The following is a 57671-nucleotide window of genomic DNA, read 5'->3' on the forward strand; positions in this document are numbered from 1 at the left end:
TGCTGGTGTTGAACGTGGCCAGTGGCGCGCCCTTGGCGACCTGGCCATTGGGACCGACGAGACTGGTCAGGGTGCCTTCGCGCGGCATCGTCACATCCATGCTCGGTACGCTGACCAGACCGGAAGTGGAGTGGCTGACGAAGTACATGCCGTAGACGGATTTGGCGACGAAACCGAAGGCCACCAGGCCGACGACGAAGATACCGGCGCTGAAGGTGACCGCACGCAGGCGACCGAATGCACTCTGCCCGCTACCGCTGTCCTTGACCTTGCGCGCCTTGGTGAAGTTGTCGCGCTGAAGGGTCGCGAGCACCTCGCCCATGCTGACGATATCGCCGGACAGGTGCGAGGTGATCAGGTGGCGCAGGGTGGCGATGTCCTGAGCGTCCAGGTGCTGGTACTGGCAACCGACGCGACCGGTGGAGGAATCCACGGTGCGAACCTGCAGGTCAACGTCCATCGCCAGGCCAAGGTTGTCGATCAGGAACTGCAGTCGGCCCTTGATGATTTCACCGACGACAGGCCGCTGGTTGCTCGGTGCGACATAACTCAGACCACCGGCAGACAGATCTTCTACGCGCACCAGTGGAGCGTTCGGTTGGCCATTGAGCAGGCGCAGCTTGGCTGGGATCTTGACCCGGGCGTGCTGACGCTGGGCTTCGGATTCATGGACGACGTTTGCATTCACGGCTGTATTCATGGCGATAATTCCTGATTAATCGAGTTGATCCATATGCGCGGTCAGAGCCCTGTTCAGAACCCTTTTCATACCAGCGTCAGCAGCACGGCAACGAAGATGCTGCCAGCCGAGAAAGTCATGGTTCGAGACGACCAGGTGTTGAACCAACCCTGGAAGCTGGCCATGTCGCGGCTCAGTTTTGTGTCCTGGCGGGTCCAGGACTGGCGGTCGAGGCGGAAGAAGACGTAGATCTTCATCAGCGCGCCGACGATCTGGTTGTAATAAAGAATCACGGGGTAGGCCGGACCGATGCTGTGCCCAGAGCAGGACAGCAGCAGCGTCAGGATCAGGCGCGTGATACCGATCCACAGCAGGTAGGCCAGCAGCACACCCATGCCTAATTTGAGGCTGGCGAGTATCGCGACCGTCAGGCCCAGGATCGAGGTCCACATCGACACGCGCTGGTCGAACAGCACGATGCTGGTGAACACCCCAAGGCGACGAACGCCCAGACCCAGTGCACGGGAGTTTTGGCGCAGATTGTTGCCGTACCAGCGATACATCAGCTTGCGGCTGGCCTTGAGAAAGCTCTTCTCTGGCGGATGCTCGACGGTGTTGATGGCTGCATCCGGCACATAGAACGTGTCGTAACCCAGACGCATCAGGCTGAACCAGCTGGACTTGTCGTCGCCGGTGAGAAACTTGAACCGGCCCAGACGCCAGTGCTGTAACGAATCGCTTTCCACGTCGGCGATGAAGTCGGGGTCGGTGACCACGGTGGCGCGGAACACCGACATGCGGCCGGTCATGGTCAGGACGCGCTTGGACAGGGCCATGGAGCACATGTTGATGTGGCGCTGGGCGAAGCGCAGCTTGTGCCACTCGCTCATGATGTAGCCGCCGCGTACTTCACAGAACTCGTTGGTGGTCAGGCCGCCGACGTTACCGAACAACTGGAACCACGGAACGGTTTTGTTCACCACGCCTTGGGCCAGAACGGTGTCGCCATCGATCACGGCAACCACGGCGCGGTCATCCGGCATGTGACGCGAGATGGCGCGGAAACCGAAGGCCAGACCGTCACGTTTGCCAGTGCCGGCAATACGTACGAAGTCCAGAGTGACGTGCTCGGGCGGGTTGTATTTGGCCCACAGCGCCTTGACCAGCAATTCGTCGGACATTTCCACCAGCGAGCAGACCACGGTAGTCGGGTAACCGCAGGCGATCGCCTCCTCGATGACCGAGCTGTAGACCTGAGCGGTGGTCAGCGCATCGATACGAAAGCTGGTGACCATCAGGAACACATGCGACGGATCGGCCGATTTGCCCAACTTGCGTACTTTGCGGCGCAAATGTGGATAAACGATGTAAAGAAAGATCATGCCGCGCACAAAGTGCGTTGCGCCCATCGAGTAACGCCAGATACCGACGATACCCACCAGGAAAATAAAGTCTTTGGACCGGGAGTCGAACAGCGTTGCCGGTAATGCCATGGCGATGGCAGCCAGCAAACTTAGATAAAACAGCCACCCGGCGGCTTGAAGTAAGCCGTTTTTTAGCCTTTGCATAATCCGTTTCCCTGAGTCAGTTGCAAACTCAAGCCGCAAACTTCAGCCTCAGGCCGCAAGCGAGTAAATGCTTGGAGCCCGAGGCCTGAAGATTGGAACTTGCAGCTTGTGGCTTACAGCTTGCTGCTGCGTTACCAGCAGATGCCTTCGGTCTGACCGCCTTCGATGGTAGTGCCGGTCATGAAGCCGACGAGGTCGATGACCTTCTTGCCGGCTGGTGCGTTGTTCGCCAGGGCGCGGAAACGCTCGTCACGGTTGCCAAGGATGATGACGTCGGAGCCATTGACCACGGCATCGAAGTCCGCGTTGAGCAGGGACGAAACGTGGGGGATCTTGGACTCGATGTAGTCTTTGTTCGCACCGTGCACACGGGCGTATTCGACGTTGCTGTCGTAGATGCTCAGGTCGAAACCTTTACCGATCAGCATCTCGGCCAGTTCCACCAGCGGGCTTTCACGCAGGTCGTCGGTGCCGGCCTTGAAGCTCAGACCCAGCAGGGCAACCTTGCGGGTGTCGCTTGCTGCAACGATGTCGAAGGCGTTCTGCACCTGGGACACGTTGCTGCGCATCAGAGAGTTGAGCAGCGGCGCTTCGACGTCCAGCGAGCTTGCGCGGTAGGTGAGGGCGCGGACGTCTTTGGGCAGGCAGGAGCCGCCGAATGCGAAGCCTGGGCGCATGTAGTACTGCGACAGGTTCAATGACTTGTCCTGGCAGACCACGTCCATCACTTCACGGCCGTCGACGCCGACTGCCTTGGCGATGTTGCCGATTTCGTTGGCGAAGGTGACCTTGGTCGCGTGCCAGACGTTGCAGGTGTACTTGATCATCTCGGCGACGGCGATGTCTTTGCGGATGATCGGGGCGTCGAGCTCTTCATACAGAGACTGCAGTACATCACCCGATGCTTTGTCGAATTCGCCGATGACGGTCATCGGAGGGTGATCGTAGTCTTTGATCGCGGTGCTTTCGCGCAGAAACTCAGGGTTCACTGCCACGCCGAAATCGACGCCGGCCTTTTTGCCCGAGCAGTCTTCCAGGATCGGGATGACCACGTTGGCGACGGTGCCCGGCAGAACGGTACTGCGCACGACGATGGTGTGACGAGAAGTTTTGTCACGCAGCACGAAACCGATTTCGCGGCACACGGACTCGATGAAGTCCAGTTCCAGGTCACCATTTTTCTTGCTTGGCGTGCCGACGCAGATCATCGACAGGTCGGTGGCGCGAATCGCCTCGGCGAAGTCGGTAGTGCCGCGCAACTTGCCAGTCTTGATACCTTTGTCCAGAAGCTCGCCCAGACCGGGTTCAACGATTGGCGATTTGCCCTGATTGATCAGGTCGATCTTGGCGCTGGAAATATCCACGCCGACCACATCATGACCACGCGCCGAGAGGCAACCTGCACATACTGCACCGACATAGCCCAAACCAAAGATGCTGATATGCATCGTAATCTCCTCGATGTTGACGCCATTAGTTGGCGGGATATTAAGTACTGTCTTACAACTTTCGCGCACTCGTCCGCACGGCAAGTTAATGTCGTGACGCAAGCACAGGCAGAATTTAACAGGAGCGGCCTAGTTCCTCAGGCGGGCTCGAATATTACAGATTTCATGCGTCGGGTAGCCCATCTACATGAGTTCCCGATCTGGGATATGGCATAACACTCCACCGGATGATTGTGAGTCGCTGCCGCGCCTCTGGCTCAGGGCTTTTCGCCGTGATTCAGTAAGGTCTTGCTCGTCAGTGGCTATCAGCACCCGATTGGTGCTTGCTCGATCTATTTCAACTAGCTTGGTGCATTGTCTTTTTCACGTACCACCTGGACCGGTCGGGTCTTACTACATTGATCAGTAACTTCCAGATCTATCCTTATGCCATGTAAGAGATGTCTCACAGGCTGGGCGTGAATTGTTACGGGATGTAGGAGCATGGGCTTTCACTATAAGTTCCTGCCCGCTCGTCCTCTTTTCGGGAATTTTCGATACAGGTTCGGATCCACAAATAGTTCCACTGTGATGTCACCTGTCGTTTGGCCCTTTGTATTAAGGGGTTTGAGCCTAGTTCAAGTAAGTTCAATGCCCTAGATTGGGGCTATGTGCCACCATAAAAAATATTGTTAATTTTTCGAGAAAGATCCGTTCAACTTGGGGTGATGTCTGCTTATTGACGCCAAGTGTTTGGCTTTATTGCCATTTGTCCGAGAAAAGTCGGATGCGGGAACTCGCCAAGTGTCCGAAGTTGATTTGATAGTGGAAGCGGTTTTGTACGGTGTCGCGTTTAGTCACACTACTGCAAGGGCCTATAATAGCCGCCCGGCCAGAATGGATTGATTACTGTTATACGTTGCAGCCAGGAGGAGTTACGGTGAGGCAGATCCATGAGGGAGGGTAGGCCGGCAGATACCCAGATCCCCGGCCAATGTGCAAATAGCCCATCACACTCAGAAGAACTCATTCTGTTATCCGATCACCGTTGATTCACGGTTAACGGTGTCATGGTATGGAAGGTCGTGGCCATAGGGCTTTCAGACGTCGGCTTCGTCCCGCAAGAAAATCAGCTTGTCGGTGCTGGATAGATCCTTGCTGAATCGATATCCCTGCGTGTCGAACTGTTTCAGATGCTCAGGCTTTTCGATGCGTTCGGTCATCACGAATCGGCTCATCATGCCGCGCGCTTTTTTGGCGTAGAAACTGATGATTTTATACTGCCCGTTTTTCTGGTCGCGGAATTCGGTGTCGATGACGCGGGCCTTCAACGCTGGGCGTTTAACGGCCGAGAAATATTCGTTGGAGGCGAGGTTGAGCAGGATATCGTCGCCTTGTTCGGTCAGCGCTTGGTTGAGCCATTCGCTGATCCGGTTGCCCCAGAAGGCGTACAGATCCTTGCCGCGGTCGTTGGCCAGTTTGGTGCCCATTTCCAGGCGGTACGGCTGCATCAGGTCCAGCGGGCGCAGCAGGCCGTAGAGGCCGGAGAGCATACGCAGGTGTTGCTGGGCGTAATACAGGTCGGCTTCGCCAAGGCTTTCAGCGTCCATGCCGGTGTACACGTCACCCTTGAATGCCAGAATCGCCTGCTTGGCGTTTTTCGGCGTGAAGGCCGGGTTCCAGCTGCCGAAGCGGGCGGCATTCAGGCCGGAGAGTTTGTCGGAAAGGTGCATCAATTCGCCGATCTGCATCGGGGTCAGCTCACGTAGCTGAGTGATCAGCTCCTGCGAGTGATCCAGATACTGCGGCTGAGTGAAACGTTCGATGATGGGCGGTGTTTCGAAATCGAGGGTTTTGGCTGGGGATATCACCATCAGCATGCGGTTGTCTCCTTTAATCGTGGGGGCGATTCTAGGGGTTGAGGGCCAGGGACTCCAGCTATGGAGGTGATAGGTCCCGTTGGTGGCGCTTTGATTTTCTGTGGAAGCAAGTTCGTTCGCGAAAATCGTACGGGCGATAAAGCGGTGTCGGGCCTACGGCGTCTCGCCAATGCATGCGCTCCCCCAGGTGATTGTGAGCATTCCGGCCGCGGCGCTGATCGAACGAATTCTGGAGCTGCTCAAATCCGCTATAGTGCCCCGGTTTCGGCCTCTTCATTCAAGGATTGGGAGCACTTCGTTTTGCGCATGTTGTTATTGATCGGTGCCTGCCTGCTGGGGCTCAACGCTCAGGCGGCGACCGGAGATATCGCGACGATCGATCGCAGTGTCTGGCCGGAGGTCCTTGAGACCCCGCAATTATTCGATGTGGCCTCGCGCGCAGAGATCCTGAGTTTCGCCCATCAGTTGCTGCAGAGCGAGAACCTCAGTGATATCCAGCTGGCTGATCGGCTTGGGCTGCGCCAGCTCAATATGGCGACGGTCAATCTGATTCGTACTCGCCTATGGACTCGGCTGTTCGATAACTGGAAAGCGGCCGAGCAATCCTGTGAAGCCGACGCATCCTTCTGTGTGCTGGTCGACGATGTGCCCATGCTGCGTCAGCGGGCAGCGGAGTACACCGTCGCCTATGACTCTTTCTATGCGCGCTGGGCTGCGCCTGCCGATGCCTTCAACCAGCGCTATCTGAGCGAGCTGCTGAGGATGGCCGCCCTGTTTCCGCAGACCAGCAGTGAAGTTGAGCGCTACAACTCGGACGAGCTGAGCGGCGATGAAATGCCAGACCGCAGCTTCCTGTTCAATTTCGAAAGCGGTCCGACGGTCGTGGATGGCGCCACCGACTGGCTGGCCGATTTCATGCGGCAGCAGAAGATTAACGCGACCTTCTTTGTCCTTGGCAAGAACCTGCAAGGCCGTATTGACAGTAGCTCGCCCCAGGCATTGCAGGCCCTCTACCGCCAGCAGTGTGTCGGGGTGCAGGGCTGGGAATATCGATCTCACGCCCACTGGAACGACTGGCAGAACTCCATCGAGCGCACCACGGCCCTGGCGCAGCAAATGTTGCCGGATGATTTTGTCCCGCTGTTTCGTCCACCTTACGGACACCGTCGGGCTGACAGCGCACAGTTCTTCCGCGATCAGCAACTGCGTGTCTCACTGTGGAATATCGATTCTCAGGACGGGACCGGACGCATCAGCGCTGAACAGACCGCGCACCGGGTGCTGACCCTGATGCTGCTCTGGCGTCGAGGCAACATCGTTTTCCATGACACCACCGACAGGGCGCAACAGGCGGTTCCATGGCTGATGGCCAACACCTCGCAGAGCGGTATTTCATGGGAAGACTGTCATGTCTATCCGCAGCAACTGCCTGGCGATGCCGATCAGGACGAGCCCAGGGATGAGGACAACGATGAGGCGGCCAAAGAGCAGCCCGCCGATCAGACGCAGCCGTCCGTTGATCAGGCTCAAATGCCCGGAAATCAAGGGGAAGAAGGAAAGTAGAAAGCAGGATCGGTCAGAATTTACGAAGGATTCTCGCCGCCCCGGCTTTCGACTGTAAACGCGTGACAAGCATCCGCCAAGGGCTATTCGTCATGCTGTTAAATAAACTTTGAATTCCAATCAAAACGCTTTTTCATGTCATGGGTTTGCGGTATTACGACAACAGACCGCCGAACCCTGCAACACAGGTGGCGTCCCCAGACCCCACTTTGCGCAATTCTCTCCTGCCTTAAGGGGAGTGTTGGCGGCCTTTTCGTGGCGCAGCATCGCTGTGTGTTGCGTTATCTGGCTTCTACAAAGGTGAGCAGAGTATGGATGACCACGGACGCACCCCTTCCTCTAACCAGCCAATCCTTTATGTGCTCGATACCAACGTTCTGATTCACGATCCAAACGCACTGCTGAATTTCGAAGAACACCACGTCGCAATCCCCATGACCGTTCTGGAAGAACTGGACAAGCTTAAAGCGGGCAAGCACTCGGTCGCCGCGGAATGCCGCCAGGCTATCCGGCTGATCGACAAGACACTGGGCGAAGCGACCCCGGAGGAGGTCGAACAAGGCGTACCGATCGATCGCGGTACAGGCGTTTTCAAGGGTTACCTGTCCATCCTGATGAGCAAGCGTGAAGAGCCCAACAGTCTTCTGCCCGAACACCTGAACGACAACATCATCATCAATCAATTGATCGACCTGCACGCGCGCCAAAAGGAAGTGCGCATTGTGCTGGTCACCAAAGACATCAACATGCGCCTCAAGGCACGCGCCTGCGGCATCGAGGCCGAGGATTACAGCACCGACCAATTGGTCGATGACGTGTCGATGCTGTCGCGCGGCTACCACACCATGACCGGTTCTTTCTGGGACCGCGTAAGCAAGGTCGACACCCGCCAGGACCATGGCCGTACCTGGCATAAAGTACAGATGGCCGAGCAAATCCCGGCGGTTCACCTCAACGAGTTCATCATCGACGAGCAGGGTTTTGTCGGTTGGGTCAAGGGTGTCAAACCCGATGAATTGCTGCTGCTGGACATGCATCAGGAGCCGCTGCTGCATCAGGAGGCCTGGGGCCTGAAACCTCGCGATATCTATCAGGGGCTGGCGTTGTTCGCGCTGCTCGATCCGGATATTCATCTGGTCAACCTGTCTGGCGCTGCAGGCTCGGGCAAGACCATTCTCGCGCTGGCCGCTGCCATCGAGCAGACCATGGTCAGTAAGCGCTACCGCCGCATCATCGCGACCCGCAGCGTGCAAGGGCTCGACCAGGAGATCGGCTTCCTGCCCGGCACCGAGGCGGAGAAGATGGAGCCGTGGCTGGGCGCGATCACCGACAACCTGGAAGCGCTGCACATGGACGATGAAAACACCCATGGCAGTGTCGATTACATCCTCAGCAAGGTGCCGTTGCAGTTCAAATCACTCAACTACATTCGAGGCCGCAGTTTCCAGCAAAGTCTGATCCTGATCGACGAATGCCAGAACCTCACGCCGCACCAGATGAAAACCATCATCACCCGTGCCGGCGCCGGTTCCAAAGTGGTCTGCCTGGGTAACCTGGCGCAGATCGATACCCCCTACCTGTCGGCCACCAGTTCGGGCCTCACCTACCTGACGGAGCGCTTCAAGGACTTCCCCAATGGCGTGCACATCACCCTGCAAGGGGTTCCACGCTCGATCCTGGCCGAGTACGCGGAGAGCCATCTTTAAGTAAAAGCGTCGAGTGCCAAGCTGCAGGCTTGAAGCGATGGTCCGGCGAACGGCTGTAGCTTTTGGCTTGTAGCTTGCTGTTGTAACTCCCTACAATCGTGGCTCCTGTCCAGGAGTCATCCCGTGCTCACTCATCTCGATTCCCAAGGTCGCGCCAACATGGTCGACGTCACTGAAAAAACCGTGACGTCCCGTGAAGCCGTGGCCGAAGCGCGCGTGCGCATGCTTCCCGAAACCCTGCAAATGATCGCCGCCGGTGGCCATCCGAAAGGCGATGTGTTCGCCGTGGCACGGATCGCCGGGATTCAGGCTGCGAAAAAAACCAGCGATTTGATCCCGCTTTGCCATCCGCTGATGCTGACCAGCGTCAGGGTCGAGCTCAATGCCGAGGGCACCGACACCGTACACATCGTGGCCCGCTGCCGACTTTCCGGGCAGACCGGCGTGGAAATGGAAGCGCTCACCGCCGCCAGCGTCGCGGCGCTGACCATTTACGACATGTGCAAGGCGGTGGACCGCGGTATCGTCATCGAGCACGTGCGGTTGCTGGAAAAAATCGGCGGCAAGAGCGGGCATTTCGTGGCTGACGACAAGGCAGGTGGCCAGTGACTATTCATGTTCAGGTTCAATTCTTCGCCCGCTTTCGCGAAACCCTGGGCACTGAAAGCGAAAACCTCGAAGGCAGCTTCGCCACGGTCGATGCCGTGCGCCAGCATCTGCTGCAGCGCGGCGGTGTGTGGGAAGTGCTGAGCGAGCAGAGCATCATGTGCGCCCGCAATCAGGCACTCTGCTCACTGGACGAGCCGGTCGAGCCCGGTGACGAAGTGGCGTTCTTTCCGACCGTGACCGGAGGCTGAGCATGGCCGTTCGTGTGCAGGCCGCAGCGTTCGACCCGGGCGCCGAAGTCAATGCGATGCATAACGCTAACGTGGGTGTCGGAGCGGTGGTGAGCTTTGTCGGGTACGTTCGGGACTTCAATGATGGCCGGGAAGTGTCGGGCATGTTTCTGGAGCACTACCCGGGGATGACCGAAAAGGCGCTGACCAGGATCGTCGACGAAGCACAGCAACGCTGGCCTTTGTTAAAGATCGAGGTACTGCATCGTGTAGGCGCACTTGAGCCGGGAGAGCCGATTGTCTTTGTCGCGGTTGCCAGCGCTCATCGGCAGGCGGCATTCGAGGCCTGCGATTTCGTGATGGATTATCTGAAGACCCGTGCGCCGTTCTGGAAGAAAGAAAACACATCCGATGGGCCACGTTGGGTCGAAGGGCGGGACAGCGATCATCAGGCAGCCGATCGCTGGAAATAATGGCGGTTTGGTCTGTTGCGCCGAACGCATAACACGGTGGGAGCGAATTCATTCGCGATAGGTCGATACAGCCGATAAGTATTTCCCGGCAGATCCACCCCATCGCCAATGAATCGCTCCCACAGGTTGGATTCAGCAGCGTATTTGGAGCCTGAGCAGGATCACTCCGCAGCAGGCTGCTCTTTGGGCTGACGCACCACGGCCCGCAACAGCTCGGTCGGCGGCATTTCGCAGCTGATCTTGCGGCCCAGTTTCTCCTCGATCGAAGGCAGCTGATACGAGTCGTCTTCGCCCGCAAAGCTGATCGACACGCCGTCCGCGCCAGCGCGACCGGTGCGGCCAATGCGGTGCACGTAGTCGTCCGGCACTTCCGGCAGGGTGAAGTTGATCACGTGACTGATGCCATCGATGTGAATGCCGCGACCGGCAACATCCGTTGCCACCAACACACGAATCTTGCCTTCGCGAAAGCCCTCCAGGGTCTTGATGCGCTTATGCTGCGGGACATCGCCGGATAACTGCGCAGCGTTGACGCCATCGCGCACCAGGCGCTCTTCGATGCGGCGCACTTCATCCTTGCGGTTGGCAAACACCATCACCCGCGACCAGCCGTTGTCGTTGATCAGGTTGAACAGCAGCTTGTATTTGTCCGCCGCCGCCACGGCATAGATGTGCTGTTCGACATTGTCGCTGGCCACGTTCTCGGACTCGATCTCGACGATCGCAGGGTCAGTGGTCCACTGCTTGGCCAGGTTCATCACGTCCTCGGTGAACGTCGCCGAGAACAGCAGCGTCTGACGCTCCCCTTTGTGCGGAGTCTGACGGATGATCGAGCGCACTTGAGGGATGAAACCCATGTCCAGCATGCGGTCTGCTTCGTCCAGTACCATCACCTCGACCATGTCCAGGTGCACTTCGCCGCGCTGGTTGAAGTCCAGCAAACGGCCGGGGGTGGCTACCAGGATGTCGCAGTGACGGGCTTCGAGCTGCTTGAGCTGTTTGTCGAAATCCATGCCGCCGACGAACGTCATGACGTTGAGGTCGGTGTATTTGGTCAACGCCTCAGCATCCTTGGCGATCTGCACCACCAGTTCACGGGTCGGCGCAATAATCAGCGCACGGGGTTCGCCCATGTAGCGCTCTTTCGGCGGCGGAGTCTGGGTCAGCTGGGTGATGATCGAAATCAGAAACGCGGCGGTCTTACCAGTGCCGGTTTGCGCGCGGCCGATCGCATCCTTGCCCTTGAGGGTGAAGCCCAATACGCCTGCCTGAATGGGCGTGCAATACGGAAAGCCCAGGTCCTGAATGGCGTGCATAAGCTCTGGCGCCAGCGGGAAATCATGGAAGCGGGTCTTGCCTTCCGCAGGCTCGACCGCGAACTCATCAACGGTCCAGGGCGCTATGACGGGCTTGGGCGCGCGTTCGCGGCGTGGGCGTTCGGCCCTTGGGCGTGACGGTGCAGGCTGGCTGAGGGGTTCTGGTTCTGCTGCGGGCGCAACAGGGGTGATGGTTTCCCGGTAAGAGCTTTCGGCCGGACTCTTGGAAAGGGGGAGAGGAGCAGCTGGCGCGAGCGGCTCAGCCTCGCTTTTACCGAACATTTTTTTAAGTGCTTTGAGCACGGTCATCTCATCGATTGATTAAGGAATGTACGCCGGGCAGTGTAAAGCAAGAACCCGGCGCGGCGTAGTGCCCTACCAAATCCGCCAGACAAAGGAAAGGGGCAAATCAGCTGCTCAACGCAGCCGATCCCCGAGCCAGACGCCTATGTCGGCAATTTCCTGCGGTAACACTTCGTGGCCCATTGGGTACTCCTGCCATGTGGCGGTGACGCCCTGGGCTTTCAGGTGTTCGTAAGCGGTGCGCCCCATGGCGTTCTGTACCACTTCGTCGTAATGCCCATGCAAGCAATACACCGGAATGCGCTGCTGACTGGCCGAAAGGCTCATTTCATCGCTGAACGACGGTGCGTAGGTGGAGAGCGCGAGCACGCCGCCCAAAGGACCCTGCCAGCGCAGAAAAGCGGTATGCAGCACGACCGCGCCGCCTTGTGAGAAGCCTGCGAGAAAAATTCTGGCAGGGTCAATGCCACTGTCCCGCTGCGCTTCGATCAGCGAAAGAATGCGCTGGGCCGAGCCTTCCAGTTGATCACTATCAATGGCACGGGCCGGACTCATGGCCTTGATGTCGTACCAGCTTGGCATCTCATAGCCGCCGTTGATGGTGACGGCGCGGGTCGCAGCCTGGGGGAGAATGAAGCGCGTGCTGAGCAGCGACTGCTGCAACGCTTCGGCAACGGGCAGGAAGTCGTAACGGTCTGCCCCGAGGCCGTGCAGCCATATAACGCAGGCGTCAGCCGCTTTTTCAGGCTCGATGATCAAGGGTTCAGTCATGTGCGCTCCATTTGTGTGCGACCGCTCCAGCGGCGTGCTTCAGAGCGGTGCGAAGACTTGGTCGGGGGTGAAAGAAGATGTCGCAAGGTTACAAGTTTTGGCCTTGACCTGTCGCTAATTCGAGTTTGCCACCATGGTGGTACGGGCTTTGCTACGAATCTGTCGGAGTGAAGGCGCTCACCCCGGCGGTAACACTACTGGGCTATCAACCACGCAGCCTATTGTTACGCCGGGGCAGCACGGAGTCCATCGACAGGATCTCCGGCACGATTCGCCTTGAGCCGTGGGTTCAGGGACATCATGGGGCTTCAGTCCATTTGGCCCGAACAAGCCGATCATACGGCGACGAGACGCCAGGTGCCGGTCTCGGATTCAGGCCTTGCGTCGTCTGACCCAAAAACAAGCCAGCACGGGTCATGAATGCCTCACAAGGGTGCGACGGGCTGAAGCTCCCACACAACAAAGAGCAAACTGGAGGTTTGAATGAAGATGTTGAAATCCACCCTGGCTGTAGTGGCCGCCACGGCAGCGCTCGGTTTGACCGGTTTCGCTCAAGCAGGCACGAAACTGGATGCCATTCAGAAGAAAGGCTTCATTCAGTGCGGCGTGAGCGACGGTCTGCCAGGCTTCTCGGTACCTGATAAGGACGGCACCATCGGAGGTATCGACGCGGACTTCTGTCGTGCTGTGGCAGCTGCCGTTTTTGGCGACGCGAAAAAGGTCAAGTTCAGTCAGCTGAACGCCAAAGAGCGTTTCACCGCGCTGCAATCGGGCGAGATCGACATCCTGTCGCGTAACACCACCTGGACCAGCTCCCGCGATGCGAGCATGGGCCTTGAGTTTCCTGGCTTTGTGACCTACTACGACGGCGTTGGCTTCCTGGCCAACAGCAAGCTGGGCGTGAAAAGTGCCAAGGAACTGGACGGCGCGACGATCTGTATTCAGGCCGGTACCACTACCGAACTGAACGTGTCCGACTACTTCCGCGCCAACAACCTCAAGTACACCCCGATCACCTTCGACACCTCCGATGAAAGCGCCAAGTCGCTGGAATCCGGTCGATGCGACGTGCTCACTTCCGACAAATCGCAACTCTACGCACAACGCTCCAAGCTGGCCTCGCCGAACGACTACGTCGTCCTTCCTGAAACCATCTCCAAAGAACCGCTGGCGCCTGTTGTCGCCCGTGGCGATGACGAGTGGACCGCTATCGTTCGTTGGGTTGGCTACGCACTGCTGAACACCGAAGAAGCCGGCATTACGTCCAAAAACGTCGAATCCGAAGCCAAATCCACCAAGAACCCCGACGTAGCGCGTTTGTTGGGTGCCGACGGTGACTACGGTCCGCAGCTGAAACTGCCGAAGGACTGGGTCGTCAAGATCGTGGCTCAAGTAGGTAACTACGGCGAAATCTTCGAGAAGAACCTGGGTAAAGGCACTTCTCTGAAAATCGACCGTGGCCAGAATGCCCTGTGGACCAACGGCGGCATTCAATACGCGCCACCGGTGCGTTGATTGACCTGCGTCCGGCTGCCTGATCTGCAGCCGGGCGCTTCGTTGTATTTCTTCTGGGGCACTCCATGCAAAATCAAATCAGCGCACCCAAGCCGAGGCTAACCCTCAGCGATCCGAAAGTGCGTGCGTGGCTATTTCAGATAATCACGGTTATCGCAGTAGTCGCGATGGGTTGGTATCTGTTCGATAACACTCAAACCAACCTGCAACATCGGGGCATCACTTCAGGTTTCGGCTTCCTTGAAAACAGTGCCGGTTTCGGCATCGCGCAGCACCTGATTCCCTTCAAGGAATCGGACTCGTACGCGCGGGTTTTCCTCATCGGCTTGCTCAACACGCTGCTGGTGACGTTCATCGGCGTGATTCTCGCGACCCTGCTCGGCTTCATCGTCGGCGTGGCGCGTCTGTCCAACAACTGGATCATCAACAAGCTGGCGACGGTTTACGTCGAAGTGTTCCGTAACATTCCGCCGCTGCTGCAGATCCTGTTCTGGTATTTCGCTGTGTTCCTGACGTTACCGGGCCCACGGGCCGCGCACGGGTTCATGGGGTCGTTCTTCGTCAGCAGTCGTGGCCTGAACATGCCGGCAGCCATCGCCACCGATGCCGCCTGGCCGTTCGTGATCAGCATCGTGCTGGCGATCGTCGCCATTGTGTTCATGACCCGATGGGCGAACAAGCGCTTCGAAGCCACAGGCGTTCCGTTCCACAAGTTCTGGGCCGGTCTTGCGCTGCTCATCATGATCCCGGCGCTGTGTGCGCTGACCTTTGGGGCGCCGGTGCATTGGGAATTGCCCGAGCTCAAGGGGTTTAACTTCGTCGGCGGTTGGGTGTTGATTCCCGAGCTTTTGGCCTTGACCCTGGCATTGACGGTCTACACCGCAGCGTTCATCGCCGAAATCGTGCGTTCGGGCATCAAGTCGGTCAGCCACGGCCAGACGGAAGCTGCGCGTTCGCTGGGCCTGCGTCCGGGACCGACCCTGCGCAAGGTCATCATCCCGCAAGCCTTGCGGGTGATCATTCCGCCGTTGACCAGCCAATACCTGAACCTGGCGAAGAACTCTTCACTGGCTGCCGGTATCGGTTATCCGGAAATGGTTTCGCTGTTCGCCGGCACCGTACTGAACCAGACCGGGCAGGCCATCGAAGTCATTGCCATCACCATGAGCGTGTACCTGGCGATCAGTATCAGCATTTCCCTGCTGATGAACGCGTACAACAAGCGCATTGCGCTGATCGAGCGGTGAGGAAACGCGCATGACATCTCATATCTTCAAACCCGATATGCCACCGCCGGGAAAAGTCTTCGGCCCCGTGGCATGGGTGCGCCAGAACCTGTTCTCGAGCTGGATCAACACGCTGTTGACCCTGTTCGCGGTCTATCTGATCTGGCTGATCGTTCCGCCCCTGCTGGGCTGGTCGCTGTTCGACGCCAATTGGGTCGGCACCACGCGCGCTGATTGCACCAAAGCAGGGGCCTGCTGGGTGTTCATCGAGCAGCGCTTCGGTCAGTTCATGTACGGCTATTACCCACAGGCACTGCGCTGGAGGGTCGACCTGACCGTATGGCTGGCGATCATCGGCGCCGCGCCTTTGTTCATCAAGGCCATGCCACGCAAGGCGATCTACGGCCTGAGCTTTCTGGTGATCTACCCGATTGTCGCCTTCTTCCTGCTCCACGGCGGGATTTTCGGTTTGACCGAAGTGGCGACCAGTCAATGGGGCGGTCTGATGCTGACGTTGGTCATCGCGACCGTAGGCATCGCCGGTGCGCTGCCGCTGGGCGTGGTTCTGGCGCTGGGGCGTCGTTCCGACATGCCGGCGATTCGCGTGCTCTGCGTGACCTTCATCGAGTTCTGGCGCGGCGTTCCGCTGATCACCGTGCTGTTCATGTCCTCGGTGATGCTGCCGCTGTTCCTGCCCGAAGGCATGAATTTCGACAAACTGCTGCGCGCCCTGATCGGCGTGATCATGTTCCAGTCGGCCTACGTGGCCGAAGTGGTGCGTGGCGGCATGCAGGCCATTCCCAAGGGCCAGTACGAAGCGGCTGCGGCCATGGGCCTGGGTTACTGGCGCCGCATGGGCCTGGTGATTCTGCCGCAAGCCTTGAAGCTGGTGATTCCCGGCCTGGTGAACACGGTGATTGCGTTGTTCAAGGACACCAGCCTTGTGATCATCATCGGCCTGTTCGATCTGCTCAATAGCGTCAAGCAAGCTGCCGCCGACCCCAACTGGCTCGGCATGGCGACCGAGGGTTACGTCTTTGCGGCCCTGGTGTTCTGGATCTTCTGTTTCGGCATGTCCCGCTACTCCATGCACCTGGAGCGTAAGTTGGACACAGGCCACAAGCGTTAGGAGTGTTGTGATGATTGAAGCTGTCAGTAAACCGCTGGGCGCCGAAGGCATGATCCGCATGGAGGGCGTACACAAGTGGTACGGCCAGTTCCACGTGTTGAAAGACATCAACCTGAACGTGCGTCAGGGCGAGCGTATCGTGCTGTGCGGCCCGTCGGGTTCGGGCAAGTCGACCACCATCCGCTGCCTCAACCGCCTGGAAGAGCATCAGCAGGGTCGCATCATCGTCGATGGCACCGAGCTGACGTCGGATTTGAAGCAGATCGAAACCATCCGTCGTGAAGTCGGCATGGTGTTCCAGCACTTCAACCTGTTTCCGCACCTGACCATCCTGCAGAACTGCACGCTGGCGCCGATGTGGGTGCGCAAGATGCCAAAGAAAAAGGCCGAAGAAATCGCCATGCACTACCTGGAGCGTGTACGTATTCCAGAGCAAGCGCATAAATACCCCGGACAATTGTCTGGCGGCCAGCAACAGCGTGTGGCCATCGCCCGCGCCCTGTGCATGAAGCCCAAAATCATGCTGTTCGACGAGCCTACCTCGGCCCTCGACCCGGAAATGGTCAAAGAGGTGCTCGACACCATGGTCGGTCTGGCTGAAGAAGGCATGACCATGCTCTGCGTGACCCACGAAATGGGCTTCGCCCGTACCGTGGCCAACCGCGTGATCTTCATGGACAAAGGCGAGATCGTCGAACAGGCCGCGCCCAACGACTTCTTCGACAACCCGCAAAGCGACCGCACCCGATTGTTCCTCAGTCAGATCCTGCACTGATCCGTTCGCTGCTTCATTAAAGAACCCGGGCCGCGTGTCCGGGTTTTTTATGCCTGACGGTACGACTGCTTTGCACGGGCGACCCACGGCTATAGGCGTGAGCTCGCTCATGAAGAGGGCATTACCGCTCACGCAGCTCCACCGCCTGAACGTCACTCTTCGTAGGCAAACTCATTTCCGCCGTTGGTCCCGTCCTTCGGACTTCTCGCTAAAACTGTACGCAATCCCCGCAAAACTTGTGTTCCCTGACGTTCTCCAACAGGATTGCATCTTTGCGCAATGCGCTGTTACATCCTGCCCCCACGAGAATCCCATGACGACCAAGGCGCCACCGGCGAGCGACACGCTACCCCATTCCCCGAAACATCACGAAATCGACGAATTGCTGATCGACGCAGAGGCTGATGACGAGCAGGTTCAACAGCATCATCCGGTGCTGAGGAGGCCGTGGTTTTTGCTGCTCGGGCTGGTGCTGGTGGCTTTGAACCTGCGCCCGGCGCTTTCGAGCATGGCGCCGTTGCTCAGTGAAGTGTCGGCGAGCCTCGGGCTGTCCGCGGCCAGGGCAGGCCTACTGACGACACTGCCGGTGCTGTGCCTGGGGCTGTTCGCGCCTTTGGCGCCGGTGCTGGCGCGTCGGTTCGGCAGTGAGCGTGTGGTGTTGGGCATCCTGATGACCCTGACGTGCGGGATCCTGCTGCGCAGTTCGTTCGGCCAGGTGGGCTTGTTCGCGGGCAGCATTATGGCCGGAGCGAGCATCGGCATCATCGGTGTGCTGTTGCCGGGCATCGTCAAACGTGATTTTGCCAAACAGGCGGGCACCATGACTGGCGTCTACACCATGGCGCTGTGTCTGGGCGCGGCGGTGGCCGCAGGCTCGACCGTGCCGCTGAGTCAGCACTTTGACGACAGCTGGGCCATTGGCCTGGGGTTCTGGATCGTTCCGGCGCTGCTCGCTGCCGTCTTCTGGTGGCCGCAGACACGTCAAAGTCACGGCCAGCATCAGGCTGCCTATCGGGTACGTGGGTTGCGCCGTGACCGTCTGGCCTGGCAAGTGACGGTCTATATGGGGCTGCAATCTTCGCTGGCCTACATCGTGTTTGGCTGGCTGCCGTCGATTCTTATCGGTCGAGGCCTGACACCAACCGAGGCGGGCCTGCTGCTGTCGGGCTCAATCATGGTGCAGTTGCTCAGCTCACTCGCCACGCCATGGCTGGCGACCCGTGGAAAGGATCAGCGTCTGGCGATTGTCCTGGTCATGGTGCTCACCCTGGGCGGTCTGTTCGGTTGCTTGTACGCGCCGGTGAGTCAGCTCTGGGGATGGGGCATCATGCTGGGTCTGGGGCAGGGCGGCACTTTCAGCCTGGCATTGACGTTGATCGTGCTGCGCTCACGCGACTCCCACGTTGCGGCCAATCTGTCGAGCATGGCCCAGGGCTTCGGTTACACGCTGGCTTCCCTTGGGCCGCTTGCGGTGGGTCTGGTGCATGACTGGACCGGAAGCTGGAACCCGGTAGGCTGGATTTTCGGCGTTATCGGCATCGCCGCCATCGTTGCAGGCCTGGGCGCCGGGCGTGCACTTTATGTGGGTGTGACCAGCGAGAAAGTGTGACTCCGGCGATGGCGGAGCGGTGAACAACGACATTCAAGCGCGCCTCGTCTTTCGCGACCGCTTTTGTCTTTGGCGCTGGCGCGTCAGGCATTCGGTGTCAAAGGCGCGCTGCTGGGCTGGACGTCGGTTGTACGGGAAGGGTGAAGGCTTTTGAATCAGGCCGCTTACCCTCTGCTAGAATCGCCGCTCTCATGCTTTCAAAACCGTGATGCCCTATGAATGACACTGCCCTCGTCGCCACTGTGGCTGATGAAATCGTTACGCCAAAGCCCTGGTTTGTGTATCTGGTGCGTGCGGCGAACGGCTCGTTGTACTGCGGCATCAGCGATGACCCGCACAAGCGTTTCGCCAAGCACCAAAGCGGCAAGGGCGCGCGATTCTTCCATTCCAGTCCGGCGGTGGCATTGGTGTACGTGCAGACCCTTGAGAGCAAAGGGGCGGCATTGCGTCAGGAGCTGGCGATCAAGAAGCTCAGTAAGGCGGCCAAGGAACGGCTGGTCACGACCCAGCGATAGCCTGGTCCTCCACGTGATAAGAGAATGGCTGGCGTGCCTGATAGTCGAGGCGAACGATTGGTACCGTATTGCCATTGGCGGCGAGTTTCCTCTGAAAGTTTCGCGCCGCCTCCAACCCTTCTTCGCGTGAGGGCGCGTAGAGAAACACCGCCGGGATGTAGTCTTTCAAGGAGTAACCGTCATCCACGGTGGCCATGATCAGTTCATTCCAGATGAAGTCCAGTGACGGGTAAAGCGGGGCGATGGCAAGGGCGTTATTCCAGCCGGTCTGGCTGTCCACGTTCCATGAGCACTGATTGTGGGTATCGCCTGCCTGCAGGTCGCCGGTGTACTCGACCCACTCTGCGACCGTTCTGATTCCGATGTCTTCACAAGACCCCCAGGCATAGGCGGCATTGCGGTGGGGTACGCCCGGCTGCGGATACACGGCTTGCGTAGTGGGCTTGCTGCCCTGACGACCACAGCCATTGTGGCGCATGTTGCCGCTTGTCGACGCGTCAAACGGATAGAGGCAGATCAATCCTGCGTCGTAGCCGGGCAGACCGTATCGTTCTCCCTCTTTGGCGTTGCGCAAAATAAAGCCCGACGGATTGAGCATCGTGCCGGGGTGCATGTCCTTGCGAATCCATGAAAAGGCAGCGCCACCCTGGGCAATCGCACCGGGGCTGGAGGTCCAGGGCAGGTAATCTCCATCTGATGTTGCCCTGATCAACAGCCCGCTGCAGTAGTAGTGGCCACGGGGGAGGTCGGTGCCAATCTCACGGCAGTCCTTCTGATCATCGTTATAGAGTCGATTAAGGGAGGCCACGACCTCTTCTGGCGACTGTGCAATGTGCGAAGTCTGCAGAGCTGTCGCAATGCCCGGGGCATGTGGGGTTGACGGGGCTGATGAGCAGCCCTGAAGTAACAGGCAAAACGCCAGATGGATGCAGATCATCTTCATGATGGGTGGCTCCTTCCATTGAAAAACCAAGCCTAGCCGGCCCAGCGTTTATATGGGTGTTACCGCGATAACGTGTTGCGATAAGACCGCCGGCCTTTATCGCGAGCCTCTGAATTGGCAGCGTCGTCACTCGACGCCCCTTCAAGGACCTTCTAGGCTGATCGCTTCCCGGACGAGGCTTCGAGCGCAAATGTCAGCATTGATCCTGCATCACTACCCAACCTCCCCGTTCGCCGAAAAGGCGCGTCTGATGCTCGGTTTCAAAGGGCTTTCGTGGCGCTCGGTGGTTATCCCGTCGATCTTGCCAAAGCCCGACCTTACCGCACTCACTGGTGGGTACCGCAAGACGCCAGTGCTGCAGGTCGGCGCGGATATTTATTGCGACAGCGCGCTGATTGCTCGTCGTCTTGAGGCTGAAAAGTCCTCGCCATCCTTTTATCCCGAAGGTCAGGAATTCACCTCCGCGGGCCTGGCGAGCTGGGCAGACTCGGTGCTGTTCCTGCATGCCGTCAGCCTGGTGTTTCAGCCGGCATCACTGGCGGTGCGTTTCGCCAAAGTACCGCCTGACGCGGCGAAAGCCTTCGTCGCTGACCGCTCGGCCTTCTTTGAAGGCGGCAGCGCAACGCGCCTGCCATTGGAGTTGGCGCAGCATCAATGGCCAACCTTAATGAGTCGTTTGCAGACCCAGTTGGAACGTAATGGCGACTTCCTGCTGGGCGTGCCGTCGATTGCCGACTTTTCGGCGGCACACACCTTGTGGTTTCTTAAACAGACGCCCGTCACCGCCCCCTATGTAGACGATTACCCAGCCGTGCTGGCGTGGTATCAGCGGCTCAGCGGTTTTGGTCATGGCGCTGCCAGCGAGCAGAGCTCCACCGAGGCGATTGAGATTGCGCGCAACGCCACGCCCGCGCCTCTTCCGGGCGAAGCTTTCAGCGACCCGAATGGATTCGCATTGGGGGAAAGGGTCGGTGTGTCGGCCGTGGACTACGGTGTGGACCCGGTAGAGGGCGAGCTGCTGTTCAACGGCCGCGAGGAAATCATCCTGCGTCGTGAGGATCCGCGCGCAGGCATCGTGCATGTGCACTTTCCGCGCTATGGCTTTCGGCTCGACAAGCGCTGAGTTACTTCAGCGCTGCCAGGATCTCTTCTGGTGAGAACCCTCTGATCAATGTGCCGTTCACGTCGATCAGAGGGATGCCACGGCCACCCAGCGCCTCGTAGGCTGTGCGGCCTTCCTTGGACTTTTCGATGTCGAACTCGGTGTAGGGTATGCCCTTGCTGTCCAGAAAGCGCCGCGTCTGCTTGCAGTAGCCGCACCAGTCGGTGGCGTACAGCGTGACTTTCGCGTTCGCCTGAACCTGTGCCGACACAGCGGAGGAGGGATGGACGACGTTCTCGATCTTGCCCCAGTTCTGGTACACGACAACCACCAGCATGATCAGCGCAAATTTCTTGAGAGTGCGTATCAGCATGGCGATCAGCGCCGCTTCAACTGGTCGGTCAATTGAGTCGGCAAGCCCTTAATGATCAGGGTGCCTTTTTCTTCGTCGTACTCGATCTTGTCGCCCAGCAAGTGCGCTTCGAAGCTGATCGACAAACCCTCGGCGCGACCGGTAAAACGTCGGAACTGGTTCAGCGTGCGCTTATCGGCAGGGATTTCCGGCGACAGGCCGTAATCCTTGTTGCGGATGTGCTCGTAGAACGCACGCGGGCGGTCTTCGTCAATCAGGCCGGAGAGTTCTTCCAGCGCGATGGGCTCACCCATCTTGCTCTGGCTGCTGGCGTAGTCGACAAGGGCCTTGGTTTTCTCGCGGGTGGACTCTTCAGGCAAGTCTTCGCTCTCGACGAAATCGCTGAAGGCTTTGAGCAGGGTGCGGGTTTCGCCGGGGCCGTCGACGCCTTCCTGGCAGCCGATGAAGTCACGGAAGTACTCGGACACCTTCTTTCCGTTCTTGCCTTTGATGAACGAGATGTACTGCTTGGATGCCTTGTTGTTCTGCCACTCGGAGATGTTGATCCGAGCGGCCAGATGCAGCTGGCCCAGGTCCAGATGCCGTGACGGTGTAACATCCAGCGCCTCATTGACCGCCACACCTTCGCTGTGATGCAGCAGGGCGATGGCCAGGTATTCGGTCATGCCCTGTTGGTAGTGGGCAAACAGTACGTGGCCGCCAACCGACAGGTTGGACTCCTCCATCAGCTTCTGCAGGTGCTCGACCGCGACGCGGCTGAAAGCGGTGAAGTCCTTGCTTTGGTCCACGTATTCCTTCAGCCAGCCGCTGAACGGGTGAGCGCCGGATTCGGGGTGGAACAAACCCCAGGCCTTGCCTTGTTTGGCGTTATAGCTCTCGTTGAGGTCGGCCAGCATGTTCTCGATGGCCTGGGACTCCGCGAGTTCGGAATCTCGGGCGTGAAGAACTGCGGGCGTACCGTCGGGTTTCTTCTCGATCAGGTGAACGATGGCATGACGAATCGGCATTGATTTCTCGGCTGCTGAAGTGGAACTGAACGGGTGCAAGCTTGGCCCGTGGAAAGTCGGCCAGTGTACCCCACACCGCCTTTGAGCGCGCTGGAGAGGCCTGAAACAGGGCTTCATACCCATTAATATGACTTTTTTGCGCCGCAATCGTAATAAAGCTGACCAAATGGGCAGTCAGGTGCGGATATTTGCCCGGCTCTGTGCTAGTTTTGCCCGGTCTTGCGCACCTGAACGCGCCAAGCATGCAGTTTGTGGGCGTTTGGCCGAACCAAAGGCCAATTTCAGTATCTACATTTCGCGTCTGTGCACACGCTGCAAACCATATGAATTTGATAGGGAAGGAACACCACCATGGCTCTGACTAAAGACCAATTGATCGCCGATATCGCAGAAGCTATCGACGCGCCTAAAACCACCGCGCGCAACGCTCTCGACCAATTGGGCCAAATCGTCGCCGACCAACTGGAAAATGGCGGCGAGATCACCCTGCCAGGTATCGGTAAGCTGAAAGTGACCGAGCGTCCTGCCCGTACCGGCCGTAACCCTTCGACTGGCGCTGCCATCGAAATCGCTGCCAAGAAAGTGATCAAGCTGGTTGTGGCTAAAGGCCTGACTGACGCAGTCAACAAGTAAGCGAACACGCTGCCTGTTTGAGAACCGTGTGACGGAGCGATCCGGACACGGTTTTTTTATGCCTGCGAGTTGGAATGCAAGCCACTCTTGCGGCAAGAATCAGCATGGTTTTCATTTAGAGCCCGGCGCCCGGCGCCCATCGCTCCGCTCGCCATGCCGCCTGCTGCGCCTTGTCCTGAAATGTCCAGGCGACGAAGCGGCTCTGTTTCTGGCCTTGCGACATTTCCACGACTCGACTTTCCACCGCCCCCACTTTCTTTAGCGTGCTCTGAATCTGCGGCAGGTTCGAGGCCTTGGACACCAGCGTGCTGAACCACAGCACCTGAGCCGGCACTTTGGCGCTCTCTGCAATCAGTTGCGCGACGAAACGCGCTTCACCGCCTTCGCACCACAATTCAGATGCCTGGCCACCGAAGTTCAGCACCGGCAGTTTGCGCTTGGGATCGGCTTTGCCCAATGCACGCCATTTGCGCTGGCTGCCGCGCAGGGCCTCATCGGCGGACGCATGGAAGGGCGGGTTGCACAGGCTGATGTCGAAGCGCTCGTCGGCCAGCAGCAGCTCCACAAGGATGTGCTTGCGCTCGTTCTGCTGGCGCAGGCTGATGGCCTTGCCCAAATTGTTCGCCTTGACGATGGTCGAAGCTGAGGCCAATGCCAGCTTGTCGATATCCGAACCCAGGAAGTGCCAGCCGTACTCACCGTTGCCAATCAGCGGATAGACGCAGTTGGCGCCGGTCCCGACGTCCAGCGCCCTGATCGCTGCGCCGCGAGGGATGACCCCGTCGTTTTGCTCGGCCAGCAGGTCGGCGAGAAAGTGCAGGTAATCGGCACGGCCAGGAATCGGCGGGCACAGATAGTCTGCCGGTATGTCCCAGTGAGCGATGCCGTAGAAAGCCTTGAGCAACGCACGGTTGAATACCCGAACGGCCGCCGGATTGGCGAAGTCGATGCTTTCCTTGCCATAGGGGTTGGTGATCACGAACTTGCCCAGCTCAGGGCTGCTCTTGATCAGGCGCGGGAAGTCGTAATGGCCCTGATGGCGATTGCGCGGGTGCAGGCTGGCTTTTTCTCGCGGCTCGGCGTTCGTCTTATTGGGTGCGCACGCTGTTGCGGGCTTGGTTTTTTTGCGGCGCGGGTTGGGCTTGTTGTCTGATGCGGTCATGTCAAGTCAGGTCTCTTAAGAACACAAAACCCTGTAGGAACGTGTTCCTACAGGGTTCGTGGTCATCAGCCAGGCTGGCTTCAGGCGGGCTGTGTATTTCACTTACAAACTGGCGATCCGTGCGTGTTGCTCGGCCAGTTTGCTTAGCGCCTGTTCGGCTTCGCCGAGTTTCGCGCGCTCCTTGGCGATGACTTCAGGCGGCGCCTTGTCAACGAACGAGGCGTTGGACAGCTTGCCGCCCACACGTTGCACTTCGCCTTGCAGACGCTGGATTTCCTTGTCCAGACGCGCCAGCTCTGCGCCCTTGTCGATCAGGCCCGCCATGGGCACCAGCACTTCCATTTCGCCGACCAGTGCCGTTGCCGACAATGGCGCTTCGGTGCCCGCCGCGAGCACGGTGAACGATTCGAGCTTGGCCAGTTTCTTGAGCAGATGCTCGTTCTCGTTCAGGCGGCGCTGGTCTTCAGCGCTGACGTTCTTGAGGAACAACTGCAATGGCTTGCCTGGACCGATGTTCATCTCGCCGCGAATATTTCGCACGCCGAGCATCAGGCTCTTGAGCCATTCGATGTCGCCTTCGGCAGCCGCATCGATGCGAGCTTCGTTCGCCACCGGCCACGGTTGCAGCATGATGGTCTTGCCTTCGACGCCGGCCAGCGGCGCGAGGCGCTGCCAGATTTCTTCGGTGATGAATGGCATGAACGGATGCGCCAGACGCAGCGCCACTTCCAGAACGCGAACCAGCGTGCGACGGGTGCCGCGCTGACGTTCAATGGGCGAGTTCTCGTCCCACAGCACGGGCTTGGACAACTCCAGATACCAGTCGCAATACTGGTTCCAGATGAACTCGTACAGCGCCTGCGCCGCGAGGTCGAAACGGAACTGATCCAGTTGGCGTGTCACTTCGGCTTCGGTACGTTGCAGCTGCGAGATGATCCAGCGATCCGGCAGCGACAGCTCGACCGCTTCGCCGTTCTGACCACAGTCTTCGCCCTTGTCCAGCACGTAGCGCGCAGCGTTCCAGATCTTGTTGCAGAAGTTGCGATAGCCTTCGACGCGGCCCATATCGAACTTGATGTCGCGACCGGTAGAGGCCAGCGAGCAGAAGGTGAAACGCAGGGCATCGGTGCCGTAGCTGGCGATGCCGTCAGCAAATTCATCACGGGTCTGTTTTTCGATCTTCTTCGCCAGCTTCGGCTGCATCATGCCGGAGGTGCGTTTGTGCACCAGTGTTTCAAGGTCGATACCGTCGATGATGTCCAGTGGGTCCAGAACGTTGCCCTTGGACTTGGACATCTTCTGACCCTGGCCGTCGCGGACCAGACCGTGCACGTACACGGTCTTGAACGGAACCTGTGGGGTGCCGTCTTCATTCTTCACCAGATGCAGGGTGAGCATGATCATCCGGGCGACCCAGAAGAAAATGATGTCGAAACCGGTGACCAACACGTCGGTCGGGTGGAAGGTTTTCAGGAACTCGGTCTGCTCAGGCCAGCCCAGCGTGGAGAAGGTCCACAGGCCCGAACTGAACCAGGTGTCGAGCACGTCGTTGTCCTGTTGCAGCGCAACGTCAGGTCCGAGGCTGTGCTTGGTACGCACTTCGGCTTCGTCGCGACCGACGTAGACTTTGCCCGACTCGTCATACCAGGCCGGGATGCGGTGGCCCCACCAGAGCTGACGGCTGATGCACCAGTCCTGGATGTCCCGCATCCACGAGAAGTACATGTTTTCGTATTGTTTGGGGACGAAGGCGATGCGGCCATCTTCAACGGCGGCAATGGCAGGCTCGGCCAGCGGCTTGGTGGAGACGTACCACTGGTCAGTCAGCCACGGCTCGATGATCGTGCCGGAGCGGTCGCCCTTCGGTACTTTCAGTCCGTGGTCATCGACGCTGACCAGCAGGCCGACGGCGTCAAAGGCGGCAACGATCTGCTTGCGCGCTTCGAAGCGATCCAGGCCGGCGTATTGAGCCGGCAGGCTGCCGTCGATGGTTTCGTTCAGCGTGCCGTCGAGGTTGAACACCTGGGCGGCAGGCAGAACGGCGGCGTTCTTGTCGAAGATGTTCAGCAGCGGCAGGTTATGGCGCTTGCCGACTTCGTAGTCGTTGAAATCGTGTGCCGGGGTGATCTTCACGCAGCCGGTGCCGAACTCGGGGTCGCAGTAATCGTCAGCGATGATCGGGATGCGACGACCCACCAGCGGCAGCTCGACGAACTTGCCGATCAGCGCCTTGTAGCGCTCGTCAGTCGGGTTCACCGCAACGGCGGCGTCGCCCAGCATGGTTTCCGGGCGGGTGGTGGCGACGATCAGGTAGTCCAGACCTTCGGCGGTTTTTACGCCGTCGGCCAACGGATAACGCAGATTCCACAGGTGGCCTTTCTCGTCGTGGTTTTCCACTTCGAGATCGGAAATAGCCGTGTGCAACTTGGTGTCCCAGTTGACCAGGCGCTTGCCGCGGTAGATCAGGCCGTCTTCATGCAAGCGCACGAAGGCTTCTTTTACGGCCTCGGACAGGCCGTCGTCCATGGTGAAGCGCTCACGGCTCCAGTCGACGGACGAGCCCAGGCGACGGATCTGACGGCTGATGTTACCGCCGGACTGATCCTTCCACTCCCAGACCTTTTCGAGGAATTTCTCACGACCCAAGTCATGACGGCTCTGGCCCTGAGCTTCGAGCTGACGCTCTACCAGCATTTGCGTGGCGATACCGGCGTGGTCGGTGCCTGGCTGCCAGAGCGTGTTGCGACCCTGCATCCGCCGAAACCGAATCAAGGCGTCCATGATCGCGTTGTTGAAGCCATGGCCCATATGCAGGCTGCCGGTGACGTTCGGCGGCGGAATCATGATGGTGTACGAGTCGCCCGCGCCTTGCGGAGCGAAATAATTTTCGGACTCCCAGGTCTGATACCAGGAAGTTTCGATGGCGTGCGGCTGGTAGGTCTTGTCCATGCGCGGCGGGAACCTGATCTGCTTTGAGTCGGAAAAGCCGGTAAGTATAGCCGCGGGGACAGCCACAAGCCACAAGCTCCAGGAGGACAGTGGCTGGCTCTGGTTTCTGCTTGCAGCTTAAAGCGTGGCGCTTGTAGCTGAGGTAAGGAGCCGCTCCATCCGCGCTTCGAGGCGACGCTTGATTTCGTTTTCGATGTGCGGGGCGAAGTCGTTGATCACGTCCTGCAAGATCAATTGCGCGGCGGCGCGCAGTTCGTTGTCAAGGTGCAGCAGATCCTCCGGATTCGGCGGGCTGACTGACTGCGCCGGTTCTTCCTTTTGCGGCGCTATGGCGGCCACGGGTGCGTCGGTGAGCACGGGCATTTGCTGATCATGTTCATCGGCGCTGATCACCTTACCGGTAACCACATCGAACAACAGGGGAATCTGGCCGTCATCGTGAACCGTGTCGGTCAGCAGTGGCGGCTGCAGGCCATCGTCGCCGAGCAGTTGGCGGATTGACTCGAGGTCATCTAGCAAGTGCGCGGAGTCTTTCAGATTTTTAGAAGTGTCCATCGTATGCTCAAAGACGCTGCAATCGGTGATCTTGCAGAGGATAGCCCTGTTCACGGTAGAAGCGAAAACTCTCTCGCGCTGCCAGCCGGATGGGCGGATCTTCCACAACGATCTCTGCTATGCGGGCGAATCGTTTAAAAAAATCGGGGATGCGCAGGTCGAGATTGACCAGCAAATCCTGATGTGAGCCGGGGTCGGTGCCGATGCCCAACGCGACGGGAGCGTCCAGATCGTCCTCAATCGGGCCATGGGGCAGGAAGGTTTCGCCCCTGAAGCGCCAAAGGCGAGCGTCAAGCTCTGCGCGCTGTTCGGCGTCGCTGCAATGCAGATACACCTTGTGACCGAGGCGCCAGGCCTTGTCGGTCAGTTTGCAAGCGAAGTCCAGCCGCGCGAGCGGGTCGGCGCTGGGCAGGATATAAAAGTCGACTTGGGTCATGAAGATTCCAGAACACATGCCCTGCCGACCCTGACCGATGCCAGGGTTGGCAGGTGCAAGGCGCCTTACACGCCGGCGCGGTCGAGCAGGTACTGAGTCAGCAGGGGAACCGGGCGGCCAGTGGCGCCCTTGTCCTTGCCACCGCTCAGCCATGCAGTACCGGCGATGTCCAGGTGCGCCCATTCATAGGCTTTGGCGAAGCGCGAGAGGAAGCAGGCCGCTGTAATGGTGCCGCCCTTCGGACCACCAATGTTGGCGATGTCGGCGAACGGGCTGTCCAGTTGCTCCTGGTATTCATCGAACAGCGGCAGCTGCCACGCACGGTCGTCCGCGCGTTTACCAGCATCGAGCACCTGATTGATCAACGCATCGCTGTTGCCCAGCAGCCCCGAGGTGTGGCCACCCAGTGCAACAACACAAGCGCCGGTCAGCGTCGCGATATCGATCACGGCCTGTGGCTTGAAGCGCTCGGCGTAGGTCAGGGCATCGCACAGCACCAGACGGCCTTCGGCGTCGGTGTTGAGAATTTCCACGGTCTGGCCGCTCATGGTCTTGACGATGTCGCCCGGGCGGGTCGCGTTGCCACTTGGCATGTTTTCCGCCGCTGCAATGATGCACACCAGATTGATCGGCAGTTGCAGTTGCAACACCGCGTTCAGGGTGCCGAACACGCTGGCTGCGCCGCACATGTCGAACTTCATTTCGTCCATGCCCAGGCCCGGTTTCAGGCTGATGCCACCGGTGTCGAAGGTGATTCCTTTACCGACCAGCACGAACGGTTTTTCGCTTTTTTTGCCATTGGAATACTGCATGACGATCAGCCGCGGCGGCTGGGCGCTGCCCTGACCCACGGCCAGGAACGAACCCATGCCCAGGTCTGCGATTTTCTTCTCGTCGAAAACCTCAACCTTCAGGCCCTTGTTCGCCTTGCCCAGCGCCTTGGCTTGTTCGCCAAGGTAGGTCGGGTGGCAGATATTGGGCGGCATGTTGCCAAGATCGCGAGTCACCGCCATGCCTGCAGCGATGGCCTGAGCGTGTCTGGCGGCGCGTTCGACTTCGACAGCGGCAGACCTGGCGGTCAGCAGGGTGATCTTCTTCAGGGCGCGCGGGTCGACTTTCTGGCTTTTGAATTGATCGAACACATATTCGCCATCGGCCAGCGTCTCCACCAGCAGGCGGTTCTTGCCGTAGATGTCACGGTTCTTGACGTTCAGGTGATCCAGCGCAAAGGCCGCGTCGGTGCCGCCCAGACTTTTCAGAGTGCTGAGCACGCCGCTGATGATCTTGCGGAATTGACGGTCGGTGAGTTCGGGTTCCTTGCCACTGCCGACCAGCAGAACGCGTTCGGCCTTGAGGTTGGGCAGGCTGTGCAGCAGCAGGCTCTGGCCCACTTTACCGGCCAGGTCACCGCGCTTGAGCACGGCGCTGATCGCGCCGCCGCTCAGGGTGTCGATACTTTGGGCAGTATCGCTCAGGGTACGGCCTTCACCGACAGCGACCACCAGTGTGGCGGTCTTGAAGGTTTCTGCACTGACGCTCTTAACAACCAATTCCATGTCGGGGTCCCCGATTAAGCTGTGGGTTATCGCAAAATGAATGCGCGGCTCGGCGGCTGCCAATGACCGGCAGCACGGCGTTTGCGGCAAGGCCCGCAGTTTGACCCCGCCAAAGGACCCATGACAACCCCGTTAAGTACGCCTGCGTCAGCTCGGGTTAAGGAAGTATCCGGCGCGCTCAGTGACAGACACGCCCAATCACAGGATAATGCCGCATATTTTTTCGCTGGTTCGCGGTCGCGCGCGCCATGATTGACCCATTTCCTTGTCAGGCTTGCTGAGCGTGACGACCCTGGAGTGTCTGGTTTGATTGTCTTCCGTTACCTGTCCCGAGAAGTGCTGGTTACCTTGAGCGCTGTGAGCGCCGTGCTGCTGGTAATCATCATGAGTGGCCGCTTCATCAAGTACCTGGCCCAGGCTGCATCCGGCGCTCTGGATCCCGGCGTGCTGTTCATGATCATGGGGTTCCGTCTTCCCGGCTTCCTGCAATTGATTCTGCCGCTGGGTCTGTTCCTCGGCATATTGCTGGCCTATGGACGCTTGTATCTGGAAAGCGAAATGACCGTTCTGGCGGCCACCGGGATGAGCCAGCAACGTCTGCTGTGGATGACCCTGGCGCCTGCCGCCCTGGTGTCTCTGCTGGTGGCGTGGCTCAGCTTCAGCCTGGCACCGCAAGGCGCGACCCAGTTCCAGCTGCTGATCAACAAGCAGGATGCGATGACCGAGTTCGACACGCTGGTGCCTGGCCGATTCCAGTTGCTGCGTGACGGCAGCCGCGTGACCTATACCGAAACCATGACCGATGACCGGATCAACCTGGGCGGCGTCTTCATCTCCGAAAAGAAACTGGATGAGAAGAAGGATCACGGCATCACCGTGCTGGTCGCCGAGAGCGGCAAGCAGGAGATCAAGCCCGACGGCAGTCGCTATCTGATTCTGAACAACGGCTACCGCTACGACGGGAATCCGGGCCAGGCCGACTACCGCTCGATCAAATACGACACCTATGGTGCGCTGCTGCCGAAACCGGACATCAGTGACGAAATCACTGACCGTGACGCCATTCCTACCGGTGAGCTGCTCACCGGTGAAAGTTCGCTGCGCAACAAGGCCGAACTGCAGTGGCGAATCTCGCTGCCCATTCTGGTGTTCATCGTGACGCTGATGGCGGTGCCGCTTGCACGCGTCAACCCTCGTCAGGGCCGCTTCCTCAAGTTGTTGCCTGCAATCCTGCTGTACATGGCTTATCTCACCATCCTGATTGCCGCCCGCGGTGCATTGGAGAAGGGTAAGATTCCGGGGCCACTGGGCTTGTGGTGGGTGCATGCGATCTTTCTCTCCATCGGGCTGGGACTGCTGTACTGGGAGCCGTTGCGCCTGAAAATGGCAAGTCGCCGCGATGCGTCGGAGGTGGCTCATGGTTAAGCTGGATAGGTACATCGGCAAAAGTGTGTTCATGGCGATTCTTGCCGTACTGGGCATCATTCTCGGCCTGGCTTCGCTGTTTGCGTTCATCGACGAGATGGCCGACATCAGCGATACCTACACCTTCTGGGACGCTGGCAGTTACGTGTTGATGACCGCGCCGCGCCGTCTCTACGACATGCTGCCGATGGCCGCGCTGATCGGCTGTCTGATCGGCCTCGGCGCATTGGCCAGCAACAGCGAACTGACCATCATGCGCGCCGCGGGTGTGTCCGTCGGGCGCATCGTCTGGGCTGTCATGAAGCCGATGCTGTTGCTGATGGTGGCGGGCCTGTTGATTGGTGAATATGTTGCGCCGGTCACTGAAGCACAGGCGCAGGCCGCGCGCTCGCTGGCCCAGGGAACGGGTGATGCGCAGAGCGCTCGCCATGGTTTGTGGCATCGCCAGGGTGACGAGTTCATCCATATCAATACTGTTCAGCCCAATGGCTTGTTGTACGGCGTGACCCGTTATCGTTTCGATGATCAGCGTCACATGATCAGCGCCAGTTTTGCCAAGCAGGCGAACTACAAGACTGATTACTGGCAGCTCAAGGACGTCGCAACAACGCTGTTCCATGAGGGCCGCACCGAGGTGGTCAACACGCCCGAAGAGCGTTGGAACATCGCGCTCAGCCCGCAGCTGTTGAGCACCGTGGTGCTGCCGCCCGAATCACTGTCGATGACCGGGCTATATGGCTATGCTCACTATCTGGCCGATCAGGGTCTGGCTAACGGTCGCTACTGGCTGGCGTTCTACACCAAGATTCTGCAGCCATTGGTGACGGTGGCGCTGGTGTTGATGGCCATCTCGTTCATCTTTGGTCCGCTGCGTTCGGTCACTCTGGGGCAGCGAGTCTTCACAGGTGTACTGGTGGGGTTCACCTTCCGTATCGCGCAGGACCTGCTGGGTCCATCCAGTCTGGTATTCGGCTTCTCGCCGCTGTTCGCGGTGCTGGTGCCTGCCGGTATCTGTGCACTGGCGGGCATCTGGCTGCTCCGTCGAGCGGGTTGAACATCGGCGTGTAACAAAAAGCCGACTTCAGGGTCGGCTTTTTCATTACAGGCTCCTTTTGCGTTTTGGAATCCTTACCAGCTGCGTGCCGGAACACCTGTCGTGCCAGCTGCGTTTCTGTTGGTCGAGCAGACTCCAGAAGAATCCCAGCCCGATACAAAGCCAGGAGGCGATGGCCGCGGTAAATCGCAGCAGCGCTTGCCACAGGCTGATAGCCGTCCCATCGGCGTTCTGCACTCTGATGCCCCAGACCTGCATGCCCAAGGTTTGCCCTGCGTGGGTCCAAAACCTGGCGAAGAACGCCCACAGCGTAACCAGCAGGATTGTCGAGAGCAGCGGATCGCCGTCCAGCGCCCCGGATTCGGACAGCTGACGCAGTTTCGCCTCACCGACACAGGCCATCCAGACCAGTTTGTAGACCAGTGTCGTAACCATCAAAAGTGCGATGCATAACAGGGCGTCATAGAAAATGGCTGCCAGACGTCGGCCCAGGCCAGCAGGGGGGAAATTGCCCTCTGGACTCAACAGGTGCTGGGGCATAGCGGCGGGTCCGATCAGCGAAAGACGTGAGTCTACGCACTCGCAGGCATAAAAAAGCCCCCGATGTCGCCATCGAGGGCTTTTAGCGTTCAGCTATCAGGCTTCAGCTTGCACTTCGTCAGCCTGCATGCCTTTCTGGCCCTGCACGGCGACGAAAGTCACTTTCTGGCCTTCTTTCAAGCTCTTGAAGCCGTCACCCTGAATGGCGCGGAAGTGGACGAACAGATCCGGGCCGCTCTCAGGCGTGATAAAGCCAAAACCTTTCTCGTCGTTAAACCACTTAACGGTGCCGCTCTGACGTGTAGACATTTTCTTATTCCTAACGCATAAATTAATGACAGTCTCTTTCGCATGAAAGAGTACTGGGCTGGTTGCAGGAAGAAGAAACGTAGAGCGGGATGTAGCATTGCTTTTAGCGCTACTGCCCAGGTCACGATCCCAGCGACCCATGCAAACACAGTCAAGAAACTCTACGCTAACTCTCGCAGTAAAAACAAGCCCCGAATGACCCCGGTTTCAGGGGCTTTCATGCACCTTTTGAAAACTTTAACCAAGTGGCATGAATCGATAGTTTTTACAGTTGAAGTGCATTTGCTAGTGCATTTGGCCGACAGTTTCATTGCTGTTTCAAGAGGCGTAAGACTGTGGCATCGAAACATTTCCTGCACTGTTGCAGTGCCACAGTTTTTTGACGTTGGAATTCAGCCGCGGAAATAGCGTGGCGCAACGAAAGGCATTTTGCTGACCTGCATCGGGACTTTCCGGCCCCGCACGATAGCCCACACTGGCGTATCGAGAGCCGTGAAAGCCGCGTCCACATAGCCCATGGCCAATGGGGCGCCCAGAGTCGGTCCGAACCCGCCGCTGCAAATGGCGCCGATGATGTTGTCATGGGCATCGACGATTTGCGCGTCCTCACGTACCGGGGTGCGCTCTTGTGGCAGTAGGCCAACCCGCTTGCGGGCTGCACCGGTCTGGTGCTGGGCGAAGATCTGTTCGGCGCCCGGGAATCCGCCTGCCCGCGCGCCGTCAGCCCGACGCACTTTGGAAATGGCCCACAACAAGCTGGCCTGAATCGGCGTGGTCTCTGGGTTCATGTCGTGGCCGTACAGGCACAGCCCCGCTTCCAGACGCAGAGAGTCTCGGGCACCCAGCCCGATCGGCGCGACTCCTGGTTCGGCCAGCATGCGACGCGCCAGGGATTCTGCCTGATCAGTGGGAACGGAAATCTCATATCCGTCCTCGCCCGTGTAGCCTGAGCGGCTGACATAGCAGTCAATGCCGGCGATACGTGCAGTGGTGTATTGCATGAAGGTCATTTTCGCCACTTCAGGGGCATGGCGTGCCAGAGCGCTTCCCGCCTGCGGACCTTGCAGGGCGAGCAGGGCACGCTCTTGGAACAAAGGCGTAATCTCGCATTGGTTGCCGATGTGCTTGCGCAAGTGCGCAAGATCTTCGTTCTTGCACGCGGCATTGACCACGAGCATCAGTTGATCGTTACCCAAATTGGCAACCATCAGGTCGTCGAGGATGCCGCCCGTTTCGTTGGTAAACATGGCGTAGCGCTGCATGCCCACCGGCAGGTCAATGATGTCCACCGGCACCAGGGTTTCCAGAGCCTTGGCAGCATTGGCACCGCTTAACAGGATCTGCCCCATGTGTGACACATCGAACAGCCCCGCCTGCTCGCGAGTGTGCAGGTGTTCTTTCATCACGCCCGTCGGGTACTGGACAGGCATGTCGTAGCCTGCGAATTCGACCATTCTGGCGCCCAATTCCCGGTGCAGGGCGTTCAGTGGGGTTTTCAACAGTTCTGCGGACATCGATGACTCCTTGAATGTGTTTTCAATTCCCGCCGCTGGCGTGGAACACGATGAAGATGGGCTCGGATCAGCACTCGATAATGTTGACGGCCAGCCCGCCACGGGCTGTTTCCTTGTATTTGCTTTTCATGTCGGCGCCGGTCTGGCGCATGGTGCGGATGACCTTGTCCAGCGAGACGAAGTGCTGACCATCACCGCGCAGCGCCATGCGTACCGCGTTGATAGCTTTCACCGAACCCATGGCATTGCGCTCGATGCAGGGCACCTGAACCAGACCGCCGATGGGGTCGCAGGTCAGACCGAGGTTGTGCTCCATGCCGATCTCGGCCGCGTTTTCGACCTGCTGGACGTTGCCGCCCAATACCTCGCACAGCGCGCCAGCGGCCATGGAGCAGGCGACGCCGACCTCACCCTGACAGCCGACTTCGGCGCCTGAAATCGATGCGTTTTCCTTGTAAAGAATGCCGATGGCTGCGGCAGTGAGCAGAAAACCCACCACGCCGTCTTCGTTGGCACCGGTGATAAAGCGCATGTAGTAGTGCAACACCGCCGGGATGATTCCCGCAGCGCCATTGGTGGGAGCGGTGACCACCCGCCCGCCGTTGGCGTTTTCCTCGTTGACGGCCAAGGCATAGAGATTGACCCAGTCGAGCACGGACAAGGCATCACGCAGCGCCGCTTCCGGGTTTTTGCACAGCTGCCGGTGCAGGGCTGCCGCACGCCGTTTGACCTTCAGCCCTCCCGGCAAAATGCCCTCGTTGCGGCAGCCCGCTTCGACGCAATCCTGCATCACCTGCCAGATGTTCAGCAGACCGTCGCGGGTTTCATTTTCTGGACGCCAGGCAGCCTCGTTGGCCAGCATCACCTGACTGATCGACAGCCCGGTACTCGCGCAATGGGCCATCAACTCTTTGCCGGTTGTGAACGGGTAGGGCAGCGCAGTGCTGTCCTCGACGATGCGATTGGCACCGGCTGCGTCCTCGTCTACCACGAATCCACCACCGACCGAGTAATACTCGCGGCTGCGAATCTGCAAGCCAGCGCCATCCAGTGCGCGGAAAATCATGCCGTTGGGATGGTAGGCCAGCGGTTTGCGGATCATCGCCAAGTGCTGTTTTTCGATGAATTCGATGCTGTGTTCACCGAGCAGATTGATTCGCCCGCTGCTGCGAATGCGCTGCAAACGCTCGTCGACCTGTTCGGTGTCTACGGTATCGGGGTGTTCACCTTCCAGGCCCAGCAACACAGCTTTATCGCTGCCGTGGCCTTTGCCGGTGGCGCCCAGTGAACCGTACAACTCGACCCGCACGCTGGCGGTACTGGAAAGCAGGTCATCACGGCGCAGGCCCTCGGCAAACCGCGCCGCAGCGCGCATCGGGCCCACGGTATGGGAGCTTGAGGGGCCAATGCCAATCTTGAACAGGTCAAACACGCTCAGGGACATGGTCAGGCTCCGATTGTTGTTATAGGCGCAATTGCGAGCGACAAGCCGCAAGCCAGAGCCGATCGGCGTCTAACATGCGGCTTGCAGCTTAAACTCGCAGCTTTTTCAGGCGTAATCTTCAATGGACGGGCAGGCGCAGACCAGATTGCGGTCGCCGAACACGTTGTCCACACGACCGACCGGAGGCCAGTATTTGCCTTCGATCAATGAGGCAACCGGGTAAACGGCCTGCTCGCGGCTATACGGGTGTTTCCACTCGCCAACCAGTTCCGCTGCGGTGTGCGGTGCGTTTTTCAGCGGATTGTCTTCCTTGTCCAGGACGCCGTTTTCGACCGCGCGGATTTCCTCGCGGATCTTGATCATGGCATCGCAGAAGCGATCCAGCTCTTCTTTGGACTCGCTTTCGGTCGGCTCGATCATCAACGTGCCCGCCACCGGGAACGACATGGTCGGTGCATGGAAGCCGAAATCAATCAGGCGTTTGGCCACATCGTCGACGGTGATCCCGCTGCTTTCCTTCAGCGGGCGCAGGTCAAGGATGCACTCGTGAGCCACCAGGTTGCTGCTGCCGGTGTACAGGATCGGGAAGTGCTCTTCCAGGCGGCGGGAGATGTAGTTGGCGTTGAGAATGGCCAGTTGCGAAGCGCGTTTCAGGCCCGCGCCCCCCATCATGCGGATGTACATCCAGGTGATCGGCAGAATGCTCGCGCTGCCGAACGGCGCCGCACAGACCGCGCCTTCCTTGCGCTCCATCTTGCCGTGACCCGGCAGGAAAGGGGCCAGATGCGATTTCACGCCGATCGGGCCCACGCCCGGACCGCCGCCGCCGTGCGGGATGCAGAAAGTTTTGTGCAGGTTCAGGTGGGACACGTCGCCGCCGAACTTGCCGGGTGCGCAGAGGCCGACCATAGCGTTCATGTTGGCGCCGTCGATGTACACCTGGCCGCCATTGTCATGAATGATTGCGCAGATTTCGCGGATGCCTTCCTCGAACACACCATGGGTCGACGGGTAGGTGATCATCAATGCCGCGAGGTGCTCGCGATGCTCGATGGCTTTGGCGCGAAGGTCTTCGATGTCAACGTTGCCGCGTACATCACAGGCCGTTACGACCACGCGCATGCCCGCCATGTTGGCGGTGGCCGGGTTCGTGCCGTGTGCGGATGACGGGATCAGGCAGATGTCGCGGTGGTCATCGCCGCGGCTCTGGTGATAGGAGCGGATCGCTAGCAGGCCTGCATATTCACCCTGGGAGCCGGCGTTCGGTTGCAGCGAGATTGCGTCGTAACCGGTGGCGGCACACAGCATCGCTTCCAGTTCGTCGGTCAGTTGCTGATAACCTGCGCTCTGCTCGGCTGGGGAGAACGGGTGCAGGTTGCCGAATTCAGCCCAGGTCACCGGAATCATTTCGCTAACGGCATTGAGCTTCATGGTGCACGAGCCCAGCGGAATCATGGTGCGATCCAACGCCAGGTCCTTGTCGGCCAGACGACGCAGGTAGCGCATCAACTCGGTTTCGGAATGGTAGCGGTTGAACACCGGATGACTGAGGATCGCCGACTCACGCTTCAACACTGCAGGCAGGCGCGCGTGGATATTGTTGGCCAGTGCGGCGAAATCAGGCAGGACCTGACCCTCGTCGGCGAACAGTTTCCACAGTGCTTCGATATCGCCTTGCTGGGTGGTTTCGTCCAGCGACAAGCCAAGGCGCTCAGCGTCAACTTCACGCAGATTGATCTGCTGAGCGCGAGCCTTGGCATGCAGGTCGGCGGTTTTCGCACCGGTGTTCAACGTGATGCTGTCGAAAAAGAACGCCTGCTCGACGTTCAGGCCCAGTTGGCCCAGTCCTTTGGCGAAGATTGCGGTCAAGTGATGCACGCGATTGGCGATGCGGGTCAAGCCACTTGGGCCATGGTACACGGCGTACATGCTGGCGATGTTGGCGAGCAGCACCTGCGCTGTGCAGATGTTGCTGGTGGCCTTCTCGCGACGGATGTGTTGCTCGCGGGTCTGCATCGCCAGGCGCAGTGCGGTCTTGCCGAAGCGGTCGATGGATACGCCGACCAGACGGCCCGGCATGTCGCGTTTGTAGGCGTCGCGGGTCGAGAAGTAAGCCGCGTGTGGGCCGCCGAAGCCCAGCGGCACACCGAAGCGCTGGGCGCTGCCGATGGCCACGTCCGCACCGAACTCGCCCGGTGGGGTGAGCAAGGTCAGAGCGAGCAGGTCAGCAGCGACCGCGACCAATGCGTTAGCTGCGTGGAAGCGCTCGACCAGTGCGCGGTAATCGAATACATCGCCGTTGCTGGCCGGATACTGCAGCAGCGCGCCGAAGAATTCACTGACATCGCTCAGTTGGCTTTCGTCGCCCACCACCACCCCGATGCCCAAGGGTTCGGCACGGGTGCGCAGCACGTCGAGCGTCTGTGGGTGGCAATGGACGGAAGCGAAGAATTTGTGGCTGCCCTTGTTCTTGCTCAGGCGTTTACAGAAGGTCATGGCCTCGGCTGCTGCGGTGGCTTCGTCGAGCAGCGAAGCGTTGGCAATCGGCAGGCCGGTCAGGTCACTGATCAAGGTCTGAAAGTTCAGCAGCGACTCAAGGCGACCCTGGGAAATCTCAGGTTGATAAGGCGTGTAGGCGGTGTACCAGGCAGGATTTTCCAGCAGGTTGCGCAGGATCGGTGCAGGGGTATGCGTGTTGTAGTAGCCCTGGCCGATGAAGGTTTTGAACAGCTGGTTCTTGCCAGCGATGGCCTTGATGTCGGCCAGTGCGTCCGCTTCGCTTTGACCGGCAGACAGGTGGAGGACGCTGGTGCCCTTGATGGATTCAGGGATGACGCTGGCGCTCAGCGCTTCCAGCGAGTCGAAACCCAGGATGGCGAGCATGGCGCGTTCGTCGTCAGCGCGTGGGCCGATATGACGGGCGATGAACTCGTTGGCGGTGCTCAATTCGATGCGGTCAGTCATTACGCGTTCCTCAGGCTTCTGCGTTGGCTTTGATCAGGCGGTCGTAGGCGTCCTGATCCAGCAGTTGGCCGACAGCAGCAACGTCGGAAGGGATGAAGCGGAAGAACCAGCCTTGGCCCAGCGGGTCTTCGTTAACCAGTTCGGGGTTGGCATCCAGCGCCGGGTTGGTCTCTACGATCTCACCATTGAGCGGCATGTACACGCCGCTGGCGGCTTTAACTGACTCAACGGTTGCGGCTTCGGTGCCTTTGTCGTAAGGCGCAAGCTCAGGCAGTTGAACGAACACCACGTCACCCAGTGCGTCCTGCGCGAAAGCTGTAATCCCGACGGTGACGCTGCCGTCTGATTCGGTCCGCAGCCACTCGTGATCTTCGGTAAAACGCAACTCGCTCATGGAAACTCCCCGGAATGGAAAAACTGCCCGTCGTTGGCGCGAGCATGATGAGGTGCTGATTAGCAAGTTTGCGGCCAACCTTGTTAGAGCCTTATGAATCAAGGGTTTCAGAGGGTTGTGGATTATGTGTGGCGTGGTTCCCGTAACGAAATCGATACGGATCTGCTGACTTTGAAAAGTGGCGGGGGATCAAGGCCTTGCTGAACGGGCATAGGCGGTGTATGGAATGAAATCGTTACGGTGTTTTGAATTCATTCCATGTTCGTTTGGTGTCTCTGTTGGAAGCTGCCGCTGCGCCACCACGGTCTGTTGGGGATGCAAGATTCTCTGTGGGAGCGTCGCTAGGAAATCAGGCGTGGGCTCGCGACCAGAGGGCTGCGCTGCGTTAGCCCTTGCCGGGAATTCCATACTTGCGCAATCGGTGGGCAATCGCGGTGTGGGACGTCTGTAACCGTGCAGCCAGTTGCCGGGTCGACGGGTAATGGCTGTAAAGCTTTTCCAGCAGCGACTTTTCAAAATCATCGACAGCCGCTTCCAGGCTTTCAATTTCACCGTCGTTCTGCCGAGCCACCGCAGTGCCTGCAATATCCAGGTCGCCAATGTCCACCAGGGCACTTTCGCAGATTGCCGCCGCGCGGAAGATGACGTTCTGCAGTTGCCGCACATTGCCCGGCCAGCGGTTGCCAAGCAAGGCAGGGTAGGTGCCAGGCGCAAGTCTGCACACCGGGCGCTGGATTTGTGTGCAGGCCTGCTCCATGAAATAGCGGGCCAGCAACAGAATGTCCTGGCCGCGTTCACGCAGCGGCGGGACCTCCAGGTTGAGCACGTTCAGGCGATAAAAAAGGTCCTCGCGGAAGGTGCCTTCGGTGACCATCTTTTCCAGATTGCGGTGGGTTGCGCTGAGGATGCGCACATTGACCTGCACCTCCTTGTCGCCCCCGACACGGCGGAAACTGCCGTCGTTCAAAAAACGCAGCAGCTTGGCCTGCAGGTAAGGCGACATTTCGCCGATCTCGTCGAGAAACACCGTGCCTTTGTTGGCCAGTTCCATCAGGCCGGGCTTGCCGCCGCGTTGCGCACCGGTGAAGGCGCCAGGGGCATAGCCGAATAGCTCGCTTTCGGCGAGGCTTTCCGGAAGGGCAGCGCAGTTCAACGCAAGAAACGGCGCTCCGTTGCGCGCGCTCACCGCATGACAGGCACGCGCAACCAGCTCTTTGCCCGTGCCGGTTTCGCCCTGAATCAGCAGCGGCGCATCCAATGCGGCCACCCGCTGAGCGCGGGCCTTGAGGGTGCGAATAGGTGTTGAATCACCGAGCAGGGCATCGAATCCCTCGGCATGATCGTGATGCAGCGCCGACAGTCGCTCGCCGATGCGGCTCGGCAGATACAGCGTCAGCAAGGCGCCCGCGTCGGTGATCGGCGTAGCATCCAGCAGCAGCGCCTCGCCATTGAGCGTGACCTCGCGCAGCGGAAGCCTGAAACCGTTTTCCAGCAACGCCGATTGCAGGGCCGCGTCGGAAAACAAACCACCCACCGACTCCCCGGCAGGTTCGCGCCCGCACAAGGCTACCAGCGCAGGATTGGCCAGCAGCACATGCCCCGCGCTGTCCAGTGCCAGCACCGGATCGGTCATGGCAGCCAGCAGGGCATCGAGTTGAAGATGACGGCGCTGGCCGGGGAGGATGTCAACCACCGTAATCGCTTCGACACCGCGCACCCGGAACAGCCGGTCCTTGAGTTCTTCAAGCACTTCATGGCTCAGGGTTGGCGCGTCGATGTAGACGTTGGGCGGCACCATTTCCACCGCATCGAGATTCAGATTACGCGCGCCCAGAATTGCCAGCACTTCCTGGGTAATACCGACGCGGTCGATGAACGTGACGTGGATGCGCATGGGATGTGGGAGATTCGGGCGGAAGACACAGGCGATTATGCCAGTAAACGATGTGTACGTTGCCACCGCAGTCCGGGACAGAATTGACCCGGGTGGGCGGTGCTTTGTGCTACTGCAAATGCTCGGGCTTCACCGGATCGCCGGACTTCATGTGCAACTGATGGCGGATGTCTTCGAACATCGCATCGTATTCACCGTGCATGTTGTGCAGGTCGGTGGTTTTCGGCAAGCCGTGCTTTTCAAGGAGGTGCGAGGCTTCGCTGGCGAAGTTATAGGCCTTGTCCTTGGGCAGGTCGAAGGTCTCACTGACGGCCTTGCCGTTGACGCTGCCCTCCAGCGTGAAATGCATGCCGGGGCCGGAGTCGATCTGGCTGACCTCATAGCGGATATGAAGGTCGTAGCCAACATCGTGCGGTTGCAGGGCAGGGTGGGCGATGTGCAGATGGCCTGGCTCGAACATGTGACTGCTACCTCAGTTAGCGCTGGCGGTAAGCAAGCAGACCCTCCGCAGCGGCGTGGGTTCAGCGCCGGCTGGAAGACGCTGCGTGCTCGACGGTTTTTGCGACAGGCTCCGGTCGCGACCAGAGCCACAGATTGACCAGTGCCATGCCGGTGATCGCGAAGCAGATCCACCAGTTGTGGTTGAGCACCACCAGCATCACCACCGCGCAGATCAGCATGGTGACGGTGGCGCTGATCTTGGCGCTGCGGGCAATCAGCTTGCCGTTGCGCCAGTTGCTCAGCATCGGGCCGAACAGGCGATGATTTTCCAGCCAGGCGCTCAGGCGTGGCGAACTTTTGGTCGCGGCCCAGGCGGCCAACAGAATGAATTCGGTGGTGGGCAGCCCAGGAATGAAAATCGCGATGATACCGATGGCAAGGCTGACGTAGGCCAGGATGCCGAACAGGATGCGGGACAGTTTGCTGCCTAGGGGTGTGCTGGTCATGAGTCTCGGGTACGGCAGGATGAACATGCGTTGCGCGGATTGGCCCGGCAACGGCGCCCAGCTTAACAGCGCCGGGCGCCAAACGCTTCGATTCAGGCAGGTTCGGCTTGCTGGGCCGATGCGTAGGCGTGTTCCAGCAGTACGTTGAAACGCTCGAACGCAGCCACTGCACCCTGGTCGATTTCGCGCTCCTGCGCCTCGCTCAATGGCAGGTCGTCGAGAATGCGGATGAAGCGTTTCCAACCCTCGGCGCGGCCTCCAACCGGCTCGCCCAGGTGACGTGCGCCAAAGGTCTCACTGAGGTTCAGGGCTTGAGCGCGCTTGATCAGAAACGCTGCCCCGAGTTTCGAGCCTTCGGATACGAACAGCCAGCCCAATGCTTCAGCCTGCGAGGGGGCGTCCACGCCCCCTGTGACGGGCGCAGGGATCACGGTGCCGAGATCTTTCAGATCGGCTTTGGCCTGCTCGGCACGGCAACGCTCGGGCAGGTCGGCGATCAACGCCGACAGTCGAGGGTCGTTGTACAGCACCTTCAGTTCCTGTTGAAACAGGTATTGGGCGCTCAGAAACCGGGTGTAGCTGGCCAGGGTTTCGAACGGCGCGTTGGCCTTTACGGCCTTGTCCAGTTGCTCATGGGGCCCATGGGTGATCTGGTTGAGGCGTTGGGAACGACGAATCGAGTCTTGAGGCATGGTGTCTTCCTTGTATATGAGGCGCTTGTAGAAGAGACGCTTGAGCAGGGCAAAGGCGTAAAAAAACGGCTTGTGGGGGCTGGCCGTCTGACTCACCCGGTTCGTCCGAGCGGGGCCCGCAGCAAGCCGGCCCCACTATGGGTAGCGGCTGTTAGATATCCCACACCAGATTGATGGCGAAGTTGCGACCCGGCTGGGTCAGGCGGTCCAGGTTGGCGGGCGCGGTCGCCCCTGCCTCGCCGACGCCGTCGTAGCCACGCACGTCATCCCACCGCCAGTATTTTTTGTCGGCCAGGTTGTACAGGCCGCCGCTGACGGTCACGTCGTCGGTGACCTTGTAGAAACCGGTCAGGTCCACCAGGCCAAAGCCGGGGGTCTTGAATTGCGAGGATGAACCATCCGGCGCGTGGAAATTGGAGTCGTCCACCCGGGTCTTGCGCTTGACCAGTGTCCAGCTCAGCAAGCCGCCATAGGTGTTCTGCTCGTAACCCAGCCCGAACACCCCGGTCAGCGGGTTGACACTGTTGATCGGCTGGCCGGTGTCGTCGTTACGGCCGTACAGATAAGCCAGCGAGCCTTGGGTATAGAGGCCTTGCGGCGCGCCAAAGCTGTCCAGGTTCAGGCGGCCCTTGAGCTCCACGCCTTTGATGGTGGCGTGCTTGATGTTGTTGGACTGGAACGCGGCTTCATTCGATGAGGCTGGCTGGATCGCGTCTTCATTGATGAAGTCTCGGTATTTGTTGTAGAACACCGCCACATCGAACGAGCCCTCGTCGAAGTGACCGCGCAGGCCGGTTTCATAGCTCTTGCTCTTTTCGGGGTCCAGATTCGGGTTTGGCTCGACGATGTAGCCGGTCGTGCGGTTCTCGAAGCGGCCATACAGCGCCTTGGCGCTTGGCGTGCGGAAGCCCTCGGCATATTGGCCATACCAGGTGTAAGCGTCGTTGATGGCGTAGGTCACGCCCATTTTGGGCGATAGCCGATGCCATTTTTTCTTCTTATCGTCGAACTGATCGGCGCTGGTGAGGCTGACCGCGCGCAGAAACTCATCGGTGGCATGCGGATCGAGCGTGGTGTAGTCGTAGCGCGCGCCCGGCATGAAGGTCCAGTCACCCCACTTGATCTGGTCTTGAGCGAACAGGGCATAGGTATTGACCGTTGGGTCCGGGAAGTCGCTATTAGGTAAAAGAAGATCAGCTGCAGAGGGCGCTCCAACGGTCCTGCATGTCCCCAGTACGGCGGCGCACGTTCCACTTCCGCTGCGCAGTCCGGTGACTTTCTGCTGTTTGAGGGTGGTGCCGTAAGTCAATAGATGTTCGGTGTCGCCAACGCTGAAAGCCTTGTCCAGCTGCGCGTCGAAAATCCATTGCCGCTCTTTATAAACGGTGTCGCGACTGCGCCAGACATCGCGACTGCGGGGCACATAACGTTCAAGGGTGTCTTGATCGGTCTTGGCGACCTGATAGTTCAGACTCCACTTGACGTTGTCGACCAGCAGGCTGTTCAGCGCAAAGGCGTTTTCCAGGCCGAAACGCTCACGGGTAATGACGTCGTTGCCTACGCGTGCGCGATAGAAGCCGATGGCTCGTCCGCCGCCAAAGGGCCCACCGACAGCGCTTTTCTGGTTGGTGTGGGTGTCGCTCTTGTACTTCTCATAGGTGAACGCCAGCCGATCGCCTTCGCCATAGTTCCAGCCCAGTTTGGCCAGTATGTTGGTCGAGCGGACGTCTTCCGGGTTAGCCGCAGTGCGACTCAGCCCGGTGCCGCCATGGTCACCGTACGACTCAGTCTGGCGGCCATTGCGCTGGCTCAGATGCAGCAAGCCGTCGAAGTCGCCTTCACGCCCGGCAACCGTGGCCGAGTTCAACCCGCTGTTGTTCGCCGAGCTGTAGCCGGTCTTCAAGCGTGCGCCGATGTCCTGGCCCGGTTTGATGATGTCCTCGGGGTCGAGGGTGTAATAACTCACGGCACCGCCGATGGCGCTGCTACCGTACAACGCCGATGCAGGGCCTCGGAGGATTTCGACGCGTTTGACGATTTCCGGATCGACGTAATTGCGATGGGTATTGGCGTAAGGGCCGGAGAAATAGTTGTCCGGCACTTCGACGCCATCGACCTGGGTCAGGATCCGGTCCCCATCGATACCGCGAATGTTGTAGCCGCTGGTGCCTGCGCGTTGACCTGCGCCGCCTACCGAGACGCCCGGCTCATAGCGCACCAGATCGCGAATGTTATTGACGTTCGTGCGATCCAATTCGGTGCGCTCGTGCACAGTGACGGTACTGGGAACCGAAGCCACTGACTGCGCCTGCCGGGTGGCACTGACGGTGACTTGTTCCAGCGCCAATGCGCCAGCGCTGCTGCGTTTTTCCAGCACAACGTTGCTGTTGCCCACATGGCGATAGCTCAGGTTGCTCCCCACGAGCAGCCGATCCAGTGCCTGTTCGGCAGACAGCGTGTCGCTGACACCGGGCGAGGTGATGTTGCGGGCCAGATCCGAGGACATTCCTACCTGCCAGCCTGTGGCCTGGCTGAATTCATTCAGAGCTGATACCAGCGGCTGTTGCTTGATCGAAAACGGGTAGTTGCCTGCCACGCGGGCCAATGATTCGGTCGCGGCAGCCGGTGCGCTGTGCAAGCCTGCAAGCATTGCGCAGGTCAACAGCGAGAAGGTGAAATGGCGGGAAATCCTTGGCGATTCAGCCAGGGCGGGGGTGAACGTGGACAGCATCAATAGCGCTCCCTTCGTGCGGGTCATTATAGTGTTAGCAAGTTTGTTAATGGGAATCACTTGCATTGGCTATAACGAGACGTACGAGGAACAGCTATCGCGTAAAAATATTCATGCTCAGTTTAAAATCACCAGAGCGGGCAGCTCGTGCAAGCGCGCTGAGGTGATTTGTGCTAGCGAGCGAACCGCATCCAGCGGATTGTCCAGACGATAATTGCCTGTTACCGCAACCTGATCGAGCCGGGCATTGGTGTTGACGATCCAGCCCGGGTAATAACGCCGCAGTTCGGCCAGTACCTCGCTCAACGGGCAGTTGTCGAAAATCAGCCGACCCTGCACCCATGCCAGATCCTTGTTCTGGTCGATCTTCGCACGGTTGCCAAAGCCCTCGGGACCGACGCGAAGGCTGTCTCCGGCCCCAAGGCTGACCTGAGAGTCGCCTTGGGTCGCTTGCACATTTACTGCGCCGCGCTCGACCTGGATCTGCGCTACACCGTCCAGATAGCGCAGCGCAAAGGACGTGCTGCTAGCGCTCATGCGCACCGGGCCTGCATCGATTTCCAGTGGCAGACCCTTGGTGGTTGGCACTTCAAAAAAGGCTTCACCTTCATAAAGTCGTGCAATACGTTGATGGTTATTCAGCTCGCTGGAGAAGGCGGAGCGGGTATTGAGCAGGACTTTGGACCCGTCACCCAGCGTCAGGCGCTGACGCTCGCCAGCCACTGTCAGGTGATCGGCCTTGAGGCGTAATGGCAGGTTGCTGAAATTGAAAAGCCCCAGCAGCAGGGCGGCTGCGGTGGCCAACGAAACCCAGTGAGGGCGCACTCGGCGCAGCAATGACGGCTTTTTCGGCGCTGCCAGACTCACGGCCGCGTCGAGCACCGTTTGGGAATTCCAGAGCGCTTCTGCTTTGGCGAAGGCTTCGCCATGAGTCGGATCTGCCGCCAGCCAATCCTGAAAACGCGCCCGTTGCTGGTCGTCGGCGTTTTCCAGCTCAATCAGCCAGTTCAGCGCCTGATCCATGGCGCTTTCATTTGTAGCGCCGGGTGAGTGAAAGTCCGTCAAGGCTGCCTCGGATACACGGTATGGGGCGGGAGTTTAGCGAGAGGGGCGCTCGACTGCCGCCGGATTTTCTTGTGACCTATGGATCAAGCCGCTCTCATCACTGTTCAAGCCGGGCTGCTACACCGACACAAATGGCCATGATCAACTTGAGTTCCTTTTGTACGGTACTGGCCGAAACATCGAGTTGCGCGGCGATTTCCAGATAGCTGCAGCCATTGAGTCGGCTCAGGGTAAAGATTGTCTGCTGGCGCGCGGTGAGTTTTTCGAGGCTTGCATTCAGGTTACGCAGCAGGCGATTGGCATGTGCGGCGTCTTCGAGCGAAGCATCCGGGGCGACCACATTGTGAACGTCCGACAACGGGGCGTCGTCAATCATGGTGCGCGAGTGGATACGACGTGCACGCAGATAATCCAGCGCCAGATTGCGCGCGGTCTGAAACACGAACGGTTCGAGATGATCAATGGTGCGCTCGCTCAGCGCGCGGTTCACGCGCAGGTAAGTTTCCTGCAGCAGGTCCTCGGCGGTGCTGGGATTGCGGACCATACGTTGCAAGGTGCGCAGCAGGATCGTTCGCCTTGCCAGGAAAACGTCATTGAAATGCGACTGTGTCACGGGAGCATCCGATCAGAAATTCAGCGAATGATAATGATTGTCGTCTGCTGTATTGGCAAGGCGGGAAGTTGCAACGCATGTGTAGGGCGGGTGGAGGGGGAAAAGCGCAAACAGTTGATCGGGAAGCAACGGATCATCGTGGGAGCGAACTGGCTCTGGCGGCACTCCGACGAAGAGGCTGGTACATCCCATACATCCGCTGCGATGGGACTTCAGCATTCGCGAACAGGCTCGCTCACACAGATCTTTAGACGCCTTATTCGGCGTTCATCAACGCCAGGCAGTTATCCAGCATCCGGTTGGAGAAGCCCCACTCGTTGTCGTACCAGGCCAGTACCTTGAGCAGGCGACCGCTGACCTTGGTGTGGTTGGCGTCGAAGATTGACGACAGCGGGTTGTGATTGAAATCGTGGGAGACCAGAGGCAGGCTGTTATAACCCAGGACCTTGGAGTGTTGGGCGGCCTCTTTCATGATCGCGTTGACTTCATCGACCGTGGCATCACGCTTGAGCTGAATGGTCAGGTCCACCAGTGATACGTTGATCACCGGCACTCGCACCGCCATGCCGGTCAGCTTGCCTGCCAGTTCTGGGAGTACCAGGCCTACCGCCTCGGCGGCGCCGGTCTTGCTGGGGATCATCGACTGCGTAGCCGAACGCGCGCGGTAGGGGTCGGTGTGATAGACGTCCGTCAGGTTCTGGTCATTCGTATAGGCGTGAATGGTGGTCATCAGACCGCTCTCAATGCCCAGCTCACGATTCAACACCTGCGCGACAGGCGCCAGGCAGTTGGTTGTGCAGGAGGCATTGGAGATCACTTGGTGGGACTGGCGAAGTACATCATGGTTGACGCCATAGACTACGGTTGCGTCGGCCCCTTTGGCCGGCGCCGAGACGATGACTTTTTTTGCACCGGCGGCAATGTGCACAGCCGCTTTATCACGGCCTGTGAATAGGCCCGTGCATTCGAACACCACGTCAATGTTCTGGGTTTTCCATGGCAACTCGGCGGGGTCGCGAATGGCGGTCACTGTGATCAGGTCCCCATTGACCGTGAGGCTGTCCTTATCGTGTTCGACGGTGCCATCGAACTGCCCGTGGACTGTGTCGTATTTCAGAAGGTGGGCGTTGATCTCGCTGTCACCCAGATCGTTGATAGCGACAACCTGCAGGTCCTGACGATAGCCTTGGGTATAAAGTGCGCGTAGGACGTTGCGGCCTATGCGGCCAAAGCCGTTGATTGCGATGCGGAGAGTCATACACCCGTCCTCAGTGATTTGTTGTTGGAATTACAAGATTATTCTCATAAAAATAGAAAACAAGCCTTTTTAGTGGCAGTATTTTGTTTTATCTACAAATAGAAACTCGTAAGGCCAACACAACTGTTTGAAAAATCTAGCCTTTGCTGAAGCGTTTCTTCCAAGGCTTTATTTGACCTCCGGTTTTGTACGCGGCCTGAACGGGTGACCACATCCGCTAGCCTGGAGTTCATCACAATGCATCCCCGCGTCCTTGAGGTAACCGAACGGCTGATCGCTCGCAGCCGTGAAACCCGTCAGCGCTATTTGCAACTGATCCGGGGCGCGGCGAGTGACGGCCCGATGCGCGGCAAGCTGCAATGTGCCAACTTCGCCCATGGGGTCGCGGCATGTGGCACCGAAGACAAGCACAGCCTGCGGATGATGAACGCCGCCAATGTCGCCATCGTTTCTTCTTACAACGACATGCTCTCGGCGCATCAGCCGTACGAACATTTCCCCGAGCAGATCAAAACGGCCCTGCGGGAAATCGGCTCGGTCGGCCAGTTTGCCGGCGGCGTACCCGCCATGTGTGACGGCGTGACCCAAGGCGAGCCAGGCATGGAGTTGAGCATCGCCAGCCGGGAAGTCATTGCAATGGCTACGGCGGTGGCGTTGTCGCACAACATGTTTGATGCCGCATTGATGTTGGGCATCTGCGACAAAATCGTGCCCGGGTTGCTGATGGGCTCCTTGCGTTTCGGTCATCTGCCTACGATTTTCGTGCCGGGTGGGCCGATGGTGTCGGGCATTTCCAACAAGGAAAAGGCCGACGTGCGCCAGCGCTTCGCCGAGGGCAAAGCAACGCGCGAGGAACTGCTGGACTCGGAAATGAAGTCCTATCACGGCCCGGGCACGTGCACCTTTTACGGCACCGCCAACACCAATCAGCTGTTGATGGAAGTCATGGGACTGCACTTGCCAGGCGCCTCCTTCGTCAATCCCTACACGTCGCTGCGCGATGCCCTGACACGCGAAGCGGCGTTTCAGGTGACACGGCTGACCAAGCAGAGCGGCCAATTCATCCCGCTGGGTGAGATTGTGGACGAGCGCTCGCTGGTCAACTCCATTGTTGCGCTGCACGCGACGGGCGGTTCGACCAACCACACGTTGCACATGCCCGCCATTGCGCAATCGGCAGGCATTCAATTGACTTGGCAGGACATGGCCGACCTTTCGGAGGTCGTGCCGACCCTGACCCACGTGTACCCAAACGGCAAGGCCGACATCAATCATTTTCAGGCGGCGGGCGGTATGTCGTTCCTGATTCGAGAACTGCTCGATGCCGGGCTGCTGCATGAAGACGTCAACACGGTGGTGGGCCGTGGTCTGCGTCGCTACACCCAGGAACCCTTTCTGGAAGACGGCAAGCTGGTATGGCGTGACGGCCCGATCGACAGTCTGGATGAAAACATTCTGCGTCCGATCGCCCGTCCGTTCTCCCCGGAGGGCGGGCTGCGCGTGATGGAAGGCAACCTTGGGCGCGGTGTGATGAAGGTGTCGGCCGTTGCCCTGGAGCACCAGTTCGTCGAGGCGCCAGCCAAGGTGTTCGAAGATCAGCAGGATCTGGCCGACGCGTTCAAGGCCGGAGAGCTGGAGTGTGATTTCGTCGCGGTCATGCGCTTCCAGGGGCCGCGCTCCAATGGCATGCCCGAGTTGCACAAGATGACGCCGTTCCTTGGTGTGCTGCAGGATCGCGGCTTTAAAGTCGCACTGATCACTGATGGACGCATGTCTGGAGCGTCGGGAAAAATTCCGGCAGCTATTCATGTTTGCCCGGAAGCTTCCGATGGTGGCCCTTTGGCACTTGTGCGTGATGGGGATATCATTCAGGTCGATGGCGTGAACGGAACGTTGCAAGTGTTGGTCGAACCGGCAGAATTGGCGGCCAGAGAGCCGGCAATCGGGCGTCTGTCACATAACGTGGGCAGTGGCCGTGAGTTGTTCGGTTTCATGCGCATGGCCTTCAGCTCGGCAGAGAAAGGCGCCAGCGCCTTTACTTCCAATCTGGAGACGCTCAAGTGACAGTGGCCATGGTGGGTGATATCGGCGGCACAAATGCTCGTTTTGCCATCTGGGAAGACGATCAGTTGCATTCGATCCGGGTGTTCCCGACGGTCGATTACGCCGGTCCTGAAAAGGCGTTGCTGGTCTATCTCAAGGACCTTGATTTGCAGTTGGGCGATGTCGGCTCCATCTGCCTGGCGGTGGCGGGGCCTGTGACCGGTGACAATTTCCACTTCACCAACAGCCACTGGAAGATCAATCGCCTGTCGTTCTGCGCGGCGCTCAAGATCGATCACTTGATCATGGTCAACGATTTTACCGCCATGGCATTGGGGATGACTCGCCTGCGCGACGATGAGTACCTGACCGTGCGGCCTGGCAAGGGTGACCCAAAAAGCGCACGTGTGGTAATCGGCCCTGGCACGGGTCTGGGCGTGGGCACGCTGATCCGCTCCGGCGAAAATCACTGGACCGCGGTGCCGGGCGAGGGCGGACACGTTGACCTGCCGATCGGCACTGCCCGTGAAGCCTTGCTCTGGACGTGCCTGATGGCCGATCACGAGCATGTCAGTGCAGAAACGATCCTGAGCGGCGCTGGCCTGCTGTTGCTGTATCAGGTCAGCTGCGCGCTGGACGGCATCGAGGCCGAGCTGAAATCCCCTGCGGCCATTACTACCGCCGCGCTCCAAGGCGATGCAGTGGCCAGCGCGGTGCTCGAACAGTTTTGTGTGTTCCTTGGTCGTGTCGCGGGCAACGCGGTGTTAACCGTTGGCGGTCGTGGCGGGGTGTACATTGCCGGGGGCGTGATACCGCGTTTCGTCGACTTCTTCATGCAGAGTGGCTTCAACAAGGCCCTTGCAGAAAAAGGCCTGATGAAGGATTACTTCAATGATGTGCCAGTCTGGCTGGTGACAGCTCAATACCCAGGGTTGATGGGCGCCGGGGTGGCGCTTGATCAATTCGCGGCAAGCCGCTAGGCGCCAGCGGTAGGCTTATAAGCTGAAAAGGCTCGCACACGTTGTGTTTGCAGCCTATGGCTGTTCCCCAATAACAATGATCAGTGCTTACAAGGACGACCAACGTGAACGCTGTCAGTAAATCGATTCTGGTGGTCGACGATGACCAGGAGATCAGGGAGTTGCTCCAGGCCTACCTGAGTCGCGCCGGCTTTCAGGTGCGCACCGTTGGCGATGGTGCCGAGTTTCGTCAGGCGTTCAACGACGAGCCAAGCGACCTGCTGATCCTTGATGTCATGCTGCCCGACGAGGACGGCTTCAGTCTCTGTCGCTGGGCCAGGCACCATCCACGTCAGCCTCATGTGCCCATCATCATGCTCACTGCCAGCTCTGACGAAGCCGACCGGGTCATCGGGCTGGAGCTCGGTGCCGATGACTACATGGCCAAACCCTTCAGCCCGCGTGAACTTCAGGCCCGGATCAAGGCGCTGCTGCGTCGGGCTCACTTTGGCCAGGAGCGAACGGGCGGCGATGTGCTGGTGTTCGATGAGTGGCGTCTGGACATGGTCAGTCACCGGCTGTTCCACAATGATGGTGAGGAGGTGATCCTTTCCGGCGCCGACTTCGCGCTGCTCAAACTGTTTCTCGACAATCCCCAGCAGATCCTCGATCGCGACACCATCGGCAATGCCACGCGCGGGCGTGAGCTGATGCCGCTGGAGCGCATCGTTGACATGGCGGTCAGCCGGCTTCGTCAGCGTTTGCGCGATACCGGCAAGGCAGCGCGTTTGATCCGCACCGTGCGAGGCAGTGGGTATTTGTTGGCCGCCAATGTGCTGCCACACGCCAGCAACGGCTACTGACCGTTGATAGTGACCGAGAAGAAGCGTCGTCTGCCGGTACCGCGCTCGTTGCTGGGGCGCATGTTGCTGTTGACCTTGCTGGCGGTTTTATTTGCTCAGACGTTGTCCAGCCTGATCTGGCTGTCCCAGTTGCGCGCCACGCAGATGGAGGGTCTTATCACAAGTGCCCGCAGCCTGGGTTATTCGATGTCTGCGAGCGTCAGTTATTTCCGCTCATTGCCTGTGGCTTTCCGCCCGCTGGTGCTCGACCAACTGCGCAGCATGGGCGGTACGCGTTTCTTCGTTTCGCTCAATGACCGTCCGCTGGAAATGCAGGTGCTAGAGCCCACCGCGCGCAAAACGGCGGTGATCGATGTGGTGGGGCAGGTGTTGCGGCAGAACTTGGGCGCCGACCCCGATATCCTCGTACGTTTCGTGCGTCCCGAGGATCTGCGCATATTCAACAGCGGCCTGAGGCTCGACGAACTGCCGCGCTCCTGGGCGCATTACGCATTGACGCTTGAGCCTGTGAACCCACCGGTACTGGTGACTCAGATCGAGCTTTCGCCGGGTGAGTGGCTGTATATAGCGTCGCTGTTGCCCGAGCCGTACACCATGCTTGAGTCAGAGGGGCTGCCCTCGCAGCAGGTCTGGTTCATAAGCCTGACGAGTATTTTCCTGCTGGTGTTCATCGGTTTACTGGTGCACTGGCAAAGTGGTCCACTCAAGCGTTTGGCGCGAGCGGCAAGGGACCTGTCTCTAGGCGCCAATGTCGAGCCGGTGGTGGAGGGCGGTGGCAGTGAAGTGATCGAGGTGACGCGCGCCTTCAACACCATGCGTGATCGCATCAGTCGCTACCTCAATGAGCGCGGCCAGCTGTTCAGCGCCATTTCCCACGATCTGCGTACCCCCATCACGCGTCTTCGCCTGCGCGTGGAGTTGCTGGAAGATGAAATGGTGCAGGCCAAGTTCACCCGTGACCTGGATGAGCTGGAACTGTTGGTCAAAGGCGCGCTGCAGTGCGTGAAGGACACCGACATTCACGAAAACATAGAACCTGTGGACCTGAATCACGCGCTTGATTGCCTGATCGAGCCCTACCTGTCGCGCGCCGGAAACGGGCGAGTCACGCTCGAAGGCAAGGCCATGTCGATGTTCTATGGCAAGCCTCTGGCCCTGCGACGCTGCATGGGCAACTTGATCGACAACGCCATCAAGTACGGCGATAAGGCCCACCTGCTTATCGAAGATAACCCTGAGGCGTTCGTGCTGCACGTCGATGACGAAGGGCCCGGCGTACCCGAGCAGCGTCTGGAACAGGTCTTCGAACCGCATTTTCGGCTAGCGGGTAAACATCTGCAGGGATATGGGCTGGGTCTGGGGATCGCACGCAACATCGCTCACAGTCATGGTGGCGAGGTGAAGTTGCAGAACCTGCGTGAGGGTGGCTTGCGAGTGACGTTGTACCTGCCGCGTGGTGTGGAATAAATCTGCCTTGCAGGTCACTGATAGTCCCGGTGAAATTTCCACCTCCCAGCCTGAATATATGAATGTAACCATATGGTGACACTTGCGCATCCCTTCGTTACCGTGCGCGCTAACCCGTTGTTTAGAATCCGCGTAGCGCAAGCGCCAAGACTTGCTCATGCATAACAACAATAAAGGTCATATAGATGAATTCGATCTCCCGTCTCGCCGCACTCATTTCTCTCGCCTCGTTGTTCCCTCTGAGCGCCATGGCCACTGATTCCAAAGGCACCGTCGAAGTCGTTCACTGGTGGACGTCCGGTGGCGAAAAAGCGGCCGTCGATGTGCTTAAAGCCCAGGTTGAAAAAGACGGCTTCACCTGGAAGGACGGCGCCGTGGCAGGTGGTGGCGGTGCAACTGCCATGACCGTGCTCAAAAGCCGTGCCGTCGCGGGTAACCCCCCTGGCGTGGCCCAGATCAAAGGCCCGGACATTGAGGAATGGGCGTCGACCGGTCTGCTGGACACCGACGTGCTCAAGGATGTCTCCACAGAAGAGAAGTGGGACAACCTGCTCGACAAGAAAGTCTCCGATACCGTGAAGTACGAAGGTAATTACGTGGCCGTGCCGGTGAATATTCACCGCGTGAACTGGCTATGGATCAACCCGGAAGTCTTCAAGAAAGCCGGCATCGAGAAAGCCCCGACCACCCTCGAAGAATTCTACGCAGCGGGCGACAAGCTCAAGGCGGCAGGCTTCATTCCGTTGGCGCATGGCGGCCAGCCTTGGCAGGACAGCACTGTCTTCGAAGCCGTGGTGCTGTCGGTGATGGGTGCCGACGGTTACAAGAAAGCACTGGTCGATCTGGATAACGGCGCATTGACCGGGCCGGAAATGATCAAGGCGCTGACCGAGCTGAAGAAAGTTGCTACCTATATGGATCCCGATGGCAAAGGCCAGGACTGGAACCTTGAAGCAGGCAAGGTCATCAATGGCAAGGCCGGCATGCAGATCATGGGTGACTGGGCCAAGAGCGAATGGACCGCCGCCAAGAAAGTCGCTGGCAAGGATTACCAGTGCGTAGCCTTCCCGGGTACCGACCAGGCGTTCACCTACAACATCGACTCCCTGGCGGTGTTCAAGCAGAAAGATGCAGGCACGGCTGCCGGTCAGCAGGACATCGCCAAGGTCGTGCTCGGTGAAAACTTCCAGAAAGTCTTCAGCATCAACAAGGGTTCGATTCCTGTTCGCATCGACATGCTGAACAAAATGGACTCCTACGGCTTCGACTCCTGTGCCCAGACTGCCGCCAAGGACTTCCTCGAAGATGCCAAGACTGTCGGCCTGCAACCGAGCATGGCGCATAACATGGCAACCACGCTGGCTGTTCAAGGTGCGTTCTTCGACGTCGTGACCAACTACATCAACAATCCGAATGCAGATCCTGCTGACGCTGCGAAAAAGCTCGGTGCGGCGATCAAGTCTGCCAAGTAAGGGTTTTAGCTACGTGCCTCAAGTTACGAGCTACACGTGGCGCGCGTTGCGTCTTGTAGCTCGTAGCGGTCTTCGATCTTTTTCTTTGTACTGGATTTCACCATGAGTTCTGTTGCTGTGTTCAGCAAAGCCTCGCCGTTCGATGCACTGCAGCGCTGGCTACCGAAACTGGTGCTGGCGCCCAGCATGTTCATCATATTGGTGGGCTTCTACGGCTACATCCTGTGGACGTTCGTTCTGTCGTTCACCAACTCGACTTTCCTGCCGTCCTACAAATTCGTCGGGCTGGCGCAATACGCGCGGTTGTTCGACAACGACCGCTGGTGGGTGGCCAGCAAGAATCTGGCGGTATTTGGTGGCATGTTCATCGGCATCAGCCTGGTGGTTGGCGTGTTGCTGGCCGTGTTCCTCGACCAGCGAATTCGTCGCGAAGGGTTCATCCGTACCGTCTACCTGTACCCGATGGCGCTCTCGATGATCGTCACCGGTACGGCCTGGAAATGGCTGCTCAATCCCGGCATGGGCCTGGACAAACTGCTGCGGGATTGGGGCTGGGAAGGTTTTCGCCTGGACTGGCTGATCGACCCTGATCGCGTGGTGTACTGCCTGGTTATTGCGGCGGTATGGCAAGCCTCGGGCTTCATCATGGCGATGTTTCTGGCGGGCTTGCGGGGGGTTGACCAGTCGATCATCCGCGCCGCGCAGATCGATGGCGCCAGCATGCCGAAGATCTATTGGAAAGTGGTGCTGCCAAGCCTGCGCCCGGTGTTTTTCAGTGCCGTGATGATCCTGGCGCACATCGCGATCAAGAGCTTCGACCTGGTTGCGGCGATGACTGCCGGTGGTCCGGGCTACTCGTCCGACCTGCCTGCGATGTTCATGTACTCGTTCACTTTCAGCCGCGGCCAGATGGGCATGGGTTCGGCCAGTGCGATTCTGATGCTCGGTGCGATTCTCGCGATCCTCGTGCCTTACCTGTATTCCGAGCTGAGGACCAAGCGCAATGACTAGTCTCGCTGCCAAACCTTCCATCAGCCTGAGCCGGATCGCCATCTATGCTGTGCTGATCGGTGCTGTGCTGATCTATCTGATTCCGCTGGTGGTCATGTTGCTTACCAGCTTCAAATCGCCGGAAGACATCGGCACCGGCAACCTGCTGAGCTGGCCCACCGAAGTCACCACCATTGGCTGGGTCAAGGCTTGGGCGACGGTGAAGGGCTACTTCGTCAACTCGATCCTGATCACCGTGCCTGCGGTGCTGATTTCCACGGCCATCGGTGCCTTGAACGGCTACGTGCTATCGATGTGGCGGTTCAAGGGCTCGCAGATGTTCTTCGGTCTGCTTTTGTTCGGCTGCTTCCTGCCGTTCCAGACCGTTTTGCTGCCAGCGTCATTCACCCTCGGCAAGATGGGGCTGGCCAGCACCACCACAGGTCTGGTGCTGGTACACGTGGTCTACGGTCTGGCGTTCACCACGCTATTCTTCCGTAACTATTACGTCAGCATTCCCGACGCACTGGTCAAGGCCGCGCGTCTGGACGGCGCCGGCTTCTTCACTATTTTCCGGCAGATCATTCTGCCGATGTCGACGCCGATCGTCATGGTCTGCCTGATCTGGCAGTTCACCCAGATCTGGAACGACTTCCTGTTTGGCGTGGTGTTCTCCAGCGGCGATTCGCAGCCCATTACCGTGGCGCTGAACAACCTGGTCAACACCAGCACCGGGGCTAAGGAGTACAACGTTGATATGGCGGCGGCGATGATCGCCGGTCTGCCGACCCTGCTGGTCTATGTGGTCGCAGGCAAGTATTTCGTGCGCGGGCTGACGGCCGGCGCAGTCAAGGGGTAATCATGGCAACGCTCGAACTTCGTAATGTAAACAAGACCTACGGCACCGGTCTGCCGGACACCCTGAAAAACATCGAACTGTCGATCAAGGAAGGCGAATTCCTGATCCTGGTCGGTCCTTCGGGCTGTGGTAAGTCGACCCTGATGAATTGCATCGCAGGCTTGGAG

Annotated in this window: 49 protein-coding genes and 2 pseudogenes (2 of these 51 running past the window's edge); 23 read left to right on the top strand and 28 right to left on the bottom strand. The window is 59.1% G+C overall.

What is annotated here, in order from left to right; genetic code table 11:
* The 4 genes from EC915_RS05535 to yaaA all read right to left on the bottom strand — a co-directional run.
* Positions 1–700, bottom strand: partial view of a PilZ domain-containing protein gene (locus EC915_RS05535; protein WP_133749536.1) — the 5' portion only. It extends 473 nt beyond the left edge of the window; 700 of the gene's 1173 nt are visible here — the first part of the coding sequence; its start codon is at positions 698–700; its stop codon lies beyond the left edge, outside the window.
* Between the two features lie 65 nt (positions 701–765).
* Positions 766–2247, bottom strand: coding sequence for a mannuronan synthase (alg8, locus tag EC915_RS05545; protein WP_133749537.1), 1482 nt, complete (start codon positions 2245–2247; stop codon positions 766–768).
* 131 nt (positions 2248–2378) lie between these two features.
* Positions 2379–3695 (bottom strand): nucleotide sugar dehydrogenase, encoded by a 1317-nt coding sequence (locus EC915_RS05550; protein ID WP_133749538.1) that lies wholly within the window; start codon positions 3693–3695, stop codon positions 2379–2381.
* Between the two features lie 1079 nt (positions 3696–4774).
* On the bottom strand, positions 4775–5554 hold the full coding sequence (gene yaaA, locus EC915_RS05555; RefSeq protein WP_133749539.1) for a peroxide stress protein YaaA: 780 nt from the start codon (positions 5552–5554) through the stop codon (positions 4775–4777).
* A gap of 300 nt (positions 5555–5854) precedes the next feature.
* Here yaaA and EC915_RS05560 point away from each other — a divergent pair.
* From EC915_RS05560 to moaE, 5 genes and pseudogenes are all read left to right on the top strand, one after another.
* Positions 5855–6961, top strand: a pseudogene (locus tag EC915_RS05560) (polysaccharide deacetylase family protein); the annotation flags it as partial.
* 467 nt (positions 6962–7428) lie between these two features.
* Positions 7429–8823: a PhoH family protein gene (locus EC915_RS05565; RefSeq protein WP_133749540.1), complete on the top strand. Its 1395-nt coding sequence runs from the start codon at positions 7429–7431 to the stop codon at positions 8821–8823.
* A gap of 123 nt (positions 8824–8946) precedes the next feature.
* A complete protein-coding gene (gene moaC / locus EC915_RS05570; RefSeq protein WP_133749541.1) occupies positions 8947–9432 on the top strand; it encodes a cyclic pyranopterin monophosphate synthase MoaC in 486 nt (161 codons plus the stop codon).
* Between the two features lie 2 nt (positions 9433–9434).
* A complete protein-coding gene (locus EC915_RS05575) occupies positions 9435–9680 on the top strand; it encodes a MoaD/ThiS family protein (protein WP_133750148.1) in 246 nt (81 codons plus the stop codon).
* A gap of 2 nt (positions 9681–9682) precedes the next feature.
* Positions 9683–10132, top strand: coding sequence for a molybdopterin synthase catalytic subunit MoaE (gene moaE, locus EC915_RS05580; protein WP_133749542.1), 450 nt, complete (start codon positions 9683–9685; stop codon positions 10130–10132).
* 161 nt (positions 10133–10293) lie between these two features.
* Here moaE and rhlB read toward each other — a convergent pair.
* Both rhlB and EC915_RS05590 read right to left on the bottom strand, forming a co-directional pair.
* Positions 10294–11586, bottom strand: a pseudogene (gene rhlB, locus EC915_RS05585) (ATP-dependent RNA helicase RhlB); the annotation flags it as partial.
* A 279-nt stretch (positions 11587–11865) separates the two neighbouring features.
* Entirely contained in the window at positions 11866–12522 is a 657-nt protein-coding gene (locus EC915_RS05590; protein ID WP_133749544.1) for an alpha/beta hydrolase, read from the bottom strand.
* A 483-nt stretch (positions 12523–13005) separates the two neighbouring features.
* Here EC915_RS05590 and EC915_RS05595 point away from each other — a divergent pair, with 483 nt between their 5' ends.
* From EC915_RS05595 to EC915_RS05620, 6 genes are all read left to right on the top strand, one after another.
* On the top strand, positions 13006–14037 hold the full coding sequence (locus EC915_RS05595; protein ID WP_133749545.1) for an amino acid ABC transporter substrate-binding protein: 1032 nt from the start codon (positions 13006–13008) through the stop codon (positions 14035–14037).
* A 65-nt stretch (positions 14038–14102) separates the two neighbouring features.
* Positions 14103–15284 (top strand): amino acid ABC transporter permease, encoded by a 1182-nt coding sequence (locus EC915_RS05600; RefSeq protein ID WP_133749546.1) that lies wholly within the window; start codon positions 14103–14105, stop codon positions 15282–15284.
* 10 nt (positions 15285–15294) lie between these two features.
* Positions 15295–16392 carry an amino acid ABC transporter permease gene (locus EC915_RS05605; protein WP_133749547.1) on the top strand — a complete coding sequence of 366 codons (1098 nt, stop codon included), beginning with the start codon at positions 15295–15297 and terminating at the stop codon, positions 16390–16392.
* A gap of 10 nt (positions 16393–16402) precedes the next feature.
* Positions 16403–17167: an amino acid ABC transporter ATP-binding protein gene (locus tag EC915_RS05610; RefSeq protein WP_133749548.1), complete on the top strand. Its 765-nt coding sequence runs from the start codon at positions 16403–16405 to the stop codon at positions 17165–17167.
* Between the two features lie 313 nt (positions 17168–17480).
* The gene (locus tag EC915_RS05615) at positions 17481–18776 is read left to right on the top strand and encodes a CynX/NimT family MFS transporter (protein ID WP_133749549.1); all 1296 of its coding nucleotides are present in this window, start codon (positions 17481–17483) and stop codon (positions 18774–18776) included.
* 215 nt (positions 18777–18991) lie between these two features.
* Positions 18992–19291, top strand: a complete 300-nt coding sequence (locus tag EC915_RS05620) for a GIY-YIG nuclease family protein (protein WP_133749550.1) — start codon at positions 18992–18994, stop codon at positions 19289–19291.
* Here the strand turns inward: EC915_RS05620 and EC915_RS05625 are convergent.
* Positions 19275–20234, bottom strand: coding sequence for a hypothetical protein (locus tag EC915_RS05625; protein ID WP_133749551.1), 960 nt, complete (start codon positions 20232–20234; stop codon positions 19275–19277). The genes EC915_RS05620 and EC915_RS05625 overlap by 17 nt on opposite strands.
* 190 nt (positions 20235–20424) lie before the next feature.
* On the opposite strand from EC915_RS05625, the gene EC915_RS05630 reads away from it, so the two are divergent.
* Complete coding sequence (locus EC915_RS05630; protein ID WP_133749552.1) at positions 20425–21357, top strand: glutathione S-transferase family protein; 933 nt, start codon at positions 20425–20427, stop codon at positions 21355–21357.
* Between the two features lies 1 nt (position 21358).
* Here EC915_RS05630 and EC915_RS05635 read toward each other — a convergent pair whose 3' ends face one another.
* Both EC915_RS05635 and yejK read right to left on the bottom strand, forming a co-directional pair.
* On the bottom strand, positions 21359–21709 hold the full coding sequence (locus EC915_RS05635; protein ID WP_133749553.1) for a glutaredoxin family protein: 351 nt from the start codon (positions 21707–21709) through the stop codon (positions 21359–21361).
* Positions 21710–21714: 5 nt separating this feature from the next.
* Positions 21715–22716: a nucleoid-associated protein YejK gene (gene yejK / locus EC915_RS05640; protein WP_133749554.1), complete on the bottom strand. Its 1002-nt coding sequence runs from the start codon at positions 22714–22716 to the stop codon at positions 21715–21717.
* Positions 22717–23067: 351 nt separating this feature from the next.
* Between yejK and EC915_RS05645 the strand changes: the two genes are divergently transcribed.
* Positions 23068–23349: an HU family DNA-binding protein gene (locus EC915_RS05645; RefSeq protein ID WP_007905514.1), complete on the top strand. Its 282-nt coding sequence runs from the start codon at positions 23068–23070 to the stop codon at positions 23347–23349.
* A 115-nt stretch (positions 23350–23464) separates the two neighbouring features.
* Here the strand turns inward: EC915_RS05645 and rlmF are convergent, their stop codons facing one another.
* The 5 genes from rlmF to EC915_RS05670 all read right to left on the bottom strand — a co-directional run bounded on the left by rlmF (position 23465) and on the right by EC915_RS05670 (position 30007).
* On the bottom strand, positions 23465–24511 hold the full coding sequence (gene rlmF / locus EC915_RS05650; protein ID WP_133749555.1) for a 23S rRNA (adenine(1618)-N(6))-methyltransferase RlmF: 1047 nt from the start codon (positions 24509–24511) through the stop codon (positions 23465–23467).
* Between the two features lie 102 nt (positions 24512–24613).
* The gene (locus tag EC915_RS05655) at positions 24614–27460 is read right to left on the bottom strand and encodes a valine--tRNA ligase (protein ID WP_133749556.1); all 2847 of its coding nucleotides are present in this window, start codon (positions 27458–27460) and stop codon (positions 24614–24616) included.
* Between the two features lie 117 nt (positions 27461–27577).
* Positions 27578–28015, bottom strand: coding sequence for a DNA polymerase III subunit chi (locus EC915_RS05660; protein WP_133749557.1), 438 nt, complete (start codon positions 28013–28015; stop codon positions 27578–27580).
* A gap of 7 nt (positions 28016–28022) precedes the next feature.
* Positions 28023–28451 carry a DNA polymerase III subunit chi gene (locus EC915_RS05665; protein ID WP_133749558.1) on the bottom strand — a complete coding sequence of 143 codons (429 nt, stop codon included), beginning with the start codon at positions 28449–28451 and terminating at the stop codon, positions 28023–28025.
* Positions 28452–28516: 65 nt separating this feature from the next.
* The gene (locus EC915_RS05670; protein WP_133749559.1) at positions 28517–30007 is read right to left on the bottom strand and encodes a leucyl aminopeptidase; all 1491 of its coding nucleotides are present in this window, start codon (positions 30005–30007) and stop codon (positions 28517–28519) included.
* Positions 30008–30313: 306 nt separating this feature from the next.
* On the opposite strand from EC915_RS05670, the gene lptF reads away from it, so the two are divergent.
* Positions 30314–31432: an LPS export ABC transporter permease LptF gene (gene lptF / locus EC915_RS05675; protein WP_133749560.1), complete on the top strand. Its 1119-nt coding sequence runs from the start codon at positions 30314–30316 to the stop codon at positions 31430–31432.
* Entirely contained in the window at positions 31425–32486 is a 1062-nt protein-coding gene (lptG, locus tag EC915_RS05680) for an LPS export ABC transporter permease LptG (protein WP_133749561.1), read from the top strand. Before lptF ends, lptG begins: the two co-directional genes overlap by 8 nt.
* A gap of 45 nt (positions 32487–32531) precedes the next feature.
* Here the strand turns inward: lptG and EC915_RS05685 are convergent, their stop codons facing one another.
* The 14 genes from EC915_RS05685 to gap form a co-directional block, all read right to left on the bottom strand.
* Positions 32532–33026: an RDD family protein gene (locus EC915_RS05685; protein ID WP_133749562.1), complete on the bottom strand. Its 495-nt coding sequence runs from the start codon at positions 33024–33026 to the stop codon at positions 32532–32534.
* A gap of 96 nt (positions 33027–33122) precedes the next feature.
* Positions 33123–33335, bottom strand: a complete 213-nt coding sequence (locus EC915_RS05690) for a cold-shock protein (RefSeq protein ID WP_133749563.1) — start codon at positions 33333–33335, stop codon at positions 33123–33125.
* Positions 33336–33727: 392 nt separating this feature from the next.
* A complete protein-coding gene (gcvT, locus tag EC915_RS05695) occupies positions 33728–34849 on the bottom strand; it encodes a glycine cleavage system aminomethyltransferase GcvT (RefSeq protein WP_133749564.1) in 1122 nt (373 codons plus the stop codon).
* A gap of 67 nt (positions 34850–34916) precedes the next feature.
* Complete coding sequence (locus tag EC915_RS05700) at positions 34917–36293, bottom strand: L-serine ammonia-lyase (protein WP_133749565.1); 1377 nt, start codon at positions 36291–36293, stop codon at positions 34917–34919.
* A 105-nt stretch (positions 36294–36398) separates the two neighbouring features.
* On the bottom strand, positions 36399–39257 hold the full coding sequence (gcvP, locus tag EC915_RS05705) for an aminomethyl-transferring glycine dehydrogenase (protein ID WP_133749566.1): 2859 nt from the start codon (positions 39255–39257) through the stop codon (positions 36399–36401).
* A 10-nt stretch (positions 39258–39267) separates the two neighbouring features.
* On the bottom strand, positions 39268–39651 hold the full coding sequence (gene gcvH, locus EC915_RS05710; protein ID WP_133749567.1) for a glycine cleavage system protein GcvH: 384 nt from the start codon (positions 39649–39651) through the stop codon (positions 39268–39270).
* A 385-nt stretch (positions 39652–40036) separates the two neighbouring features.
* Positions 40037–41545 (bottom strand): sigma-54-dependent transcriptional regulator, encoded by a 1509-nt coding sequence (locus EC915_RS05715; RefSeq protein WP_133749568.1) that lies wholly within the window; start codon positions 41543–41545, stop codon positions 40037–40039.
* Positions 41546–41654: 109 nt separating this feature from the next.
* On the bottom strand, positions 41655–42005 hold the full coding sequence (locus tag EC915_RS05720; RefSeq protein ID WP_133749569.1) for a DUF5064 family protein: 351 nt from the start codon (positions 42003–42005) through the stop codon (positions 41655–41657).
* A gap of 61 nt (positions 42006–42066) precedes the next feature.
* Positions 42067–42519 (bottom strand): YbaN family protein, encoded by a 453-nt coding sequence (locus EC915_RS05725; RefSeq protein ID WP_133750149.1) that lies wholly within the window; start codon positions 42517–42519, stop codon positions 42067–42069.
* 65 nt (positions 42520–42584) lie between these two features.
* Positions 42585–43184: a biliverdin-producing heme oxygenase gene (locus tag EC915_RS05730; RefSeq protein WP_133749570.1), complete on the bottom strand. Its 600-nt coding sequence runs from the start codon at positions 43182–43184 to the stop codon at positions 42585–42587.
* A gap of 151 nt (positions 43185–43335) precedes the next feature.
* Positions 43336–45915, bottom strand: a complete 2580-nt coding sequence (locus EC915_RS05735) for a TonB-dependent receptor (RefSeq protein WP_133749571.1) — start codon at positions 45913–45915, stop codon at positions 43336–43338.
* A 117-nt stretch (positions 45916–46032) separates the two neighbouring features.
* Positions 46033–46938 carry a FecR domain-containing protein gene (locus EC915_RS05740; protein WP_133749572.1) on the bottom strand — a complete coding sequence of 302 codons (906 nt, stop codon included), beginning with the start codon at positions 46936–46938 and terminating at the stop codon, positions 46033–46035.
* Between the two features lie 139 nt (positions 46939–47077).
* On the bottom strand, positions 47078–47593 hold the full coding sequence (locus EC915_RS05745; RefSeq protein WP_133749573.1) for an RNA polymerase sigma factor: 516 nt from the start codon (positions 47591–47593) through the stop codon (positions 47078–47080).
* A gap of 256 nt (positions 47594–47849) precedes the next feature.
* On the bottom strand, positions 47850–48851 hold the full coding sequence (gene gap, locus EC915_RS05750) for a type I glyceraldehyde-3-phosphate dehydrogenase (protein WP_133749574.1): 1002 nt from the start codon (positions 48849–48851) through the stop codon (positions 47850–47852).
* Positions 48852–49088: 237 nt separating this feature from the next.
* Here gap and edd point away from each other — a divergent pair, with 237 nt between their 5' ends.
* The 8 genes from edd to EC915_RS05790 form a co-directional block, all read left to right on the top strand.
* Positions 49089–50915 (top strand): phosphogluconate dehydratase, encoded by a 1827-nt coding sequence (edd, locus tag EC915_RS05755; protein ID WP_133749575.1) that lies wholly within the window; start codon positions 49089–49091, stop codon positions 50913–50915.
* Positions 50912–51874 (top strand): glucokinase, encoded by a 963-nt coding sequence (locus EC915_RS05760; protein WP_133749576.1) that lies wholly within the window; start codon positions 50912–50914, stop codon positions 51872–51874. Before edd ends, EC915_RS05760 begins: the two co-directional genes overlap by 4 nt.
* 104 nt (positions 51875–51978) lie before the next feature.
* Positions 51979–52716, top strand: coding sequence for a response regulator (locus EC915_RS05765; RefSeq protein WP_133749577.1), 738 nt, complete (start codon positions 51979–51981; stop codon positions 52714–52716).
* A gap of 60 nt (positions 52717–52776) precedes the next feature.
* Positions 52777–54183 (top strand): ATP-binding protein, encoded by a 1407-nt coding sequence (locus tag EC915_RS05770; RefSeq protein ID WP_133750150.1) that lies wholly within the window; start codon positions 52777–52779, stop codon positions 54181–54183.
* Between the two features lie 185 nt (positions 54184–54368).
* Entirely contained in the window at positions 54369–55655 is a 1287-nt protein-coding gene (locus EC915_RS05775; RefSeq protein WP_133749578.1) for an ABC transporter substrate-binding protein, read from the top strand.
* Between the two features lie 102 nt (positions 55656–55757).
* A complete protein-coding gene (locus tag EC915_RS05780) occupies positions 55758–56666 on the top strand; it encodes a carbohydrate ABC transporter permease (protein WP_133749579.1) in 909 nt (302 codons plus the stop codon).
* On the top strand, positions 56659–57504 hold the full coding sequence (locus EC915_RS05785) for a carbohydrate ABC transporter permease (protein WP_133749580.1): 846 nt from the start codon (positions 56659–56661) through the stop codon (positions 57502–57504). The genes EC915_RS05780 and EC915_RS05785 overlap by 8 nt, the downstream gene beginning before the upstream one ends.
* A gap of 2 nt (positions 57505–57506) precedes the next feature.
* Positions 57507–57671, top strand: partial view of an ABC transporter ATP-binding protein gene (locus EC915_RS05790; RefSeq protein ID WP_133749581.1) — the start only. It continues 975 nt past the right edge of the window; only the first 165 of its 1140 coding nucleotides appear in the window; the start codon lies at positions 57507–57509; its stop codon lies off the right edge, out of view.

Source organism: Pseudomonas sp. LP_7_YM (assembly GCF_004364435.1).
Lineage (GTDB): Bacteria > Pseudomonadota > Gammaproteobacteria > Pseudomonadales > Pseudomonadaceae > Aquipseudomonas.

Coding starts and splice junctions, on each gene's coding strand:
- alg8 (WP_133749537.1), bottom strand. CDS start 2,247: ATGCAAAGGCTAAAAAACGGCTTACTTCAAGCCGCCGGGTGGCTGTTT.
- EC915_RS05550 (WP_133749538.1), bottom strand. CDS start 3,695: ATGCATATCAGCATCTTTGGTTTGGGCTATGTCGGTGCAGTATGTGCA.
- yaaA (WP_133749539.1), bottom strand. CDS start 5,554: ATGCTGATGGTGATATCCCCAGCCAAAACCCTCGATTTCGAAACACCG.
- EC915_RS05565 (WP_133749540.1), top strand. CDS start 7,429: ATGGATGACCACGGACGCACCCCTTCCTCTAACCAGCCAATCCTTTAT.
- moaE (WP_133749542.1), top strand. CDS start 9,683: ATGGCCGTTCGTGTGCAGGCCGCAGCGTTCGACCCGGGCGCCGAAGTC.
- EC915_RS05590 (WP_133749544.1), bottom strand. CDS start 12,522: ATGACTGAACCCTTGATCATCGAGCCTGAAAAAGCGGCTGACGCCTGC.
- EC915_RS05595 (WP_133749545.1), top strand. CDS start 13,006: ATGAAGATGTTGAAATCCACCCTGGCTGTAGTGGCCGCCACGGCAGCG.
- EC915_RS05600 (WP_133749546.1), top strand. CDS start 14,103: ATGCAAAATCAAATCAGCGCACCCAAGCCGAGGCTAACCCTCAGCGAT.
- EC915_RS05605 (WP_133749547.1), top strand. CDS start 15,295: ATGACATCTCATATCTTCAAACCCGATATGCCACCGCCGGGAAAAGTC.
- EC915_RS05610 (WP_133749548.1), top strand. CDS start 16,403: ATGATTGAAGCTGTCAGTAAACCGCTGGGCGCCGAAGGCATGATCCGC.
- EC915_RS05615 (WP_133749549.1), top strand. CDS start 17,481: ATGACGACCAAGGCGCCACCGGCGAGCGACACGCTACCCCATTCCCCG.
- EC915_RS05620 (WP_133749550.1), top strand. CDS start 18,992: ATGAATGACACTGCCCTCGTCGCCACTGTGGCTGATGAAATCGTTACG.
- EC915_RS05625 (WP_133749551.1), bottom strand. CDS start 20,234: ATGAAGATGATCTGCATCCATCTGGCGTTTTGCCTGTTACTTCAGGGC.
- EC915_RS05630 (WP_133749552.1), top strand. CDS start 20,425: ATGTCAGCATTGATCCTGCATCACTACCCAACCTCCCCGTTCGCCGAA.
- EC915_RS05635 (WP_133749553.1), bottom strand. CDS start 21,709: ATGCTGATACGCACTCTCAAGAAATTTGCGCTGATCATGCTGGTGGTT.
- yejK (WP_133749554.1), bottom strand. CDS start 22,716: ATGCCGATTCGTCATGCCATCGTTCACCTGATCGAGAAGAAACCCGAC.
- EC915_RS05645 (WP_007905514.1), top strand. CDS start 23,068: ATGGCTCTGACTAAAGACCAATTGATCGCCGATATCGCAGAAGCTATC.
- rlmF (WP_133749555.1), bottom strand. CDS start 24,511: ATGACCGCATCAGACAACAAGCCCAACCCGCGCCGCAAAAAAACCAAG.
- EC915_RS05655 (WP_133749556.1), bottom strand. CDS start 27,460: ATGGACAAGACCTACCAGCCGCACGCCATCGAAACTTCCTGGTATCAG.
- EC915_RS05660 (WP_133749557.1), bottom strand. CDS start 28,015: ATGGACACTTCTAAAAATCTGAAAGACTCCGCGCACTTGCTAGATGAC.
- EC915_RS05665 (WP_133749558.1), bottom strand. CDS start 28,451: ATGACCCAAGTCGACTTTTATATCCTGCCCAGCGCCGACCCGCTCGCG.
- EC915_RS05670 (WP_133749559.1), bottom strand. CDS start 30,007: ATGGAATTGGTTGTTAAGAGCGTCAGTGCAGAAACCTTCAAGACCGCC.
- lptG (WP_133749561.1), top strand. CDS start 31,425: ATGGTTAAGCTGGATAGGTACATCGGCAAAAGTGTGTTCATGGCGATT.
- EC915_RS05685 (WP_133749562.1), bottom strand. CDS start 33,026: ATGCCCCAGCACCTGTTGAGTCCAGAGGGCAATTTCCCCCCTGCTGGC.
- EC915_RS05690 (WP_133749563.1), bottom strand. CDS start 33,335: ATGTCTACACGTCAGAGCGGCACCGTTAAGTGGTTTAACGACGAGAAA.
- gcvT (WP_133749564.1), bottom strand. CDS start 34,849: ATGTCCGCAGAACTGTTGAAAACCCCACTGAACGCCCTGCACCGGGAA.
- EC915_RS05700 (WP_133749565.1), bottom strand. CDS start 36,293: ATGTCCCTGAGCGTGTTTGACCTGTTCAAGATTGGCATTGGCCCCTCA.
- gcvP (WP_133749566.1), bottom strand. CDS start 39,257: ATGACTGACCGCATCGAATTGAGCACCGCCAACGAGTTCATCGCCCGT.
- gcvH (WP_133749567.1), bottom strand. CDS start 39,651: ATGAGCGAGTTGCGTTTTACCGAAGATCACGAGTGGCTGCGGACCGAA.
- EC915_RS05715 (WP_133749568.1), bottom strand. CDS start 41,545: ATGCGCATCCACGTCACGTTCATCGACCGCGTCGGTATTACCCAGGAA.
- EC915_RS05720 (WP_133749569.1), bottom strand. CDS start 42,005: ATGTTCGAGCCAGGCCATCTGCACATCGCCCACCCTGCCCTGCAACCG.
- EC915_RS05725 (WP_133750149.1), bottom strand. CDS start 42,519: ATGTTCATCCTGCCGTACCCGAGACTCATGACCAGCACACCCCTAGGC.
- EC915_RS05730 (WP_133749570.1), bottom strand. CDS start 43,184: ATGCCTCAAGACTCGATTCGTCGTTCCCAACGCCTCAACCAGATCACC.
- EC915_RS05735 (WP_133749571.1), bottom strand. CDS start 45,915: ATGCTGTCCACGTTCACCCCCGCCCTGGCTGAATCGCCAAGGATTTCC.
- EC915_RS05740 (WP_133749572.1), bottom strand. CDS start 46,938: ATGGATCAGGCGCTGAACTGGCTGATTGAGCTGGAAAACGCCGACGAC.
- gap (WP_133749574.1), bottom strand. CDS start 48,851: ATGACTCTCCGCATCGCAATCAACGGCTTTGGCCGCATAGGCCGCAAC.
- edd (WP_133749575.1), top strand. CDS start 49,089: ATGCATCCCCGCGTCCTTGAGGTAACCGAACGGCTGATCGCTCGCAGC.
- EC915_RS05770 (WP_133750150.1), top strand. CDS start 52,777: ATGTTGCTGTTGACCTTGCTGGCGGTTTTATTTGCTCAGACGTTGTCC.
- EC915_RS05775 (WP_133749578.1), top strand. CDS start 54,369: ATGAATTCGATCTCCCGTCTCGCCGCACTCATTTCTCTCGCCTCGTTG.
- EC915_RS05780 (WP_133749579.1), top strand. CDS start 55,758: ATGAGTTCTGTTGCTGTGTTCAGCAAAGCCTCGCCGTTCGATGCACTG.
- EC915_RS05785 (WP_133749580.1), top strand. CDS start 56,659: ATGACTAGTCTCGCTGCCAAACCTTCCATCAGCCTGAGCCGGATCGCC.